We start from the raw sequence: 47,636 nt of genomic DNA, 5'->3' as shown, positions 1-47,636 counted from the left end.
GGTTTCGGCGGCGCCATCGCCGTGCTCACCATCGGCCACGTGGACCCGGACTCCATGGTGTACTGGCCGGTGTCCGGGGACTTCGTCTTCATCGCCATCCTGAGCGGCACCGGCAACGTCGTCGCGCCCTTCATCGGCGCGCTGATGTACGAGCTCATCCGCACCTACGCCTTCGACCAGTTCCCGGGAATCTGGCAGTTGATCATGGGCGGAACGCTGCTCGCCATCATCATGTTCCTGCCCAACGGCTTGTGGTCGCTGGTGGATCGAGGGCGGAGCAGGGCAGGGGCGGGGTCTGCCGACCGGCTCCGTCCGAAAGAGGAAGAGGCATAGCCGGCCATGTCCGCCGTCCTGGAAGTCCACGATCTCGAGAAGTCCTTCGGCGCCGTGGTGGCCGCCCATGACATCAACGTCGTGGTGGAGGAGGGGGAGACCATCGGGGTCATCGGCGCCAACGGGGCCGGCAAGACCACGTTCGTCAACCTCGTCACCGGCCATCTCCCGCCCGGCGGCGGCACCGTGGAGTTCATGGGCCGCAGCATTCTCGGCCTCTCGGTGCGGGCCATCACGCGCCTCGGCCTTTGCCGCTCGTTTCAGGTACCCCAGGTCTTCCTGTCGGAGACCGTCTTCGACAACCTGATGATGGCCTTCGGCGTGGCCGAGGAGGACGGGGCGAGCCTGCTGATGCCGCTCATGGAGGAAGAGCGGGCGGCGCGGGTGGAAGCCCACCTGGCGCGTTACCAGATCGCGGAGTACCGGGACGCCATCGGCTCCGCGCTGCCCCAGGGCATACGCAAGCTCCTGGACATCGCCATGGCCACGGTGCGCAAGCCCAAGCTGCTCATGCTGGACGAGCCCACCAGCGGCATCAGCGCCGAGGAGAAGTTCGCGATCATGGACATCCTCATGCAGGCGCTGAAGGAGGAGCGCACCACCGTGCTTTTCATCGAGCACGACATGGAGATCGTCGAGCGCTACGTGGACCGCGTGCTCGCCTTCTATCAGGGCGAGATCATCTGCGACGCTCCCACCGCGCAGGCAATGCGGGACGATGGCGTGCGCGAGTATGTGCTCGGCCGGAGTCATGACGCGGGCGCGGCAGCACCGCCGCCGGCGTCAGGGCGGACCTCATCCGGGGAGGATACCTTGGCCGTCGGCGGCCTCGACGTGAGCATCGGCGCCACGCCGATCCTGCGCGGGGTCCATCTCAGCGTTCCGTCGGGCTCCATGTGCGGCCTCATCGGCCGCAACGGCGCGGGCAAGACCACCTTCATGCGCGCGGTCATGGGCGCGCTGTCGATTCAGCGGGGCACGGTACGGCTCGGCGACGTCGACCTGGCCGCGACCCCGGCCCATCGCCGGGCCCACCTGGGCATCGGCTTCATGCCCGAGGACCGCCGGCTCGTGCCCGAGTTGACCGCCGAGGAGAACATCCTGCTGCCCGTCTGGGCCACCCGAGCGGACAACGCGCGGGAGCGGCTCCGGTGGATCTACGGCCTCATGCCCGAGGTCGAGGAGTTCCGCCGCCGGGGCGCGACGAGTCTCTCGGGCGGCCAGCAGAAGTTCGTCGCCTTCGCCCGCGCTCTGATGTGCGGCACCCGGCTGCTGCTGCTGGACGAGCCCGGCGAAGGCATCGCCCCTATCTTTGCCCAGCGGATGGTGGAGATTCTCGACGACCTCAAGAAGGAGGGAGCCTCCGTGCTGGTGGCCGAGTCCAACGACGTCCACATCGCCAGGCTCCTCGACCGGACCTTCGTCATCGAGCGCGGCAGCATCGTGGACGGCGGGTAGAAGAAAAATCGCGTCAGGAGTCGTCGGTTGACGTGAACTATGCGGGGACTTGTGGTAGCTTGAACGGGAGAGAAAGGAAGAGGAAGTATTGAATGCAGACGCGAACCCTTAATCGTTTGAACCTTACGTTGTTCTCCAGTGTCGTGGGCGGAGCGGTCGTCGGATTGCCGGCCTACGCGTATTTCTACGGCTATTCCTGGGTCGATTGGGCCATGTTCGTGGTGCTCTACGTCATCACGGGACTGGGCATCACCGTAGGGTACCACCGCTTGCTGGCTCATCGGAGTTTTGCTTGCCCCGATTGGGTCAAAGGCTCTTTCCTGGTCGCGGGAGGATGGGCCCTGCAAAACTCGGGCCTTAGCTGGACGGCGGATCATATACGCCATCACGCCCGGTGCGACCAGGAAGAAGATCCTTACAGTGCTCAACTAGGATTCTGGCACAGTCATTGCGGTTGGCTGTTCTGGGACGATCCCTACAGAGACGACAAGTTTGCCCGCAAGTTGCAGCAGGATGCCGTGGTGATGTGGCAACATCGTTACTACATCCCGATTGTCCTGTCCGGCTTGGCGCTGCCGTTCGTGGTGGGCTTCTTGTACGACGGCTGGTTCGGGGGCCTGGGATGTTTCTTGCTCGCCGGAGTCGGGCGGACCTTTTTCGTCCTGAACTCCACGTTCTGCATCAATTCCATCTGCCACCTGTGGGGCGCCCAACCTCACGGAGCATCCGACTCAAGTCGTGACAGTTGGTGGGTTTCGCTCATCACCTTTGGAGAGGGGTACCACAACTATCACCACAGGTATCAGAGTGATTACCGGAACGGCCGCCAGTGGTATAACTTCGATCCGTCCAAGTGGCTCATCTACAGTCTTTCCCTCGTAGGGCTCACCAGTTCCTTGCGCCGATTTTCCTGACCGGGTGAAGACACCCCACTAGTCCGTGCGGGGCCGGTCGCCGGGCAGGTCATGCGGTTTGAGGGTGCGGATGGCCAGCGGCCCCACCAGCAGCACGACGGCGATGTGGCCGAAGGCGATGCCCCAGTTGAGCACGCTTTCGCCGCCGAGCACGTGCAGGATCAGGCCCATGGCCAGCGGTCCCACGAAGCCGCCGCCGTATCCCAGCATCGCGTGCACGGCCAGCGCGGCACCGCGTCTCTCGGGGTCGGCGTTGCCGACCGTACCGGCGGTGAGTGACGAGGAGTCCGCATAGATCGCCGCGTTGTAGAGGAGACTGACGAAGGCCGCCGTGCCGTAGCCCACCCCCGCCGTGAAGCCCACCACCAGCGCCAGCGCCATGGATACGGCGAATACGAGCAGGATCCAGCGCCGGCGCCCCAGGCGACGCGCCATCTCGTTGCCAAGAAAGCTGGAGGCCGTCCCCAGCAGTCCCGCCAGCGTCGCCACCATGGTCGGAACCAGGAGATTCGGCGCACCGTCCCCTTGTGCCGCCGCAAAGGTCAGAAAAGTCACCATCCAGGAACGGACGACGAACATCTCCCAGGTGTGCACGCAGTAGCCCAGCGCATAGGCCATGACCGAGGCGTTGCGGAGCACCGGCTTGAAGTCCAGGAGCCGCGCCGCGGAGGCCGGCCGCTCCTTCCTCGGACTTGCCGGGAACAGGGTCAGGGCCACAAGCGCCGCCCCGAAAGCTCCGCCGGCCCCGACCATGAACGCGGCCTGCCAGCCGAAGTGCGCCGTCACCGCGCCGGCGATGAGGAAGGAGAAGGAGCTGCTGACACCCGTGCTGACGCCGTGAATGGCCACGGCGCGCGATTGCGCCGGCCCCTCCACCTGGTCGGACAACGCCTTGAGCCCCACCATGTAGGTGCCGGCCCAGCCGACGCCGTTGAGCGCGCGAAAGACGAGGGCGGTCCAGAACCCGTCCGCGAGGAAGGCCATGCCGAGATGGGACAGCATGGTGGTGGAAACCGCGCACATGTAGACCCCGCGCGGGTCGACACGGTCCGTCAGCGGCAGCAGGATCGGCACCGCGGCGGCGTAGGCGCCGAACATGATGCCGGAAAGCCAGCCCGCCTCCGCGTGGCTGAGGGACCATTCCGCGAAGAAGGCCGGCAGCAACGCCGCGAAGGCCATGGCGCCGATCTGGGCCAGGGATTGCGCCAGGCAGAAGACGGCGATGATGAATTTTTCCCTCGTGCCGCGCCCCATGCGTCGTATGATAGGATAGCCGTCAGTGCATGGAAACAAGGCGTATGAATGAAGAATGAATGAAGGAGGTTCGGCCATGCCCAAGCCAGAGCTCGAGTTCTTTCCGGTGGATGACCTGCCCTGGGTGCCGGTGGAGGGCGCGCCACCAGGTCATTACCAAAAGATCCTGACCGAGGACCCGGAGATCGGGTTCGTCACCCGCCTTCTCAAGGTGGATCCCGGCGGCGCGAGCACGGAGACCTTCGTCCACGATTTCTGGGAGGAAGTGTACATCGTGGAGGGGAGCCAGTGGGATGGGGACCGGCTTCTGAAGAAGGGGATGTACGCCTGCCGTCCCCCGGGAATGAAGCATGGTCCCTACCGGACCGAGGAAGGTTGCACCACGCTGGAGTTTCGTTACGTGAGGTAGTCGGCGGCCGGGACACGAGACCGCCGAACCGGGAGTCCGTGGTCCGGGGCCGCGCGCTCAGTTCGTTGCGCCGGCGGCCGGCATCAGGCCGGTGCGAGCACGAAGTCGAAGCGCCCGAGCCACCCTTGTGGGGTGCGCCTCAGGTCCATCAGCAGGTCGTCGTGAAAGATGCTGTCGCCGGCGTTTTCGTCGGGCACGTCGGGAAAGTAGAGCTGGGTGGTGAGCAGGCGCGTGGACGGCCCCTGGACCTTGACGTGGATATGCGGCGTACGCCCCGTATAACGCACGGGCCGGACGGTCTCGAAGCGAAACGCCCCGGCGGCGTCGGTGTATTGATGGCCGCGATACCGGAAGCCCGAATTGTCGTAGCGGCCGTTCTCGTCGGCGTGCCAGATGTCCACCACGGCGCCCGCGATGGGACGGCAGTCCGGCGAGAGCACCAGGCCCTGCACCACGAGCGGTCGGCCGCCCGTGTCCGGCTCCCGCAGATCGGCCCGAAGCGGCGTCCCGGGCGTGTAGAACGGCCCCTCGGTCAGTTCGGGTATGGCACGCGTGCAGGCGAGCGGCGGAGCGAGTCCGAGCGAACGGTCGGCGGCGGGGCCGGAAAAGGGGTAGTCCAGCAGCGTCGCCCGCGAACAGGCCAGCCACGAGAGGCCCGTGACACCCGCGGCTGCCCCGGCGATCAAGGCGCCTTGGCGGGAGTATTTTCGCGTCCACATCCAAAAATCATAGGCTGACTCGGAAGGGCGGTCAACCCGCGATCAGTTGCGCCTTGCGCAAATATAGTGAATCCACTATATTGTTGTATGGCCGGTACGACGCTGAAGCCTGTCGAATGGGTTGGCTCAAGTAGGGAGGACAACGGGGTGCGGAGACGCCCAAGTCGGAAATCGATTTGATCAAACGCAGGTTGAAGGCGGCGGAACGACACTATAGCCAAACCTACGATGGCGAAGGATAACGCAATGGATAGGAAAGAGACCAGGATTGAACGGAGTAGCGGCAACGTGTTCAGTGATCTCGGGCACCCTGAGGCGGACGCGCACCTCTTGAAGGCGAAACTCGTCAGTCGCATTGAAGAGATTATTCGCCGGCGTGGCCTCAAACAGGTCGAGGCGGCGAGATTGCTTGGATTGGCCCAACCCGATGTTTCACGGCTTCTGCGAGGAGATTTTCGTGAGTATTCCATGGAGCGCCTTTTTCGTTTGTTGACGGCCCTGGGGCGTGATGTGGAGATCGTCATTCGCCAGACAATTCGCAAGCGGGCTGGCAGGGTCAGCGTTGCACTCGATGAGCCGGAAACGGGCCGCCAAGTCGCATTGGCCGATGAGATCATGCACGATGACCGCCAAGTTCTGCGGGCGTTGTCGAAATGAGCCAATTCAAACAGAGTTCGTGGTGCCAACATGGTCTCGATGTGCGGTGGGAGGTGGATTTGTAAGGAGAATGAGTGACTGCGTTAAACCCCGTGCGTGAAGAGCCTGTCGCAAAATCCTCACAGAACGACTTCGTCCTTTACGACGGCGAATGCGTCTACTGCCGGACGTATGCGAGGAAGTCCCGCTTCCGGACTCCCGACGGGAGACGGCTGCAGTTCATCGACGGAAGGAACGCCCCTGAACTCGTGGATGAGTTGCGGGGGGTTGGCTGCGACCTCGAGGACGGCATGATCCTCATGTTGGAGGGCCGGCGTTACCAGGGAGCCGAGGCCATGGAGGTGCTGGGCACCTTGGCCACCGAACCCGGTTGGGTCAACCTGCTGACGCGATGGGTGGGTTCCAGTGCCGAACGGGCGCGTTTTTTCTACCCGTGGTTCCGCCGGCTTCGTCAAGCGACCCTCTGGATTTCGGGCAGGTCCGGTTTCCACAAGTGACGGCGAGACGGAATTTCCCCGCCATCAGGGAAGCCCTATACTGGACGCTCCATGGCACAGGCGTTGGACCGACGCAGCGACAGGGAGCTGGTGGAGCTATGCAACCGCGGCCACCGCGATGAGGCGGTGCAGGCCTTTGAAACGCTGTACCGGCGGCACCGCGACTACGTCACTCGGGTGGCCCTGCGGTTCGGCGCCGACCCGGACGCGGCCGTCGACGTGCTGCAGGAGACGTTTCTCTACCTGCTCAAGAAGTTTCCCCCCACGGGCGAAGGGCTGGTGCTGACGGCGCAGCTCCGGTCGTTGCTCTATCCGGTGGCCAAGAACCTGACCCTCTCCTCCCTGCGCCAACGCGCCCGCCTGGACGACTCCGAGGAGTTCGATCCGGATCGGTTGCCGGCGCCCGGCGGCACCGATCCGGCGGAGCGGGACCCGGCGCGGTTGTCGGCGGCCGTGGCCCGCCTGCCCGCCGAGCGCCGGGAGGTGCTGTTCCTGCGCTTCGTCGACGACATGTCGCTGCAGGACATCGCGGACACCCTTTCCATACCCCTCGGCACAGTCAAGTCCCGGCTCCACCTTGCGGTGAGGGAACTGCGGGAAAGCCCCGAGATCAAGGATTTCGGCAAAGCGTGAACCTTTTGCCCGTGTCGTGCGCTTAACCGGGTGGAACCATGGAACGCGACGACGACACAAGGATCTTGCCCACGCAACCGGGACGCGGCGTGCCGTCCGCCGAGGAAGAGATCGACCTGCCCGAGGATTTGATCCAGGGGCTCGCCCGCCTCGACAGGACGGTGGCGGTCATGTCGCCGGAGGCAGACCGACATATCGCCGAGGCGGCCAAGGATCACTTCGCCGACCGGCCGCGGCGCGCGCGCCCGGCCGGGTTTCGTTGGGCCATGGCCGGAAGCCTGGCTGCGAGCCTCCTGGTGGGGGTCCTTCTTTGGCGAACGTACACCCCGGTGGGACCCGCCGACCTCCGGGTCGCTACGGTCGCCAGCATACCCGACGACATCGACGGCTCCGGCGCCGTAGACATTCTCGACGCCTTTGCTCTGGCCCGGATGGCGCGCGGCGACCAGGCGCCAGCCGCTCGGGCGAAGGTCGACGCCCTGGCCATGAGCATCGTTGCGTTGGAAGGTTCCGCGGAGAAGCTATGAGCCGCTGGCGCTTGAATATTCTACTTTGCTTCGTCTTTTGCGCGGCCGCTTTGCCCGGCTGGTCGTTCGCGGAAGAGACGACGGTCCGTTTCGCGGCGCTCGACGTCCACCTGGAAACCGCCGAGCCCGTGGCGGCATGGCAGTTCGAGTTGTCCGAAGCCGGCGGCCGGATGCGCGTGGTGGGGGTCGAAAACGGGGACAGTCCGGCATTCCCGAAGGCCCCCTACTACGATCGCAAGGCTGTCAACGACGGGCGCGCCGACCGCATCATCGTCGCGGATTTCACCTTGCGGCCCGGCAACGAACTGCCGGTGGGCAGGGTTCGCATCGCGACCGTTCACGTTCGCCTCACCGGCGACTCCGGACCCGATTACGTTCTGAGACTGGTCACGGCCGGCAACGCCGAGGGCAAGCCCGTACCCGCCGCCATTCATCTCGACATCCAGTCAGGGAGAAAGCGCAAATGAAACAGCAAGGAATCGCCAATGCATGGAAAACCGTGGCCGCCCTGTGCGTGCTGCTGGTGGTGGCGGCATGCGCCCCCGGGCCGCCGGACTCCGAGCCGGGTGGCGTCCCCTCGGGGCTGGCCTCCCCCGAGGACGCCACCGGGCAGGTTTCCGGTGTCCCGTCTCCGCCGGCAGCCGGGCCTGCATTCGAACGCGGGGCCGACAGTACCAGCTCGCCCATTGCGCAATCCTTGAGGCCGCGCTCTTTCAGGAAAGGGAGAGGGGGAGGTGGAAGCGCACTTGCGCCGCTGATGGCTCAATCAGCGTTCTTCGACGTCGTGACGGCGCCGGTGCGGACTCTGGACGCGGATGAAGAGCTGTGGATCATCGTGCCGCGTCGGCCGGCCGATGCCGATCCAACCCCGGCGGAGCCGGGCCAACCGGGCTCGGGGGCGCTTGTGGCTACCCGACCCTCCGGCGACAAGCACGAGGCGGAGGTCCCGCTTCCTCTCAAGCACACCGAGGTGCACGCGGCGATCACCGGCTACGTCGGCACGGTGGACGTCACCCAACAGTTTGCGAACCCCTTCGACGAGAAGATCGAGGCGGTCTACATGTTCCCACTGCCCGAGAAGGCGGCGGTGAGCGAGTTCGTCATGACCATCGGCGAACGCCGCATACGCGGCATCCTGAGAGAAAAGGAGGAGGCCGAGGCCATCTATCGGGAGGCGCGCGCGCAAGGCTACCAGGCGAGCCTTCTGACCCAGCACCGCCCCAACATCTTCGAGCAGAAGGTGGCCAACATCGAGCCCGGCAAGCGCATCGACGTGAACATCCGCTACTTCCACTCGCTGGCCTACCGCGACGGCTGGTACACGTTCGTGCTCCCCACCGTGGTCGGTCCGCGCTACAACCCGCCCGGCTCCAAGGACCCCGTGCACGCGCTGCCGCGCTCACACGTTCAACCCGTATCCACCGGAGCGGGCGTGCGCTATCTGCGCCCCGAGGAACGATCGGGCCACGACATCGGCATCACGGTGAAGCTCGATGCCGGCGTCGCCATCGAGGCCATGGAGTCGAACCACCGCATCGATCAGACCCGCGCGGCCCCCCATGCCGCCACCATCAAGCTCGCCGACCAGGCGACGATCCCCAACCGGGACTTCGTCCTCAAGTTCAAGGTGGCGGGCGGGCGCGTCAAGACGAACCTCCTGACCTACGTGGACCCCAAGAAGGGGCAGGGTTACTTCACCATGGTGTTGTATCCGCCCGAAGATCTCGACTCCGCGCCGCGGCATCCCATGGAGATGGTGTTCGTGCTGGACTGCTCCGGCTCCATGCGGGGCGAGCCCATCGCCCAGGCCAAGGCGGCCATTCTCGCGGCCTTGGACATGCTCAAACCCGGAGACACCTTCCAGGTCATCCGCTTCTCCAACAACGCCAGTCAGTTCGGGCCGAACCCCGTTCCCGCCACGCCGGAGAACGTCGCCCGGGCGAAACGTTACGTCCGGCAACTCGACGGCAGCGGCGGCACGGAGATGATCGAAGGCATCCGCGCCGCTCTGAATTTCCCCCACGACCCCCGGCGGCTGCGCTTCGTGACCTTCCTGACCGACGGCTACATCGGCAACGAGGCCGAGATACTGGACGCGATCCACAAGTCCATCCGGGAGTCGAGAATCTTCAGCTTCGGCGTGGGCGACTCGGTCAACCGCTATCTCCTGAACCGCATGGCCAAGGTAGGGCGCGGCGCCGCCGCCTACCTGGCCCTGGACGATGCCGGCGCGGAAGTCATGCGCTACTTCTTCAACCGCATCAGCCGCCCGGTGCTCTCGGACGTTGAGATCGACTGGGGAACGATGAAGGTGACCGACACCTACCCGAAACGGCTGCCCGATGTCTTCGTCGGCCGCGCCGTGGTGGTCACCGGCAAGTTCACGGGCGAGCCAAGCAAGCCCGTCGTGCGAGGCCGCGCCGGCGGACAGCGCGTCGAATACATGGTGTCCCAGGCCGACGGAGAGAACGCGCACGCCTTCATCCCCAACATCTGGGCGCGCCTTCGCCTCGCCGACCTCGCCGACCGCCAAGCCTGGACCCACGACCCCCACAACGAGCTGGCCGGCGCCATCAAGAAGACCGCACTGGAGTACGGCCTCATGTCCGACTACACGGCCTTCGTCGCGGTGGACGCGAGTGGGCGCACCGAAGGAAAGCACGGCACTACCGTGCATCAGGCGGTGCCGGTGCCGCGGGGGGTGCGTTATACTACGACGGTCAAGGAGGAACGTACGGTGAAGGAGGGGCGATAACTATGGAACGCTTGACTGATGAGCCCAGGGCTCGTCCCTGCTACTCCCTTGATGAGCTTCTAGCGCAGTGCGACGAGAACGAGACCCCTGGGTCCGAGGATCGTACCTGGATTGACGCCAAGCCGGTCGGCAAGGAGTTGCTGTAGCGGCGTTCGTTGTCAGGTGGTTCTCGTCCCCGCCGCTTCCGCCGTCCCCGCCACCGCCGCGGGTCGCTCCTGCCGCCTCCGTATCTTCAAGAACCACACCATCCCCACCAGGCCCAGGTACATGAGGCCGATCAGGATGAAGAGTTGGTGGTAGGCGAGGGTCACGCCCTCCGTCAGCAGGCTGAATCCCAGCAGGGACTCGGCGCGTTGGTCCAGGGCGATGCCGAACTGGCCGGCGTGTTGGAGCAGGGCGCGGAGCTGGAGCATGACGTCGGCCTGCAGGCTCTCGCCGAGGCGGGCGCCCAGGCCCGGGGTGATGGCCTCGACCTTGTAGAAGATGTGGCGTTCCAGGAGGAAGCTCAGGGTGGCGATGCCGAAGGCTTCGCCGAGGCCGCGGGCGAGGCCCAGGATGCCGCTGCCCATGCGCGACTCACCCTCGGGGAGCGCGCCAAGGGCGATGGAGTTGAGCGGCGCGTTGATGGTGGACTGGCCGATGCTCTTGAGGATCACGAGGAAGTAGATCACGGCCGCGCCGGTCCAGATGGTGATGTTGGCGAGGCCGAACAGCGTGACGGTCAGCAGCACGAGCCCGGTCACCAGCAGGATCTTGGGCCCGAACCGGTCCGACAGCATGCCGGCGAACGGTGACACGATGCCCACGGCGATGGCGGCGGGAAGCATGAAGATGCCGGCCTGGAGAGGCGGGTAGAAGAGCGCCTTCTGCAGGAACAGGTTCAGGATGAAGCTGGTGCCGCGGAAGCCCATGACCCGTACCAGCACGATCGTGCTGGAGATGCTGAAGTTGAGGTCCTTGAAGTAGCGGATCTGGACGTAGGGGTGCTCGGCCTTGAGCTCGGCGATGATGAAAACCGCGATGAGCAGCACGGCGCTTCCGAACAGCGACAGGATCCGGGGGTGGGTCCAGCCCTCGGTCTGACCCTGGGTGAGGCCCAGGAGCATGGTCACCAGCCCGCCGGTGAGAGTGAGGAAACCGAGCAGGTCGAAGGCGGAGGGCTTGTGGGATGAGGAACGCTGGGGAAGGATGAGGATGGCCGCCATGACGGCCAGGATCAGGGTCGGCAGGGGCAGGTAGAAGATGGTCCGCCAGCTAATGTACTGGGCCAGGTAGCCGCCCGCCGGGGGTCCGAAGAACGGCCCCAGCGACCAGCCGGTCATGAAGAGCCCCATGGCCAGCCCGCGTTCGTTGCGCGGGAAGGCCTCGTACATGATGGACATGGACACGCCGATGAGCGGCCCCACCCCCACGCCCTGGATGATGCGGAAGAAGATAAGCGAATTGACGTCCCAGGCCATGGAGCACAGGAACGAGCCCGCGCCGAACACAGCGGCGCTCAGGATGAACAGGTTGCGGTCGCCGATGCGCTGCCCCAGCCAGCCCACGCACGGAATCAGCACCGTGCGGGTGATCATGAACGCGATCAGCACCCACTGGATCCGGTGCAGCGAGGTGCCCAGGGACGACATCATCGCCGGGATGGCGGTGTCGACGCCGGTGATGCCTAGCCCGACGCTGATCATCCCCAGGGAGAGGGTGATGGTGATGGGCCACTTCCGGGCGGGATCGTAGACCTGGGCCGGAGGCTCGGGGGTCATGGCGTGGCGGGCTCGCCGTTACTGGCCTGTACCACCGGCGTGCAGCCCTTCCTGGCGGCCTTCGGGCTTCTCGATCCGCACCACCGCGAGCATGCCGACGCGGAGAGTGCCGTCGGTGTCCTTCACCGCGATCTTGACCGGCAGTTTCTGCGTGGACTTGATGAACACCCCGGTGAGCTTTTGCGGCGAGAAAAGCGAGAACTCCGAGGTGGTGGCGCCGCCCACGTCCGTGACCTCCCCGTCGAACTGGACGCCCGGATACGAATCCAGCCGGACTGTGGCCGTGCTGCCCGGCTTGACGAAGCGGATCTGCGTCTCGTCCACGTTCGCTTCCACCCAGTAGCGGCTGGAGTCCACCACCATGAACACGGGCTGGCCCGGCTGCACGAACTCGCCCCGGTGCGCGTTCTTCTTTACCACCAGGCCCTGCACCGGACTGCGCAGCGTCATCAACCCGAGCCGGAACCCAAGCTCCTGCAAGGCCGCCTCGGCCTCGCGCACGCGCGCCTTCCTGGCCAGCATGGCGGCTTCCCGGATCTGGCGCTGTTGCGCGTCGCCCGCGTGGCTCAGCTCCCGCTCCGCCTGCACCAACTGGCCGCGGGCGTAGTCCACCGCCGCCTTGTGCTGCTCGATACGGATGCGTATCCCGCGCGTGTCGAGCTCCACCATGACCTCGCCGGGCTTGACCGCGTCACCCTCGTCCTTGTGCAGCGCGCCGATGCGGCCGGGCACCTCCGTGCTGATGGTGACGATGTCGGCCTTGACCCGGGCGTCGTCGGTGGTGATGTAGCCCAGCGACGACCATATCCAACCGCCCACCCCGGCCACGATCAGCAACATCGCGATCGCGGTCCACGCGAGCCATCTCTTCTTGCTCGATTCGGTTGCAGCCATGTTCCTCGGCGCTTGGTGCGCGGGTCGTGAAGGTAAGGATGCGGCGGCCGGCTTGGAAGCTTGGCGTTCTCCGCGACGGCTCCGGGAGGATGCCGCCCCTCGATGAGGGGTAGCACGTCGGTGGTGAATCCACAATGTGACTGCGCCGTCTCCGGCTGTCCATCGGCCGCCGAATTTTATATGCTGCCCGGCATGAAAGAGATCCACTTCGTCGACACCACGCTGCGCGACGGCCCTTCCAGCCTGTGGGCCATGAGCATCCGCACGGACATGATGCTGCCCGTGGCCGCGCAAATGGACGAGGCCGGCTTCCTGGCCATGGAGATCATCGCCTCGGCCTTCTTCAAGAAGTGCGTGCGCGAGCTCAAGGACGACCCCTGGGCGCGCGTGCGAAGGGTCAAGGAGCGGGTGCCCAAGACCCCGCTGCGGCTCATCCGCAACCGCTACATGGCCGCGTTCCAGCACACACCGGCGGCGGTGCAGCAGCTCTGGCTGGAACGGTTGGCGGCCAACGGCATCAGCGAGGCCCGGACTTCCGATCCGTCCAACACGCCGGCGGTGTGGGCCGAGCAAGTGCGGACCGCAACCGCCGCCGGCCTCGAAACCATCGTCAACCTGATCTTTTCCATCTCGCCCAAGCACACCGATGAGTATTACGCGGAGCGCACCCGCGCGGCCGTGAAGCTCCCGGTCAAGCGCATCTGCCTCAAGGACCCGGGTGGCCTGCTCACTCCGGACCGCACGCGCTCACTGGCGCCGGTGGTGCTGGAGAACGCCGGCGACGTCCCCGTGGAGTTCCACACGCATTGCAACAGCGGCCTCGGGCCCCTGTGCACCCTGGACGCCATCGAGGCGGGCATTCCCATCATCAACGCGGCGTTGCCGCCGCTGTCGGACGGCTCGTCCAACCCGTCGCTCTTCAACATCACGCGCAACGCCCGCGCCCTGGGCTACGACCCGGTCATCGACGAGGAGCGCCTACGGCCGGTGTCGGAGCACTTCACCCGGGTGGCCAAGGAGGAGGGGTTCCCCACCGGCGAGCCGCTCCACTACGATGCCTACCACTTCGAGCACCAGGTCCCCGGCGGCATGATCTCCAACCTGCGCCACCAGCTCGCCAATATCGGTATGGGCGACCGCCTCGGCGAGGTGCTGGACGAGGCCTGCCGCGTGCGGGAAGAGTTCGGCTATCCCATCATGGTGACGCCGTACTCCCAATTCGTGGGCAGCCAGTGCGCGATCAACGTGATCCTGGGCAAGCGCTACGAGCAGGTCACCGACGAGGTGATCCAGTACGCCATGGGCCTGTGGGGCGAGGAGGAGGCTTCGTCCATGGACCCGGACGTGCGCGACCGGATACTGGACCGGCCGCGGGCCAGGGAACTGCGGAGCTGGCAGCCGCCCGACACCTCGGTCAAGGAACTCAGGGAGAAGATCGGCGGCCCGGGCGTGTCCGACGACGAGTTGCTGCTGCGCTACTTCACCTCCGAGGACGACGTGCGCGCCATGCAGCAGGCGCCGCCGCGGTCACGGAGCAACGGCGGGCTGGTAGGGCTGATACGGTCGCTGACGGAGCGCTCCGAGACGAAGCAGATCTATATCCGCAGGCCCGACCTGTCGGTGCGGCTGGGTTAGCCGCCCGCCGTCCCGAGTCGTCATTCCCGCGGAAGCGGGAATCCAGGGGCGGTGGTGGGGCACTACAAGGGCGTTTCTCCGCCTCGCCACCCCTGGATTCCCGCTTCCGCGGGAATGACGACTCGGGGGGTTGGCGCCGGAAAGCAGAAGGTTGACACAGCCTGTTCCGCGGGAATGACGTACTGGGACGGCGGTTTGGACCGCCCCTACGAGAGCCCGTAGAACCGCTTGGCGTTGTCGTAGAGGATCTTCTGCTTGAGGCCCTGGGACAGGTCCGGGCGTTCCAGGAACTCGGGGATGTCGGTGCCGAACTCCGTTACCGCCTTCTCGTGCGGAAAGTCCGACGGGTACATCAGGGTGTCCTCGCCCAGTTCCCGTGCCACCACGTCGAGGATCTTCTCGTCCAGCTCGCAGGTGACGAATACGTTGCCTTCCTTCACGTACTCGCTGGGGAGCTTCTTCAGCGGGAAGTGCTTGCGCTTGCGGTCCACGTGGAACTTGTCGTCCATGCGTTCCATCATGTACGGGACCCAGCCGGCGCCGGCCTCCAGGTAGCCCACCCGCAGCTTCGGGAACAACTCGAACACGCCGTCCAGCACCATGCTGGCCATCTGAATCATCTGTGCGATGGGGTGCTCCAGGGTGTGGATCATGGACATGGTCTGGAGGTAGTCGAAGCCCAGCCCCTGGCTCGGGGCGCCGTGGATGGCCAGCGGGGTGTCCAGGCGCTGCGCCTCCTCGTAGAGCGGGTGGAAGTCGGAATGGCCGAAGCCCTTGTGCAGCACGTTGACGGCGGGCAGGAGGCCGCCCACCATGCCCTGCTCGGTCACCGCGTGGCGCAACTCCTCCACGGCCGCGGGCACGTCGTGCACCGGCAGAATGGCGACGCCCTTGAGGCGCGGACTCGTGCGCGTGTACTTGTCGTGGAACCAGTTGTTGTAGGCGCGCGCCAGCGCACACGCCCAGTCCGAGTCCTGGATCAGGCCGAAGCCCAAGCCCGCGGTGGGATAGAGCACCGCCGCCTCGATGCCGGCCCCGTTGATGAACTCCAGCCAGCTCTCGGGTGAGGTCTGGCTCGCCTTTTTCACCCCCTTGACCGCGCCCCGCGGCCAGCCGTCCAGCGACGGAAACAGCCCGAACACCTTGTGCCTGCGGTGTCCCTCGTACGGGCCTTCGAAGTAGTCTTCGAGCTCGTCGTTGTCCTCGAGAATGTGCCCGTCCGCGTCGATGATCGGAACGCTTGCCATGGGGTTGTTCCTCCTGTTGGTCTGCTCCGATGCGTACCCCAGTTCCGAAGGCCTGTCAAAGCTCTCCTTGACTTTGCGGGTGAGTCTTTCTAACTCTTCGCACTAGTACCCTGTCCGGCTCGAACAGGACACTGGACCCGCCCCGAACACAAGAAGAACAAGAGGAGTCAACGTGAGTCTCAAGCTTGGCATCACCATCCCTACCTATACGTGGCCGGACATGGACTACCATATGGCGCAAACCGTCGTGCAGGAGTATTCCCGGCGCACCGAGGCGCTGGGGTTCGAGTCCCTGACCGTGTGGGACCATCTGACGGACGCGCCCGGGCTCTACGGCGGCTCGTGGATGGACCCGCTCATCTGCCTCTCGGCCGCGGCCGCGTGCACCGAGCGCATCAAGCTGGGCACCCACATCCTGGTGCTGCCGCTGCGTCATCCGGTGTTGCTGGCCAAGGAGATCGCCACCCTGGACTACATCTCCGGCGGGCGCTTTTTCTTCGGCGTGGGACCGGGTTGGAGCAAGCCCGAGTTCGACGCCATGGGCATCGACCTGCGCGAGCGGGGGCGCCGCACCGACGAGATCCTGGACGCGTGCAAGCTGCTGCTCACCGAGAAGCACGTGTCGTTCAAGGGCGAGTTCTTCGAGTTCGACGATGTCACCATCGATCCCATGCCGCCCAAGTACCCGGAGGTCTGGGTGGCGGGCGGCTCGCGCATTCCCGACAAGCTCTCACCCGACAAGCCTTACATGGTGAAGACCGTGATGCAGCGCATCGCCAGGCACGCCGACGTCTTCACGTGCCGCGCCTCGGGCAAGCTGGAGTGGGTCAAGCGCGACTTCGACACCGTCTCCGAATTCCTCAAGTCCGTCGGACGCGATCCCGCCACCCTGGGCTTCGGCCACGTGCAGGCCACCTGGGTTGTGGACACCCAGGACCCGGAAGAGGCGCTGCGGCTCCAGCGGCCGCACATGGAGCGCATGATGGGCAGCAACCGAAGCTGGGATCACTTGCAGGAGTGCTACATGGTCGGCAGCATCGACCAGATCGTGGAGAAGCTGAGAATACTGGAGAACGCCGGCATGGAGCACGTCACGCTGCAACCCGCCGGTCCCGACATCGAGCAGGTGGAGTTGATCGCGGACAAGATCATGCCGCATTTCGCGTAGGGGTGACACGATTTCGCGCAGGGGTGACACGCGCAGGGGTGACACGTTATGGCCCTCCGTCATTCCCGCGGAACAGCCGGTGTCAAAACGTCGCCCGGACAAGACCTGGCACCAAGTCCCCGAATCGTCATTCCCGCGGAAGCGGGAATCCAGGAGGGGCGCGGCGGGGAAACGCCGCTGTAGCACCCCACCGCCGCCCCTGGATTCCCGCTTTCGCGGGAATGACGATTCGGGGGTCGTTGCCGCTATCGGATGGTGTTTGACACAGTCTGTTCCGCGGGAATGACGATTCAAAGCTGACGACAAAGGAGAATCGAACGTGCAAACGTTGCATCTAGCGGTAGTCGACGCCGACGGAGGCCAGTCGGACCTCGAGTTCCCGGTGGCGCGGATACTGGACGCGGGCTTCACCGGGAAGAACCGGGAAGGGGCCATGAAGCACGTCGAGGAGCTCAAGGCCCACGGCGTGGCCGCGCCGGACCGCATACCCGCCTATTTCGCGGTGACCCGGGAGATGGTCACCACCGACGACGAGATCGAGGTGCTGGGCGACGACACGTCCGGCGAGGTGGAGGTGGTGTTCCTGTTCAAGGGCGACGAGGTCTACATCGCGGTGGGCAGCGATCACACCGACCGTGAGCTTGAGAAGGACAGTATCCCCAAGTCCAAGGTCATCTGCGCCAAGGTGGTGTCCCGTGAGGTATGGAAGCTCGCGGACGTGAAGCCTCACTGGGAACGGCTGAAGCTCCAGAGCTGGATCGACGTGGACGGGCAGCGAACGCTCTACCAGGAAGGGTCCCTGGCCGACTTTCTGACCGTCGACGACTTTCTCGACGGCGTGAGGTCCGTGGTGAAGGACGGGGCGCTGGACGGCATGGTGCTGTACATGGGGACCATGCCCAGCCTGGGCGGCGAGCTCCTGTTCTCGCCCACCTTCGAGGGCCGGCTGTCCGACGACGTCCTCGGGCGCGAGTTGTCGTTCCGCTACAGCATCCGCCCCATCGACTGGCTCGCGTAGCCGGCGCCGGCCGCAAAACATCCGAGGCATATGATGAGTGACAATCAAGAACGGCGGATTCGCGTGGCCTCCATCCAGATGGGCATGGACGACGGCGGCAAGGCGTCCAATATCCAGCGCGCCGCGTCACTCATCGACGGCGTGGACGGCGCCGACCTGATCCTGTTGCCCGAGATCTGGAACGTCGGCTATTTCGCTTTCGACGACTACAGCGCCGAGAGCGAGAGCCTTTCCGGTCCCACCGTGTCCATGCTGTGCGAGAAGGCCGCGGCCAAGGGCGTTTTCCTCTTCGGCGGCAGCTTCGTGGAGGAGGACGGCGGCGCGTACTACAACACCAGCGTGTTCATCGGCCGCGAGGGCGAGATCCTCGGCACCTACCGCAAGATCCATCTCTTCGGGTACCAGTCCGAAGAGGCGCGGTTGCTGACGCGGGGGCAGGCGCCGACGGTGGTGGACACCGAGCTTGGAAAGTTCGGGCTGTCCACCTGCTACGATCTGCGCTTCCCGGAACTGTACCGCCAGATGGCCGTCGCCGGGGCGGAGGTCTTCCTGGTGGCCTCGGCGTGGCCGTATCCGCGGCTCGAAGCCTGGCTCCTGCTGAACCGGGTCCGCGCGCTGGAGAACCAAGTCTACCTGGTCTCCAGCAACTGCACCGGCGCCAACCGGGGCAAGGCTTTCGTCGGACACAGCACGGTGGCCGACCCCTGGGGCACGTCGCGGGCAGCCGCCGGCGACGGCGAGTGCGTGGTGCGGGCGGAGCTGGACCTGGGAGCGATTCCGGAGATCCGGACCACGTTCTCGGCGTTCAAGGACCGGGTTCTCATCGACTAACTGAACGAATGGAAGGGAGAAGAATAGATGCCAAAGGAAGAGCGAGAGTTTTTCAACACCGACACCATCGACTGGCGCCCCGTGGGGGCCGGCTCGGGTGCCACGGCCGAAGGGATCATGGAGAAGATCCTGAGCGAGGACCCGGACACGGGCGACTACGCCCGCATGGTCAACTTCCCCGCCGGCGTGGCGACAGACGAGACCGTCGTGCATGATTTCTGGGAGGAGGTCATCATCCTCGAGGGCAGCCTCATCGACACCCGCCTCAACCAGGAGTTCACCAAGGGCATGTACGGCTGCCGCCCGCCGGGCATGGTGCACGGGCCCTACAAGAGCCCCAACGGCTGCATCACGTTCGAGTGCCGCTACTACAAGAAGTGAGGGGGCACCAGGAGCCGGCGTTGCGGCTATCTGCTCGCCAGACTTCCGATCCCCCACGGCGACCATGGCGCAGTTCACCACAGTCGGCCGCTCCATCCGCCGCGTCGAAGGGGTGGAGAAGGTCACCGGCAAGGCCCGGTTCACGGCCGACCTGGACTTCCCCGGGCTGTTGGAGGGCAGGGTCCTCCGCAGCCCGTTTCCCCATGCCCTGATCGAGAGCATCGATGTGCGCGCGGCCGAGGCGCTCCCGGGCGTCCACGGCGTTCTCACCCGCGAGTCCGTCAAGGACATCGATCCGTATTACGGCCACTGCCTGCGCGACCGGCCACTCATCGCCACCGACCGGGTGCGCTACGTAGGCGAACCGGTGGTGGCGGTTGCGGCCGAAAGCGGCGACATCGCCGACGAGGCGCTGTCCCTGGTACGCGTGCGCTACACGGAGCTTCCGATGGCGGCCGGCATGGACGATGCCCTGGCCCCGGACGCTCCGGTGCTGCACGACACCAACGCCCTGGTCGGGGAATATCACGAGATGGCGGCCGTGGAGGAGGAGGCGCCCCGCAACGTCTGCCATCACGAGCGGTTGGAGGACGGCGACGTGGCCGCCGGTTTCGCGGAGGCCGACGCGACCTTCGAGGACACCTTCGAGTTCCCGATGATCTGCCACTACTCCCTCGAGCCGCACACCGCGGTGGCCCGGTTCGAGGGCGACGAGATCGCGTTGTGGACCTCTTCGGCCCACCCGTTCCTGATCCGCGCCGAGATCGCCCAGATGTTCCGGGTGCCCATGCCCAACGTGCGGGTAACCGTCCCTTACGTGGGCGGCGCCTTCGGCGGCAAGTCCTACTTCAAGATCGAGCCCCTGGCGGTGGCGCTGGCCCGCGCCGCGCGCGGCCGCCCGGTCAGGCTGGCCCAGAGCATCTCCGAGTCCATGCTCACCATCCGGCGCCACTCGGCGCGTGTCCGGGTGAAGACCGGAGTGCGGCAAGACGGCACCGTGGTGGCGCGCGAGGCGGAGATGTACCTGGATACGGGCGCCTACGCGGACAACGGCCCGCGGGTAGCCAAACGCGTGGCCACGCGCATTCATGGCCCCTACCGCATCCCCCACTACCGCATCGACGTGTACGCCGTGTACACCAACACCGCGCCCGCCGGCTCCATGCGCTCCATCGGCGGACCCCAGTCGATCTTCCCGCTGGAGTCCCACATGGATGACGTCGCGAGGGGCCTGGAGATCGACCCGCTGGCGTTCCGCCTCAAGAACCTGTTGCACCGCGACGAGGAGTTGAAGCCCGGCGCCAAGCCCATGGACGCCGATCTGCACATGGATCTTCGCCAGGTGGCCGCCATGGTGGGCTGGGACGAGAAGCGGGGCGCGCCGGCCGACAACCTGGGCATCGCCGTGGGCGTCACCGACTCCGAGGCCATGCCCGTGTCCACCGCCATCCTGCGCCTCCTGAGCGACGGCAGCGCGGTGCTTATGGCGGGCAGCACGGAGGTGGGGCAGGGGGCGCGCACGGTGCTGAGCCAGGTCGCCGCCGAGGAGCTCCGCATTCCGCCGGAACGGATCGTCATGCGCGCCACCAATACCGACGTGACGCCCTTCGACCGCTCTACGGGCGCGAGCCGTTCCACTACCGTGATGGGCACCGCGGTCAAGTTCGCCGCCGAGGATCTGCGCGAGCAGGTTCGCAAGGCCGCGGCCGAGGCCATGGGTTGCGATCCCGGCGAGGTGACCCTGGAGGACGGCTGGGCCGAAGCCCGCGGGCAGCGCATGGACTACGGCGCCGTGGTGCGGGCCTACTTCGCCATGCCCGGCGGCGAGCTCATCGGTCGCGGCTACGTGCGTGCTGGCGGCGGCATCCCCGCGCAGTTCCCGGTGTTCTGGGAAACCGGCATGGGCGCCGCGGCGGTCACCGTGGACGAAGAGACCGGCGAGGTGCGGGTGCCGCACTACGCCAGCGTCGCCGACGTGGGCTTGGCCATCAACCGCCTCCAGGCCGAGGCCCAGGACGAGGGCGCCGCCATGATGGGCATGGGCCACACCCTGTGCGAGAGCCTGCTCTACGACGGCGGCCAACCCCTCAACCCCAACCTCGTCGACTACAAGGTGCCGGGCTTCGCCGACATGCCGCGCCGTTTCGAGGTGTCGCTCACGGAGAACCAGGACGGCCCGGGCCCCTGGGGCGCCAAGGGGATGGGCGAATCCGGCATCGTGGCCGTGGCGCCGGCCGTGGCCAACGCCATCGCTCGGCTGACCGGCGTACGAATTCGTGAGTTGCCTCTAACGCCGGAGCGCGTCTGGCGGGCTTTGAACGAAAAAGACTGAAGAACGCATGACGACGAATTGTAGGGGCGGGCGGCGCCCGCCCACGCCACGGGTCAGCACGACACCACGGAGTACATCATGAAATTCGGTATCCAGCTCAACCCCCAGGTCTCCATCGACAAGCCCCCCGAGACCCTCATGCCCACGCTGGCGGAGCAGACACGGGTGGCCGACGAAGCCGGGTTCGAGGCTATCACGATGGGCCAGCACTACAACATCCCCGGCTTCCAGCGCCTTCACCAGGTACCGCTCCTGGGCCGCCTCTGCGCCGAAGCGAAACGGGCCAGCATCGGCACGGCCACCACGCTTCTCGGCCTCCACGACCCCGTGGTCATCGCCAAGGAGCTGGCCACCATCGACGTGATGAACGAGGGCCGCTCCGTCTTCTCCTTCGGACTCGGCTACCGGCAGCAGGAACTGGACGCCTTCAACCTCACCAAGAAGCAACGCTTCGATCGTTTCGTGGAGGGCGTCGAGATCGTCCAGCGCCTGTGGACCGAGGAGCACGTCTCGTTCTCCGGCAAGGCCTTCGAGTTGAAGGACGTCACCATCGGTCCGCGCCCGCTGCAGAAGCCGCGACCGCCCGTGTGGATAGCCGCCAACGGCGACACGGGCGTCAAGCGCGCCGCCCGCATCGGCGACGGCTGGCTCGTGGGACCCCACTCCGCCATCGAGGAACTGAAGGACCAGACCGCGCTGTTCCGCCAAGCCTGGGCCGACACCGGCAAGCCCGGTGCCGGCGCCCTCGTCATGGTCCGGGAATGCTTCGTCGCTCCCACCCGCGAAGAGGCCGTGGCCAAGGCCCGCCCCTGCCTCGACAAGCTCTACCGCGACGTCTACGTCAAGTGGGGCCAGGACGAAGCCATGACCAACCCCGACGAGCTCACCTGGGACTTCGACCGCCTCGCCCGCCACCGCTTCATCCTCGGCTCCCCCGAGGACTGCATCGAGGAAATCCGCTCCTACGAGGAATCCCTCAAACCGGATCTGCTGCTGCTGCGTTTCGACTGGACTCCGGGCCTCGAGCAGAAGGACATACTGGGGGCGATGGAATTGTTCGGGGAAAAGGTGCTTTCAGAGGTATGACCGTGAAGCGGCTTGAGGATCTGCGCGACAGCAAGGCCTTTGCGGAGAGACTCGCGCGTGGTGATGAGGAGGTGATTCCCGCCGAGGTGGTGGAACGTCTGGTGGAAGGGGAGAGTCCCGTCAAGGTGTGGCGGGAACACCGTGGCCTGACCCAGGAGGATCTTGGGGAGCAGGTGGGACTCAGTGGTTCGTACCTTTCCCAGATCGAATCCGGCAAGCGGGAGGGCACGGTGAAGGTCTATGCGGCCTTGGCGCGTGCTTTGGGTGTCGACGTTGACGACCTCGTGGCCGCCGACGATGAGGAGTGACGTTGATGGGGCGGCAGCCGGCTACGGCTTCAGATCCCCCTCCTCGAACGGAATCGGCTTCACCACCGGCTTCACCTCATCCCCGTCCTTTTCCACCGAGATCCAGTTGAGGCAGTTCTTGTCGTCCCTTTCGGGGTAGTCGTCGCGGGTGTGCTGGCCGCGGGATTCCTTGCGCTCGAGGGCGCAGGCGGCGACCATTTCGCCGACCCAGGAGAGGTTGGCGCATTCGAGGGACTTGACGAGGTCGCGGAGGTTGCCGGCCTTGAGACGCGGGACCTTTTCGCGGCGGATTTCCCGGAAGCGCTCCACGCCTGAAGTGAGGCCCGGTTCGTTGCGCACGACGCCGGTGTTTTCCCAGGCGATGTCCTTGATCTCTTCGTGCAGTTCGGTTGGGTCGAGTCCGTCCTCGCCCTTGAAGGCTTCGATCCTGGTGATCTCGGCGGACATCTCGCCCGGATCCACCTCTCCCATGTCCGCGTCCGCCCCGTAGATGGCGGCGTACTTGCCGGAGCGGGCGCCGAGCGCGAAGGCGCTGGCGATGGCGTTGCCGCTGAGGCGGTTGGAGCCGTGGGTGCCGGTGGCGGACTCGCCCGAGGCGTAGAGGCCTTCCACTCCGGCCACCTCGCAGCGCTCGTTGATGTCGAGGCCGCCCAGGAAGGTGTGCAGCGCGGGCACCCACTCGAAGCGGTCGTAGCGGGGGTTGATGCCGGCCTTGCCGAGCTTGGGGGTGTACTCGAACTGGATCTCGTCGTCCCATTTCTCGTCGGGGATGTAGGACGGGTCCATGTACACGGGTCCGCGCCCTTCGAGCATCTCCTTGTAGGTGGCGCCCACCAGGATGGCGCGCGTGGTGCCCTCCAGCCGCTCCGGGTCGTAACGCTCCAGGAAGCGCTCGTTCAGGGAGTTGAAGAAGCGTCCGCCCTTGCTGGTGAAGGGGGACAGGCCGGCCATGGAGATGGCCTGGCCGCCCGGCGCCGGGATCAGGGTGAACTCCAGGAACTCCAGGTTGGCCAGGGGCGCGCCGAGGTCGAAGGCCGCCACGTAGGCGTCGCCCGTGGTGAGGAAGTTGGCGCTTGTGTACTTCTGGATGCCGATGGCGCTGCCCCCGGCCAGCACCACGGCGCGGGCGCGGTAGGCGTGGTAGGTGCCTTTCTGGACGTTGATGCCGAAGGCCCCGGTGACCCGCCCGTTCTTGCGCAGCAGCTTGGTGACCATGGTCCACTGGTGCACCTGCACCTCGCGGTTGAAGACCTCCTTGCGGAGCGAGCCCAGCATCCCGACGCTGCCGCCCATGGGCGGGCAACTGCGCGCGTAGGAGCTGCCCAGGCGCTTCTCCTGGTAGAACTGCTTGCCGTCGGGGGTCTTCTTGAAGTGCAGCCCCATCTCTTCCAGCTCGATGACCCGGTCGGTGACCTCGTCGACGATGGCGCGCACGATCTTCTGGTTGGGGATGTAGTCGCCGCCCACGATGGTGTCGCGGAAGTGCATGTCCTTGCTGTCGCGCGGGTCGGCGTGGGCGAAGGTCGCCTGGGGGACGCCGCCGGAGGTGGGGCTGGAGCCGCTGCGCCCGAGCCGGCCCTTGTCCACCAGCACCACGTCCATGTTGCGCTTGGAGGCTTCCAGCGCCGCCATGCATGCGGCCAGGCCGCCGCCGATGATGAGAACGTCGCAGTCGGTGGTGGGGATGGCTTCGCTCATGTGCCTGCCGAGGGGGTGGGCTCGGTGGCCGCGGCGGCCTTTTTCTTCTTGGGCTGCAGCACCACCTCGACCGCGTCTTCCGGACAGACGAGCTCGCACAGGAAGCAGTTGACGCAGTACTTGTTGCCGAAGGGGAAGACCTTGTCCTTCTTGTTGGTGAAGCGGAAGACGTCGGCGCCGCAGTCGTAAACACAGATGCCGCAGCCGTCGCATTTGTGGGGGTCGACTCGAATCACGCGTGTTCCCTTCAGGGCGAATACCGCATCGTCAGCCGTGTCAGAACCCGGCCCCGCCCCACCCCAACAGAACGTCATTCCCGCGGAAGCGGGAATCCAGGGGTGGTGGTGGGGCACTGCAGCGGCGTTCCCTCGCCTCTCCACCCCTGGATTCCCGCTTCCGCGGGAATGACGTTCTGTTGCGTAGTTGCCTCATGAGTGTTGACACGGCCGCTTCCGCGGGAATGACGTTCTGTTACGTAGTTGCCTCATGAGTGTTGACACGGCCGCTTCCGCGGGAATGACGTTCTGTTACGTAGTTGCCTCATGAGTGTTGATACGGCCTGTTCCGCGGGAATGACGACTCGGGGGTTGGCGCCAGTTCTTGTCCGGGCGACGTTTGGACACAGCCGCCTCCGCGGGAATGACGGAACTGCAACGGCATCGCCTTGGGACTGACTCGATCGTGCTCGGAACCCGGCTCCCGTCCGAAGAACGTCGTTGACAGCGCGTTCGGGCCTTTGATATGGCCTTGCTCAACTGCGCTCGCGCGCGGGACTTCACGGGAGCGTGACATACGGAGTGTACCTATAGCGAAAATCACCGGGTAAAGCCACATCGAACCTCGGCACTGGAACGCCTGACACTGGAGCACCAGCAAGCTCATTCTGTTGCCCAACCTGCTCGGCTGGCAGGGGGGCATGATCATGAGCCGGAAGGCCTCCGAGAAGCTCGGCGACAAGATCAAGACCCATCCCATCGGCACCGGTCCGTTCGCGTTCAACGAGCACATACCGCAGGAGCGGCTGGTGCTGGTGCGGAACGACGGCTACTACCGGGGCAAGCCCAACATCCGGCAGATCAACTTCCGCTTCCTGCCGGACTCCAGCAGCCGTAACCTCGCCTTCAAGGCCGGAGAACTCCACATCATCGAGATGGCCCGGGAGCAGCGCGCCATCGATCAGGTCAAGGGTCCGGGCGTATCCATAGACTCTTTCGGCCCCTCCACGGTGGTGAAGCTCCACATGGACCGGAAGCGCAAGCCGCTGGACGATCTCCGGGTACGCAAGGCCATCGCCCACTCCATCAACCGCGAAGCGCTCGTCCAATTCATCGGCCCCGACGTGGCGTCGGTCCTGCACTCGGTGATCCCGCCCACGTTCGTGGGCGCCCTCAAGGACGTGCCCGCGGATCTCAAGTACGACTTCAACCCGGAAAAGGCGAAGCAGCTTCTGGCCGACGCCGGCTTCCCCAAGGGCTTCAAGATCGATCCGGTCTTCATCAGCGAAAAGCCCATGTTCCGGCGCCCCATCGAGGTGCTCCAGAACCAGATGCAGCAGGTGGGCATCGACATCAACATCAACGTCATCGCCCATCCGGCCTGGCACAAGAAGAACGACGAGGGCAGCAACCCCTTGGTCCTGCGGGCGGCGACGCGCTTCCCCACCGCGAATTTCATCCTGGAAGAGTTCTTCGCCAAGGGCGCGAAGCGGAACTTCTCCCACTTCAACGGCGCGGACCCGTCCATTCAGAAGGCCAAGGCCGAGATGGACCCGCAGGGGCAGATCAAGGCGTGGGAGGACGCCCAGGTCAAGATCCTGGAGGACCTGGCGGCGCTCCCGACACACGAGATCAAGAACGTGTACGCCCGCAAGTCCAGCGTCGACATCGGTTTCAACCTGGTGTCGGACCTGTGTATCTGCGTGCCGCTCAAGTGGGATGCCAAGATGGGTTAGGCGGCGCAGGTTTCGGGAGGGCCTGCCGGCACCATGGACAACGACGCCTACGTCACCTACCACGGCAATACCGAGGCCGACCGGGAGATCGCGCAACGGAGCGTTCTCTTCATCGACAACGAGACCGCGGCCCGGGTCCTCACCATGGAGGACACCATCGACGCCGTCGAGGAGTCCTACCGTGAGTGGGGCCTGGGGCGGGCCACCGCCACCCGGGCGACGCACTCGGTGCCGCGGCCGGACGGGGACGGCTGGTACACCTGGGATCCCATGGCCTCCGCGCTCCCGAAGATGGACGCGCTGGCCGTCCGGATGAAGTCGGACATCCTTCCGGCCTCCGGGACCCAGGTCAAGAAGTACTGCGTGGCGCCCGGCAAGTTCTGCGGCCTCATCCTGCTCTTCAGCACCGATGACGGCGCGCCCCTGGCGATCATGAACGACGGCCACATCCAGCACATGCGCGTGGGGGCCGCCGGCGCCATCAGCGTCAGGCACATGGCCCGCGAGGACGCCGCCGTCCTGGGCCTCTACGGCACCGCCGGCATGGCCACGGCGCACGCGCTGGCCATTTCCAAGGTGAGGCCCATCCGCAGGATCCTCGTGTACAGTCCCAATCCGGAGCACCGGGCGGCGTTCGCGGAACGGACCAGCGGCAACCTGGGAGTCGAGGTGGTGGCCGTGGACGACCCGCGCCGCGTGATGGAAGGCACGGACATCGTCGCGGCCTGCACCAACTCGCTGGAGCCCGTGGTCAAGGGCGAATGGCTGGAGCGCGGCATGCACGTCCTGGGGGTGTTGCCCAACGAGTTGGATGACGACGTGTACCGGCGGTGCCACCGGTACGTGTATTCGCGCACGCCCAGGACCGACTACCATGTCGCCGACCCCGAGCGACGCCCGGCCGTGGGCTATGAGCCCATCGACACGGAGTGGCTGCGCCGGGAGAAGCAGCTCATGGGCCGGGAGAAGCGGGTGTTCCTGTCCGACGTGGTGCTCGGGAACAAACCCGGGAGGGCGTCGTCCGAGGAAGTCACCTGCTTCGTCACCCAGGGCATACCCATCCAGTTCGCGGCGGCGGCCCGCAAGGTCTACGAGGGTGCCCGCGCGCGGGGCCTGGGCCATGAGCTGCCGCTGAGCTGGTTCCTACAGGACATCAGCGACTGATCGGGCGGCAATGAGCGGATATATCGTTCGCAGGACCCTGTGGGCCATCCCCACCATGCTCGGGGTCATGGTCTTCATCTTCGTGGTGATGCGGATCCTGCCCGGCGACCCGGCCTACGCCATCCTGGGCGACGAGGCGCCACCCGAAGCCCTGGAGCAGTTCCGGCGGAGCTGGGGTCTCCACGAACCGCTGTGGATCCAGTTCCGGGACTATGTCTGGGGCCTCTTGCGGGGCGATCTCGGCATCTCCATGGCCAACCGCAGGCCCATCCTGCCGCAGATCTGGCGCGCCCTTCCGTACACGCTGGACCTTGCCGTCTCCGGGTTGGCGGTGGGCCTCCTGCTGGGCATTCCCCTGGGAATTCTCACCGCGCGCCGGCGCAACACCATGACGGACTATTGCGCCAGGGTGCTCTCGCTGGCGGGCATCTCCACCCCGTCCTTCTACCTCGGCATCCTGCTGATCTTCTTCTTCGCCTATAAGATGCGCCTCTTCCCGGTCATCGGCGCGGGAGACCTGAGCGACCCGTGGGACCGCCTGCACCACTTGGTGCTGCCGGCCCTGAGCGTGGGTCTGGCCATGATGTCCTACATCACCAGGGTCACGCGCTCCGCCCTCCTCGAGGTCATCAACATGGAGTACGTGCGCACGGCCCGGGCCAAGGGGCTCAAGGAGCGCTGGGTCATGTACAAGCACGCGCTCCGCAACGCCTTGATGCCGGTGGTTTCCGTGGTCGGCATCTACACCGGCATCCTCATCGGCAGCTCCATCCTGGTCACCATCGTCTTCAACCGGCCGGGCCTGGGAAAGCTCATGGTGGGCGGCATCAACACCCATGACTACGCGATGCTCCAGGCCGTGATGACCTTCTATGCCGGGATCATCGTACTGGTGAACCTGTTGACGGACCTGACCTACGCGCTCATCGATCCGCGGATCCGATACAAGTGATCAGGTGCAAGTGAAACCATGACCTCCGACGAATCATCCGCCGCCCGCCGCCGCCGCAGGGTCTGGCGCGCCATGAAGCGCAACAAGACCACATTGGTAGGTCTTGTCCTCACCGCCGCGATCCTGCTGGTGGCCCTGTTCGCCCCGTGGCTGGTCCCGTACGATCCGGTCCAACAAGACCTCCTCAAGGGAGACTTGCCGCCCGGAGGGGAGCACGTGCTGGGCACGGACAGCTTCGGCAGGGACGTGCTCTCGCGCGTCATCATGGGGGCGCGCGTGTCCCTGGGCATCGCCCTCTCCGCGGTGGGCATGGCGCTGATCTTCGGCAGCACCCTCGGCGTCGTCGCGGGCTACAAGGGCGGCCCCATCGATACCGTCACGGTCCGCTTGACGGACCTGTTGATGACCTTCCCCACGACGATCCTCGGCCTGATGGTGCTGGCCGTCCTGGGTTCCGGCATGGTGAACCTCTCCATTGCCATCGCCATCGCCATCACGCCGCGCTTCGCCCGTATCGCCCGCGGCTCCGCCATCGCCATGCGGGAACGGGACTTCATCCAGGGCGCCCGGGCCCTGGGCATGAGCGACACGCGGATCATCTGCAAGCACGTGCTGCCCAACATCTCCAACGAGGTCCTGGTGGTGGCGAGCCTGTGGACCGCCACCGCCATCCTCCAGGAGGCCAACCTGAGCTTCATCGGCCTCGGCGTAAAGCCCCCCACCCCGAGTTGGGGCAGCATGATCCGCGACGGCGTCAACCAGCTCCTGAACCAGCCCTGGCTCTCCATCGCCCCGGGCGCCGCCATCTTCGCGGTGGTGCTGGCCTTCAACATGATCGGCGACGGCTTGAGGGACATCCTCGATCCGCGGACCATGGACTGACCGGCAACCTTGCGAAGATGGTGGCGCAAGGGGGGACGCGTCCGCGCAGTTTCCGTCGCCGGTAGAGCTTCAGTTGAGACACCAGTCCTTCGTCTCTAAGTTTGCGATTTCAGGTAACCTTGGGTAACCTCGCTTGAAATGGATCCAAGACTGAACCCCTACGCACCGGGGGCCGGGACGCCGCCGCCGGAGTTGGCGGGGCGAGACGCCCTGATCGATGGGGCCGCGATCGCCCTGGATCGTATCCGCAACGGCTTGGCGGCCAAGAGCATGCTGATGGTGGGTCTCCGCGGGGTAGGCAAGACCGTTCTCCTCAACCGGATCTGCGAAGACGCCCGGCGCCGCGGTTTTGCGACGCTCCTCCTGGAGGCGCCGGAAGACAGGTCGCTTCCCGTCCTGCTTGTTCCGCCATTACACGCCGCGCTGGTGCGCATGAACCGTATCGCTGCCGCCAGCGATGCCGCACGCCGGGCGCTTAGAGCACTTGCGGGGTTCGTCGGCGCCATCAAGGTGGGCACCGGCGACCTGGGCATCAGCCTCGACCTCGCCTCGGAACGCGGTCTCGCCGACAGCGGCAACCTGGACGCCGACCTTACGGCGCTCCTGGAATCCGTTGGCGAAGCCGCCCGCGATCAGGACACGGCCGTGGCGCTGTTCGTCGACGAGTTGCAGTATGTGCAGGAACGTGAACTGGCTGCGTTGATCGCCGCCCTGCACCGCGCGGCCCAGAGCAGCTTGCCGGTCACCATGGTGGGGGCGGGTCTCCCCCAACTCGTGGCCCGCACCGCGTCCGCCAAGACTTATTCCGAACGCCTCTTCACCTTCCCGGAGATCGGACCACTGGACCCGGCAGCGGCACGGCAGGCGATCGAAGCGCCGGCAAGCCGCCTCGACGTCGCCTTCCAACCCCAGGCCCTGGATGCCGTGCTGCAAAACACCCAGCGCTACCCGTACTTCCTGCAGGAGTGGGGCAAGCACTGCTGGGACTGCGCCACGTCATCCCCGGTCACGGCGGAAGACGTCCGGTCCGCCACGCGGCAGGCCACCGCCGAACTAGACGCCAGCTTCTTCCGCGCCCGCTTCGACCGCTTGGCGCCGTCCGAAAAACGCTATCTGCGCGCCATGGCCGAACTCGGCGGCGGCCCACACCGCTCCGGCGAAATAGCCAACGCCCTCGCCCAATCCGTCCGCGTCGTGGCCCCGACCCGCGCAAAGCTCATCAACAAGGGCATGATCTACAGCCCCGCCCACGGCGACACCGCCTTCACCGTCCCGCTGTTCGACGCCTACCTGCGCCGCGTCATACCGTTCCTTGAGCGGTGACGCGCGACGAGCAAAGCTGGAGATCGGCGTTGGGGCCTGATGCCTCGGCCCGATACTTCAACTGTTGTATCTGTTGTGGGAGGAAGCGCTCCGATGAACAATCCTGGTTTGCCCAACACGCTTTGGAACGCGCTTGATCAAAGACTCTGGCACGCAACAGGGCTGGAGGGACTACGCGGTATTTTGACATCCGGCCAGATCGCGATTGCGGGCGCCCGGTACAAGAACTCATTGTGCCGCTACTTGAACTGCGTCAGCTTGTTTGATTTCGGCCCGTCCGCTGTGGACGATTGGGATCAGTTCAGAAACTGGTACGCTTGGTTCGGCCACGAGCAGAATTCGAGGGTCGCGATTTGGCTTGAGGTCGATCGCGAGACCGTCGTTCACGACCTCTACGACGCTGGGAAGCTACACCGGAAATGGAAGGAGCACCTCAGCAAGAGGTTCATTCCCGGCGTTGAAGCAGGCCACAAGGGACCGATACGGCGTTGCGCTCTGAAAGGTGCCCTGTTGATCGACCGCCATAACAAAGCCGACTTCAAGCTCTGTGACACTGTCGATGAGACTTTGATTCGTCAATTTGACGATTTCAACCGATCACTGCCGGTGGATCCGGAAAGGGAAAAATTGGAAGCGCTCTATGCACGGCTTTCGGTGCGTGGGAAACGTGGGGGTGACCAATGACCGCGTGCCCACGGCAACCTTTTGCCCTCCGCTGTTATTGGTGTGCAACTGATTTCGGGTGTGTCTCCAACCGCTTCACCCACGCATCGAAGTGTGGACATTCTGCTCGCATGGCAACCAAGCCTATTTCCAGCGCGGCGAGGGTTCCCATCAACGGTTCTTGGTATCCGGGAATGAGCGCAACGACTCGTTTCGAAGGCGCCGTGTCGGGAGAGTCGTCGATTTCCTCCGGGTTTGTGAAGGCGTCTCTAATCGCCTGCAGAGAGCCGGTCATTTCGGGTTTGTCGATCCCAAGAGCAAATCGCTCGCAATCGCTGAACAGGAGTGCCTCGAATTCGTGCATTGTGAGAAACGGGATGAAGCGAGACGAATCAAAGCCGCGGCCCATTATCCGAGCGACATCCTCCAAAAGGGCGTTCTCCACGATTTCGGGTTTTGCCTGCAATCCGGCACGCAAGGCCTCCTCCCGACCCGGCCATGCCGTGGGGCCGGTGCGTGGCAACCCATAGTAGTCTACCATCGTGGCCGCGCTGCTCCCCGGGTCTTGCCTCAGATGATTCACAATCGTTTTGCGCACTTCCGACCACGGTCTGATCCCGCCACGCTGGCCTCGCTGACGGGCATTGCCGATGAGTCGCGTGCTGACGGAGGTGTATCCACGGGCTTGAAGATGCGGCGATAACAATTCGTTGACGAATTGCTCTTCGGTCTGCCCTTCGACATGAACGAGTAGACGGGTCACGGCGAACACTACTGGTCCTTATTCTCAGAGTGAGGACGTCCGCCCAGTTCGTTCTTCTCCCAGAGTTGTCCCAGGCTGTAGTCTTCTAGCCAAACCTTCAGCGCTCCGGCATCCTGCCTGCGGAGTTCCGTAGCACCGTTCACCCGCTCGGCCACCAACACGTCTTCGGGGTCGAAGTGATCCAGAAGTATAGGTGATTGGGTTGCCACGATGACCTGGGACTCTACGGAGGCCTGTTTTAGCAATGAGGCCAACAAGGTGATCGCGTGTGGATGCAAGCCAAGTTCCGGCTCGTCGAGAAAAACGACAGACGGGCGTAGCGACGCTGGCTGGAGCAGTAACGTAGCCAAAGCAATGAACCGGAGCGAGCCATCGGAAAGGGATGAGGCATCGAAATATGCATCCGAGTCGGCATGCCGCCATTCGAGTCGGATCGTGTCCTTGTTCAGAGCCAGAGGTTCGAGTGCGAAATCGTCGAAGAACGGCGCTGTCAAACGAATAGTACGGCGAATTTGGGTATAGGAACCTTTTTGTCTCTTCCGCAGGAAATAAAGGAACGCCGCAAGGTTCGCGCCGTCCGGGCGAAGATGGCGATTGTCGTGTACGTCTCCAGTCGTCTTCATTGGAGATGTGGAGCCCGCGTCGTGGAAGTGGTAAAGCCGCCAACTCTCCAACCTGCTGCTGAGGAATTCAAAAGCCGGCGCCATACCAGGCTGCACTTCGAGGTTTCTTGCGAAATCCGACGGCAGTTCGAAAGCGGCAATCGATGTTCGTGGAAATAGCTGATCGTCCGCACCGCAAGGCATATCGACACTAAAGTCTGCCAAACCGTCATTGAAGCGGATGCTGAAGCTTATCGAGCGTGTTTTTTTTGAACCGAAGTGAAGAAGACGGTTGGCCCCGCCAGAACGTCGGACATAGTCTGATGTCCGAGACGCGCTTCGAATGGCGGTTCGCAGGAGCTGCATGGCGCCAAGAAAGTTGGACTTGCCTGATCCGTTGGCGCCGATGAGGACGTTCAGGGGCCGCATTTCCAAGTCTCGCAGCTTAGCAATGCTCCTAAAGCCCTCAATCGAAATGGTACGAATCGCCGACATGGTTCCCTCTGTACCCGAGACACCGGCCAATGCGGGTTCGACTGGGTGTTTTGGAGGCCAAGATGCCACGTCCCTGCGCTAGCGGCAAGCTGGCAACCTGCGGAGACCTGGGTAAACAGCAAATATACGGTTTTCCGTATACGGTCTATGATGAGACCAGCGCGCACACGGCTTACCGCTTGTAGAGCTTGGGTAATCTCAGCGAAGCTGGCCGGCGCATCTCGCTGTCGAACACGCCCCGCTTCCCACCCAGGAACTCCATGGCGTCGGTCCAGGCCCTGGCTTCGGCGGGGGTGATTTCGTCCTTCGCGCGGTGGTCGTGTTTCTCGACGAAGCGGTCGAGGGTGTCGTGCAGGGACCCTGCGTTGCGGATCTGCCGTTCGCGGAGTTGAGGGAAAAGGGCGTGGTCCGGGTGGTTTTCGTCGGCGATGAGGAAGTGGGGCAGGCAGATGCCGGCGGAGCGGCTGTATTTCTCGGCGAACGCGGTTTCGCCGAGCAGGTCCAGCAGTTGCCGCAGGTGCACGGACTCGGAGCGCGCGGCGTGCACGCAGGCGGGGCAGGGGGTGCGTTGCAGCCTGGCGCGCAGCCGGGAGCGGGCGCGCGTAAACCAATCCCCGAGGGAGAGCCGCCGTTGAGTGCCGGGCTCCGCGGCCACGCGCTGGAAGCGGCTGAGCAGGTCCTTGGCGATGATGGCGAAGCCCAGGTCCGGGGCGCTGGAGCCTGGCAGGTCGCGCAGCAGCCAAGTGTGCAGGTTGCACAGGCCGAAGGAATCGCGCAGGCTCATGCGGGTGGGGACGTCGGTGATACGTTCGTAGAAGACGCTGTCGAGGTAGGCGCGGCTGTCCCGGATCACGATGGTGCAGATGGGGCAACCGGGCTCGTCGAGGCCTTCGAAGAGCTTGAAGTAGAAGCGGTCTTGACGCGCCGTCTCGTTTACGTCGCGCATGATTGTGGACGTGCTGGCCGTTTCCGTGTCATTCCCGCCAAGTCTCCGAACCGTCATTCCCGCGGAAGCGCGAAACCAGGGTGGGGTCAGCGGTCATGCTTCTCCCGCCCCGACCCCTCCTGGATTCCCGCTTCCGCGGGAATGACATCATTGGGACGTTGTTGCCTCGCGACTTTCGGCGCAACCGCTTCCGCGGAAACGACGGATCGCTTCCTCAGCCCACGCCAGACCTTCTCTCCGGTGATCGGCAGGTCGGTGACGCGCACGCCTACGGCTTGCTCCACGGCGTTGGCGATGGCCGACGGCACGGGGAGGATGCCGCTTTCGCCCAGTCCCTTGGCGCCGTAGGGGCCGGCGCCGTTGCCGTTTTCGAAGAGGATGTTGACCTGTTCGTCCGGCAGGTCGGAGATCTTCGGCAGGCGGTAGGTGAGGGCATCGGGAGTGAGCATCAGGCCGTTCTCGTACACGGTCTCCTCGAACAGCGCCTGGCCGAGCCCCTGCAGGAACGCGCCCTGCTCCTGGGTATGGCACTGCTGGGGGTTGATGGCCTTGCCCGCGTCGGCGATGCCGACGTACTTGAGCACGCGCACGTCGCCGGTGTCGCGGTCCACGTGGACCTTGGCGGCGCCCCATCCCACCTCCCAGAACGGCGCCCGGGCGCCGAGGGGGGCGTTGGGGTCGCGTTCGCTCTCCTGCCGGCCTTCGCCGGTGATGACGCCGCCGGCGCCCTTGACGTGCCGGACCAGCGCGGAGAAGGGAAGGGCGATCTCCGCCAGGCGTACCTCGCCGTTGGCCAGGGTCGCGGCGGCGTCGGGGCTCTTGCCCAGGGAGCGGGCGGCCTCGATGAGCTGGTCGCGGACGGCCCGGGCGGCCTTCTGCACCGCGAGCCCCATGACGGTGGTGCCGCTGCTGGCGTAGGTGCCCATGTCGAAGGGGGTCGAGTCGGTGTCCAGGGGCGCCACCTGGACGGCCGTGGGCCGCACCCCCAACTCCTGCGCGGCGATGCGCGCCATGGCCGTGTGGGAGCCCTGGCCGATCTCGATGGTGCCCTCGTGCAGGGTGATCGCGCCGCCGTCGTCGACTTCCACCCGCGCGGACGAGATCTTGAAGTTGCCGCCGCCGTCCTTGCAGCCGCAACTGATGCCGATGCCACAGTCGGGCTCCAGCTCTTCGCCCCAGCCGATCTCCCTGGCCGCGCGCTGGAGTCCTTCCTTGAGGTCGGTGTCCAGGGGGGTCTCGCCGGGGGCGAAGTCCTCGCCCTTGTCGAGCAGGTTCTTGAGCCGGAACTCCACCGGATCCCAACCCATCTCCCGCGCGATCATGTCCATCTGCGATTCGTAGGCCCATACGACCTGGGGCGTGCCCATGCCGCGGAACGCGCCTGCCGGCACCGTGTTGGTGTAGACGGTGTAGGCGTGGGAACGGAGGTGCGGGATGCGGTACGGGCCGGGCGCCCGGTAGCCCGCCTTCTGGGTGACCCGGGGACCCGAGTCCGAGTAGGCGCCGCCGTCCACGTGCACGAGACAGTCCCGCGCCACGAGCTTGCCGTCCCGGTCCACGCCGGTGCGCAGCCGCACGCGCGCGGCCGGCTTGCTCACGGTGCGCGACTCCTCTTCCAGCGACAGGTGCAGGAACACCCGCCTTCCGGCCTTGCGGGCCAGCGCCACCGCCAAGGGCTCGAGCTTGGTGTGGTTCTTGTTGCCGTAGGTGCCTCCCACCAGCGGCACCACCACCCGCGCGCGCTCCGGGGGCACGCTGAACATCTCCGCCAGTTCGTCGCGCACGATGAACTGATGCTGGGTGGACGCCCAGACGGTGAATCCGTCCTCGCGCCACTCCGCCACGGCGAGCTGCGGCTCCATGGAGTAGTGGGCGATCTTGGGGAAATCGAAGGTGTGTTCGAAGACCCGCTCCGAGGCGGCGAACCCCTCGTCCACGTCGCCCTCGCCGCGCTCGTAGTGGAAGCTCACGTTGGCGTACTTTTTGGCCTCGTCGTCGACGCGGGGATACCCCGGAAAGCTCGGCGCGTCGTCGCTGACGGACTCGTGGATGGGCGGGGCATCGGGGTCCAGCGCTTCGTCCATGGTCATAAGCGCCGGCAGGGGGTCGTACTCCACCCGGATGAGCGCCAGCGCCGCCGTGGCCGCCTCCAGGGTCTCGGCGGCTACCGCCGCCACGGCGTCGCCTTCGTACCGGACCTTGTCCGCGGCCAGCACCGGCGTGTCCTTCACCAGCGGACCGTGGTAGTGCGCGACGTCCTCGAGGTCCGCGACGGTGAGCACCGCCACCACGCCGGGATGCGATTCGGCGGCGGATGTGTCGATGCCGAGGATGCGCGCATGGGCGTAGGGGCTGCGCAGCACCCGCCCGTAGAGCATGCCCGGATGCGTCAGGTCGGCGGTGTACACCGGCTCGCCGCGGACCTTGGCGGCGCCGTCGAGGCGCCGCTCGTCGAGCGGCCTCGGGGCCGGCGTCTCATGCCCGCGCAGCAGCGCCGCGGCCCGGTGGACCGACCGGATGATGGACAGATAGCCCGTGCACCGGCAGAGGTTGCCGTCCAGGGCGGCCTTGATGTCCTCTTCCGAGGGGGCGGGATTCTCGTCGAGCAAAGCGCGGGCGGCGAGGATCATGCCCGGCGTACAGAAGCCGCACTCGAAGCCGCCTTCCTCCCAGAACGCTTCCTGCACCGGATCCAGTGCATCGTCGTTGCCGAGACCCTCGATGGTCGTCAACGCGTGCCCGTCGACCTCGTGCGTCAAGGTCGTGCAGGCGCTCACCGGGCGGCCGTCCAGCAGCACCGTGCAGGAGCCGCACACCTCCACCTCGCAGCTCGTCTTGGTGCCCTTGAGCCCCAAGTCCCGGCGCAGGAAGTCCGCCAGCAAGAGCTCCGGGGCCACGCTGGCGCGGCGCGACCGGCCGTTCAGCTCGAATTGAATCGCGATCTCGTTCATGGGTGCCTCGGTGGGGACGTCGCGCGCGTTGTCGCGGCGGGTTCGTTCATCTGTAGCAGATCGCCGGTTGGGCCGCGAGAAGCAAGACGTGCGCAAAATGTCGTTGTGGATAGGCGCCGATGCCTCTCAACGTCAATCCCGCGGAACAGGCCGTGCCAAAACTCCGCTCGGCCACGTAGCGGCACCAACACCTCGGATCGTCATTCCCGCGCAAGCTTGCCCTCGACCCCGATCGGGGGCGGGAATCCAGGAGTGGCGAGGCGGGGAAACGCCGCCGTAGTACCCCACCACCGCCCCTGGATTCCCGCTTTCCAGGCTGTGTCAAAACGCCATCCGAGAGAGGCAACAACCCCCTGAATCGTCATTCCCGCGGAAGCGGGAATCCAGGGGTGGCGAGGCGGGGAAATACCGCTGTAGTGCCCCACCACCGCCCCTGGATTCCCGCTTCCGCGGGAATGACGATTCGAGAGGGCTCTGCCTCATCAGTTTTCTCACACCTTGGGAAGCGGGAATCCAGAGGTGGGGCTCAGGACCAGTACGTGGTGCGGTCCACGGGGATGTGCGCCAGCACTTCGCCGGGGATGTAGTCTTCCACCTTGATGCGCGCCATGGCCTCGTCCGGGACCTTGGAGACGGGGGAGAAGGGGCGGTCCAGGGGGCGGGTGGCGTCGACGATCATCACCGACGTCTTGGTTTCGTCCACCACCGTGGGGTCGAGGTAGTTGCCGGTGAAGGTGGGCTGCATGATGGACACCTGCCGGTGGGGCTGCACGCGGGTGGCCAGGGCCCAGAGGATCTCGGTGGGGTTGTAGACGTCGATGTCGTCGTCGAAGACGAAGACGTGCTTGGCGTGGAGCTCGGTGAGGGCGGCGGCCGCGGCGCGGCCGGGGTCGCCCTCGGACATCTTCTTCATGGCGATGAAGATGTTGTAGTGGGCGTGGCGTCCGGCCTTGCACACGGCGGTGACCCCGGGCACGGCCTCGCGGATGCGCCGCAGGTAGGCGCCCTCCCGCGGCAGGTCGAGCCAGGGCTTGTCGCCCTCGGGGGTGATGACCGACTGGTACATGCCCTTGTTGCGGAAGTTGATGGCGCGCACCTCGTAGCGGCAGGCCGAGAAGAAGCGCTGCGGTCCGAGGTAGCCGGGCGCTTCGCCGAAGGGGCCGTCGACGATGCGCTCGCCCGGGATCAGCGCGCCCTCGACGACGATCTCCGCGTCCGCGGGGATCAGCAGGTCGTCGCCCCAGGTGGTGGACGGCGTCACCCGCAGCGGCTCGCCCAGGTAGGCGCCGATGACGTCGTATTCGCTCACCTCGAAGGGGCCGGTGTAGCACGCGCCCATGTAGAACGCCGGGTGGTGTCCCAGCACCGTGGCCACCGGGCATTCCAGGCCCTGGTCCTCGTAGTCGCGGAAGATGATCCACTGGTGGTGCTGTGAGTGGTAGTGCGAAGTGTGGTTCTTCGACTTGATCTCCATGCGGTGATACGAGGCGTTGTAGATGCCTTGCCGGCGGTCCTTGGCGATGGTGCACAGGGTGATGTAGGGGCCACCGTCCATGTAGTGGTGGCGCATGATGGGCAGTTCGTAGAGGTCCACGTCGTCGCCGCCGCGGACGTTCTCCATCACCGGCGCTTCGCCGTTTTCCACCACCACGGGCGCCATGCGGTTGCGCTCGATGTCCACGCAGGCCTCGGCCATCTGTGCGCGCGTCATCTCCTTGGGCAGGCCGAGGGCGATTTGGGTCTTGCGCTGGGAGATGGTGAAATTCATCACCAGCTTGAAATCGCCGACGCGTCCGTGCAGGTTGCGCGGCCGCTCGAAGATGAGCATGGGAAACTTCCGGGCGGCGCCCAGGTGCTTGATGATGGCGCTCACGTCGTAGTGGGCGGGGTCCACCTCCCGCTCGACGTGCACCACCTCGGCGGGGATTTCACGGCGGCAGTCTTCGAGGAAGGTCCGCAGGCTCTTGGGCATAGGGTCGGTCCTTGATCCGGGGCGCGCGCGTCCACGCGCCGGGCTGTTGCAGTGCCGCGTACGCGCGGAGGCCCCGGACAAGGTAGCCTTGAGCGGCGGCGCTCTCTCCGGGCGGCCCGGCTATTCGATGTCGGAATGGCTTCGCGGCACGACCACGAGATTCGCCGTCACCTCCCCGACGTCGGGAATGGCCTTGATGGTGGCCACCACGCCCTCCACCGTAACCGGCGGGGAGACCATGCCGGACACTGTCACCGTCCCGTTGTGCGCCTTCACGTCGATGGGCAGGCCGCGGTACAGGTCGGACTGGAGCAGTGTCGCCTGGGTCTTCCTGGCCAGGGCGAGGTCCTCGAAGGCTTGCATCGAGGCCGACGTCTCGGCAAACGCCGCGAGCCGTGCCGTGGTGCTGATGACCTCGCTGGCCGCGTCCACGCCCATGGCCAGATTCAGCACCAGGTGGTACCGGGTCGCGTCCTGCCAGTCGGCGCCGAACAGGGACATGAGCCGCCGGCTACGGGCCCGGTCGGTGTGTTCGAGCTGCTTGCGGATGGTGCCTTCGTCCACCGCGAGGCGTGACCGGAGCAGGTCGATGCGCAACTCCATGGAGCCGGTCAGCAAGACCTTGAGCACATGGGGGACTCCTGGAAGGAGCTCGTGCCCCACGTGTCCGTGGTAGACCATCGGGCCGGCCTGAGCGATTTCGCACATGGCGGCCTGGAGCGCGATGCGGTAGGGCCGCAAGTCCTGGAGCCACTGTTCCCACCAGTGCGGCTCCTTCTCCGTGATGTCGTCGAGCTTGGCGCGCGGCACGCCGTAGTTCGGCAGAGTGGCCGCCAGATCCTGCCGTCCCACGCACTTGTAATCCAGGGACTTGGCGACCCGGTTGGCGACTTCCTCCGCGCCATGGATACCCTCGTAGATCATGATGACCGACATGACGAACCCTCCTTTCCGAAAGGGGCGCGATACCAGACCATTCTTGACCTCCCACTCTCAGCATACTGCCGGTAAGGGGAATAGGCAACGAAGAAATGGCGGGGCAGGGTGCCGGCGGCGTCCGCAGCGGGACGCTGACAAGGGCCAATTCGCACGATGCGTATCTGTCGCGCGAATCAAACGGGCGAGGCAACCGTCAGTATCGCATCCCGCGAACTGTCCGAATGTCATTCGCGAAACAAGGCTGTGTCAAGGCGCATCAGGCAGAGCCCCCCGAGTCGTCATTCCCGCGGAAGCGGGAATCCAGGGGCGGTGGTGGGGCACTACAGGGGCGTTTCCCCGCCTCGCCACCCCTGGATTCCCGCTTCCGCGGGAATGACGACTCGGGGGTTTGAGGCACTGCATCCACCCTGTTACTAAGTTGTCGGCATGGAATACCGTGTGAAACGTTCCATTTCGGTGCCGTCACTGGAGTGGCTCGCGGCGGTCGGGACGCTGCTCGTCGTGACGCTGGCCGCGAGCGTGGCGCCGGCGGCCAGTCCCGCGACGAATAGCCATCCATCCGGTGCCGTGGGTTCGGTCCGTGAGTTACGCGTCGCACAGGGCGACGGCCCGACCCCCATCGGGCGGGTCCAGGGGCGCGGCCACATCTCGCCCTTTCGCGGACGGCGCGTCACCACCACGGGCATCGTGACCGCCGTGGACACGGACGGTTTCTACCTGCAGGACCCGGCGGGGGACGGCGACCCCGATACCTCGGACGGCATATTCGTCTTCACGCGAAGGGCTCCGGCCGCCGCCATGGGGGACCGGCTGCGCGTGCGCGGTGTGGTCGCGGAGTTCCAGCCCGGCGGCGCGGCTACGCGCAACCTCACCGTCACGCAGATCACGCGCCCGCGGCTCACGCGCTTGTCCCGCGGCAACAGGCTGCCCGCCCCGGTGGTGCTGGGGTCCGGAGGACGCGTCCCGCCCGGAAAGGTCATCGACAACGACGGGTTCGCGGTCTTCGACCCCGGAGAAGACGGCATCGATTTCTACGAGGCCCTCGAAGGCATGCGCGTTACCGTCAGGGACGCGGTGGCCGTGAGCCCTACCAGCCGTTTCGGCGAGATCTTCGTGCGCGCCCGCGGCACGGCGCCGTCGGGCCTGAGTGCGCGCGGCACCCTCACGCTGCGCCCCGATGATTTCAACCCCGAACGCATCCAGATCGACGACGACTTCGGACTCAGCCCCGTGGCGACGCCGCACGTGCAGGTGGGCGACTCCCTGGGCGACGTCACCGGCGTGGTGAGCTACGGCTTCGGCAACTACGAGGTGCGTTTCACCGAAAGGTTCAAACCCACGCGGGGCCGGCTGAGGCCCGAGACGACATCCTTGCGGGCCGGCGACGAGCACCTCACCATCGCCACCTTCAACGTGCTCAACCTCGACCCCAACGACGCCGACGGGGACACGGACGTGGCAAGCGGCCGGTTCGACGCCGTGGCGTCCGTCATCGCGCGTAATCTCCGCCACCCGGACATCGTGGCGCTCCAGGAGATCCAGGACAACGACGGCTCCGCCAAGACCGGGGTCAAGGCCGCCGGCGCCACGCTGCGCCTGCTCGTGGACCGCCTCGCCGCCCTGGGGCCGGTGCGCTACCGCTTCATCGACCACCCGTTCATCGGCGACGACACCAGCGGCGGCCAGCCCGGCGGCAACATCCGCGTGGCCTTCCTCTACAACCCGGCGCGGGTGGAGCTCGTCCCCGGCTCGGTGGCCACGGTCACGGGCCCGGCCGACCAGCGCACCAACCCGCGGAACCCGTTCTTCAACGGCCGCCTGCCGCTGGTGGCGTCCTTCCGGCCTCGCGCGCAGGGGGGTGCTCCCGTCACCGTGGTCAACAACCACTTCAATTCCAAACGGGGCAGCAGCCCGCTGTTCGGGGAGGTGCAGCCCTTCACGAAGCGCCAGGAAGAGCCGGCGGTCAACGGCGGCGTGGGCAACCGCCGGAGGCAGGCCGAGGCCGTGCGGGCATTCGTCGCCCGGCGTCTCGCGGCACAACGCGACGCCGCCATCGTCGTGCTCGGCGACTTCAACGAGTTCGCGTTCGTCTCCCCGCTCCGCGTCCTTGAACGCAATCTCCGGAACCTCACCCAAACGCTGCCACCGGTCGAGCGCTACACCTACATCTTCGAGGGCAACGCCCAGTCCCTGGACCACATCCTGGTGAGCCCCTCCCTCAGCGTCTCCGCCGAGGTGGACATCGTCCACGTCAACGCCGAGTTCGCGGAAACCGCGGCGCGGGCGAGCGACCACGACCCGATCGTGGTGCGGGTGAAGCTACTGCGTAGGCTACCATAGCGTGGCCGGGGTCGGAGAGAAGATCAGGGATTGTTCGAGCAAACTCTTCGAGCCGGCGCGGAGAGTTTCCATTTACAGAAATATTTGACAGTTAGACCTATTTTATATTGACAAATCAATTTCAAAAGGATAGCCCAATATCAATTGAGGCTTAGTATGGTGTAGCCGTACTGACAAGGAGGCAGATGATGGCGTGTCGAGTCGGGATGTCGAGAGATCCATATGCGAGGATACAGCACTGGAAGGATGTCGAAGGACACACCTACGGTAAGGTGCTCTACGAGAATCTTACGTATGATGGGGCGCTGGCGAAGGAAAAGGAGGAAGCCGCGTCACGCGGTTGCCACCATGAACCCGGTGGCGCGAGGACTAGCACGAGGGATTGGGCCGTCTATTATGTGTCGGGCGGAACGATCAAATAGGGCATAGGCACTACCAGTGTGTGCAGTTCTCACGTTGAGACGTCCCCGATGACCACAACCTTCGCTCGACTAGGCAGCTATGCGGTCGTATTCGTTTGTCTGATCGTCCGGCTAGCGGTGGCGGCCGACGAATCCGGCAGCCTCCTCACCGTATGCAAAAGTCTTGGGTCAGAGTCGGTGTCGATAGGACAGATTCAGGGTGCCGGTCACACGTCGCCGTTTCTCGGGGAGGTCGTCAAGACCGCAGGAATAGTGACGGCTGTTGATGACAACGGATTTTACCTACAAGACTCGGTGGGTGATGGCGATTCCTCGACCTCTGACGGCATTTTCGTCTTCACCGGGAAGGCTACCAAGAATAGCAGGGCGGTAATGGCTGGTGACCAGTTCTGCGCACGTGGTGCTGTTGCAGAGTACCAACCCCGCCATATGCCTAACCAAATCAACAACCTGACCTTTACACAAATCGTGCGCCCAACGCTCATACGGTTGTCTCGTGACAATCCGCTGCCGGCCCCAGTGGTTATTGGAGTCGGCGGCCGTGTTCCCCCGAAAGAGATCATCGACAACGACAGGTTTGCCACATTCGATCCAGAACAAGACGGTATCGACTTCTACGAGGCACTAGAAGGTATGAGGGTGACGGTAAGAGATGCCATTGCTGTGAGTTCGAAACCTAGCGCGCTCTTCGTCTTTGCTGGTGCAACATCACCTAGTGGCCTGAGCGAACGCGGCACGCTGAACATCAGCCTCAATGATTTCAACCCAGAGCGTATCCAGATCCGGAGAGATTCTGGGCTCTACCCGCAGAGACTGCCCAGCGTTGAATTGGGTGACTCTCTGGGTGATGTTACCGGGGTGATGGGTTACGGATCAGGCTATTACCGACTGCTGGTAACGGAGCAGTTTACGCCGGTGCGAGCCCGTCTAGAACGAGAGGTGACCCTGCTAAATGGTCGCGATGGCCACCTCACCATCGCATCATTCAATGTCCAAAACCTCGCCCCCAACGATGCCGATGGAGACAGGGACGCGGTAACGGGCCGGTTTGAGTCCGTGGCCAAAGTGATTGTAGAGAACCTGCGGCTTCCCGATATCGTGGCTCTCCAGGAAGTCCAGGACAACGATGGTTCGTACGATTCTGAAGTAACGGCTGCTGATCAGACGCTGAGTTTGCTGGTGGACCGCATCGCCGAACTGGGCAACGTCCATTACTCTTTCGTGGATCATGAATTCATCGGCGATGACACCAGTGGCGGACAGTCCGGTGGCAACATTCGCGTCGCCTTCATCTACAATCCAGACCGCGTGAAGTTCATGCCGAACACGTTGACTACGATAACCGACGCTGATCGGCAGCAAGATGACCCAGCGAATCCATTCTACAAAGCCCGCCTACCTTTGGTTGCCCGCTTCAGTTTGCACGGTTCCGGCTATGAGCCAGTGATAGTCGTCAACAACCACTTCACCTCCAAGTATGGAAGCAGTCCGATGTTTGGATGGGTTCAACCGTGGATTGAGTTACAAGACGCCCCTTACGTCAACGGAGGGATCGAGCAACGCCGTCTACAAGCTCATACGGTACGACAGTTTGTCGTCCGTCAGCTTGCAGATGACAGAGATGCCCAAATTGTCGTGCTTGGCGACTTCAACGACTTCGAATTCAGTTCGCCGCTCAAGATTCTCGGACGGGCCCTCGAAAATCTGACCGAGAGGCTTCCCGCCAATGAGCGCTACACGTACATTTACGAGGGCAATTCCCAGTCCCTGGACCACATACTGGTGAGCCCCTCGCTGAGTGCGTCCGCCGAGGTGGACATCGTGCACGTCAACGCCGAGTTCGCGGAGACCTCGGCGCGGGCGAGCGACCACGATCCAGTTCTGGCTCGGCTCCGGTTGCCCCAGCGGTCCACGGCGCCTTGACGACGCTTTCCCGACGTCCGCTCCGTCTCCTCAGGCGATGTCGTAGGGAACGGCGATGATGTCCTCGCCCACGAGGGCGGTCTCGCGCACGGCCGCCACTACCACGCCGATGCCGTGCTCAAGATGGGGATAGGTCTCCCGGAACGCGCGTATGCCGCGGGTGTCGGCGCGCGTGACGCGCGCGCTGCTCTTGGCCTCCACCGCAACGAACATTCCGTCCCGTTCCAGCAGCAGGTCCACTTCGGCGCCCGAGTGCGCACGCCAGTGATGTGCGCGCGGCGGATGGGTCATGGTCTGCGTCTGCTTGAGCAGGTCGAGGACCACGTGGGTCTCGAACAGCGCGCCTTGGATAGGATTGGACATCAGCGCCGTCGGGCTGGAGATGCGTTGGGTCCACGCGGCGAGCCCGGTGTCCGTGAAGTAGCCCTTGGGACGCTGGGAGATCCGTTTGGCAGGGTTCCCGGAAAACGCCGGAACCTCCAGCCACTGATAGGTCGCGCGCAGGATGGCAAGCCAGCGCTGCGCCGTGTGGTGCGTGATGCCGAGTTCGCGCCCCAACTGGGCGTGATTGATTTCCTGTCCGGAATGGGCGGCGCAGAGGCCCACGAAGCGCGAGAACAAGTTCGCGTCCTCGACGGTGGCAACCCGCCGAACGTCGCGTTCGATGTAGGTGCGCATGTAGGAAGCGAAGAGGTCGGGCAGGATCGCATCGTCCTGGTCCAGGTGGCCGGGGAACCCGCCCCGCCAAAGACGGCTTGCCAAGGTCGGCTCGCTCGCTCGCGGCGCCAGTCTGCCCCGGCTTCGCAACCGGTCCATGGCGTCGGTCTTGAACAGGTCTTCGACCCACGTCCCGGCGGTGCCGGCGGCGTGACAGCGCTCGGCCAGTGAAAGGAAGGGGAGGTCCAGAACCGCCACCCGCCCGGCCATGCTTTCGCTCACGGTGCTGAGCAGCATGAGGTTTTGCGAACCGGTGAGCAGGTATCGACCCGGGTGGGGGTCTTCGTCCACACGCCGCTTGATGACTCCGAGCAAGTCCGGGACATACTGAACCTCGTCGAGGATGAGCGGCGGCTGATACTGGTCGAGGAACAACTCGGGATCTTCCCGTGCATTGTTGACGTCGATCACCGGGTCGAATACAACACGGTGGGCGTCCGGAGCCAGATGAGAGAGGAGAGTGCTCTTGCCAGCCTGTCTCGCTCCCAGGACCAGGATCACCGGCACCGCTTGACGGAGGCGCGTTATTTTGGCTTCAAGGTGACGTTGCCGGTACTCCATTCTGGAAAATTAGCTTTACCGTTTCCAATTTTCAAGGTTTCATATGGCAAATCCCAAGGTCGCTCTGATCCTCACCGGAGGCACCATCGACTCCGTCGGCGCCGACCGGCTGGATCTCGCCTGGTACATCGAGAACAACAAGCGGCTCGGCGACGGCGAGTTGGTGGGCGCCGTTCCCGAGCTCGCCGGCATCGCCGAGGTAGAGCAGGTGCCGTTCCGGCGGCTGCCGAGCCATGCGCTGGTGGATCGGGACTGGCTGGACCTGGCCGGGTTGCTGCAAGGGATCTTCGAGCGCGACACCGCCGACGGTGCGGTCATCACGCACGGCACCAACACTCTCGAAGAGACCGCCTATTTCCTGAATCTGGTTCTCAAGACCGACCGGCCGGTGGTGCTGGTGGGGTCCATGCGACCGGCGTCGGCGCTTGGCGCGGACGGCTACCTGAACCTGTTCAACGCGGTGCGGGTCGCAGCGGACGCGAGTTCCCGCGGCCAGGGCGTCCTGGCGGTGATGAACGACCGCATCTACGGTGCGCGGGACCTGACGAAGACAGCGACGTACCGCGTGGAGGCGTTCCAGGGCCGGGATCTGGGGCCCTTGGGCTTTGCCGACGGCGACGGCCGTGTGTGTTACTACCACCGCACCGTGAAGCCGCACACCACCGCCACCGAGTTCGACGTGTCGGGGTTGGAGTCGCTGCCCAGGGTTGATGTGGTGGTGTCGCACGCGGGGGCGGACGGCGCCATGATCGATGCCTGCGTGGCCGCGGGCGCCAGGGGCATCGTCTGCGCCGCCACCGGCGCGGGTCGCCCCACGCCCGCTCAGGATGAAGCCTTCGCGCGCGCCCGCGAACAGGGCGTGGTGCTGTGCATCGGCAGCCGCGTGGGTTCCGGCCGCGTCGGCCGCAGCCCCGGTCTCCGCGAGCGCGGCGTCGTTACCGCCGACAACCTACAACCCTGGAAGGCGCGGGTGCTGTTGGCGCTGGCCCTCAGTGTCACCGACGACCCCGACGCCATTCAGCGGATGTTCGAGACGTACTGACCCTCGGAATTCGTCATTTCCGCGAAAGCGGCGGCGTCAAACGTCGCCCCCCCCGATTCGTCATTCCCGCGAACCTCCCGAACCGTCATTCCCGCCACCCCCCGAACCGTCATTCCCGCGAAAGCGGGAATCCAGGGGTGGTGAGGCGGGGAAACGCCGCTGCAGTGCCCCTCCACCGCCCCTGGATTCCCGCTTCCGCGGGAATGACGGTTCGGGGGGGTTGGCGGGAATGACGGTTCGGGCGGGGTGGCGGGAATGACGAATCGGGCGGGGTGGCGGGAATGACGAATCGGAGGGAAAGCGGGAATCCAAGTGAGGTGGGGAAGGGCCCGCGGACGGTTACCCCAGCACGATCTTGCTCTCGTCCTCGCGCACCTCGATGGCGTTCTGGATCAGCGCGGCGTAGCGGTACACCGCGTGGGCGAACTTGCTGTAGGGGATGGTCAGGAACAGCCCGGCCACCACGCCCAGGTGGATCACCAGCAGCGTTCCCATGGCGGCGGTTTCCCGGAAG

The 47,636-nt window shown here is 65.3% G+C and carries 41 protein-coding genes and 1 pseudogene; 28 read left to right on the top strand and 14 right to left on the bottom strand.

Annotation, left to right across the window (positions count from 1 at the left end):
• From OXF11_08740 to OXF11_08730, 3 genes are all read left to right on the top strand, one after another.
• On the top strand, positions 1 to 333 hold a 333-nt coding region (locus OXF11_08740; protein MCY4487185.1), incomplete at its 5' end, for a hypothetical protein.
• A 6-nt stretch (positions 334 to 339) separates the two neighbouring features.
• Positions 340 to 1,791: an ATP-binding cassette domain-containing protein gene (locus tag OXF11_08735; GenBank protein ID MCY4487184.1), complete on the top strand. Its 1,452-nt coding sequence runs from the start codon at positions 340 to 342 to the stop codon at positions 1,789 to 1,791.
• A 92-nt stretch (positions 1,792 to 1,883) separates the two neighbouring features.
• Complete coding sequence (locus tag OXF11_08730) at positions 1,884 to 2,705, top strand: fatty acid desaturase (GenBank protein ID MCY4487183.1); 822 nt, start codon at positions 1,884 to 1,886, stop codon at positions 2,703 to 2,705.
• A gap of 18 nt (positions 2,706 to 2,723) precedes the next feature.
• Here OXF11_08730 and OXF11_08725 read toward each other — a convergent pair whose 3' ends face one another.
• Positions 2,724 to 3,959, bottom strand: a complete 1,236-nt coding sequence (locus OXF11_08725; GenBank protein MCY4487182.1) for an MFS transporter — start codon at positions 3,957 to 3,959, stop codon at positions 2,724 to 2,726.
• Between the two features lie 76 nt (positions 3,960 to 4,035).
• Between OXF11_08725 and OXF11_08720 the strand changes: the two genes are divergently transcribed.
• Positions 4,036 to 4,368, top strand: coding sequence for a cupin domain-containing protein (locus OXF11_08720; protein MCY4487181.1), 333 nt, complete (start codon positions 4,036 to 4,038; stop codon positions 4,366 to 4,368).
• Between the two features lie 83 nt (positions 4,369 to 4,451).
• On the opposite strand, the gene OXF11_08715 is transcribed toward OXF11_08720, so the two are convergent.
• Complete coding sequence (locus tag OXF11_08715; protein ID MCY4487180.1) at positions 4,452 to 5,087, bottom strand: hypothetical protein; 636 nt, start codon at positions 5,085 to 5,087, stop codon at positions 4,452 to 4,454.
• 246 nt (positions 5,088 to 5,333) lie between these two features.
• Between OXF11_08715 and OXF11_08710 the strand changes: the two are divergent.
• From OXF11_08710 to OXF11_08680, 7 genes and pseudogenes are all read left to right on the top strand, one after another.
• A pseudogene (locus OXF11_08710) lies at positions 5,334 to 5,615 on the top strand (helix-turn-helix transcriptional regulator).
• Between the two features lie 203 nt (positions 5,616 to 5,818).
• Positions 5,819 to 6,241, top strand: coding sequence for a DCC1-like thiol-disulfide oxidoreductase family protein (locus OXF11_08705; protein MCY4487179.1), 423 nt, complete (start codon positions 5,819 to 5,821; stop codon positions 6,239 to 6,241).
• A 51-nt stretch (positions 6,242 to 6,292) separates the two neighbouring features.
• The gene (locus OXF11_08700) at positions 6,293 to 6,874 is read left to right on the top strand and encodes a sigma-70 family RNA polymerase sigma factor (GenBank protein MCY4487178.1); all 582 of its coding nucleotides are present in this window, start codon (positions 6,293 to 6,295) and stop codon (positions 6,872 to 6,874) included.
• A gap of 38 nt (positions 6,875 to 6,912) precedes the next feature.
• Positions 6,913 to 7,401, top strand: a complete 489-nt coding sequence (locus tag OXF11_08695) for a hypothetical protein (GenBank protein ID MCY4487177.1) — start codon at positions 6,913 to 6,915, stop codon at positions 7,399 to 7,401.
• On the top strand, positions 7,398 to 7,868 hold the full coding sequence (locus tag OXF11_08690) for a hypothetical protein (GenBank protein ID MCY4487176.1): 471 nt from the start codon (positions 7,398 to 7,400) through the stop codon (positions 7,866 to 7,868). Before OXF11_08695 ends, OXF11_08690 begins: the two co-directional genes overlap by 4 nt.
• 290 nt (positions 7,869 to 8,158) lie before the next feature.
• Positions 8,159 to 10,156, top strand: coding sequence for a VIT and VWA domain-containing protein (locus OXF11_08685; protein ID MCY4487175.1), 1,998 nt, complete (start codon positions 8,159 to 8,161; stop codon positions 10,154 to 10,156).
• 2 nt (positions 10,157 to 10,158) lie between these two features.
• A complete protein-coding gene (locus tag OXF11_08680; protein ID MCY4487174.1) occupies positions 10,159 to 10,302 on the top strand; it encodes a hypothetical protein in 144 nt (47 codons plus the stop codon).
• 12 nt (positions 10,303 to 10,314) lie between these two features.
• Here the strand turns inward: OXF11_08680 and OXF11_08675 are convergent, their stop codons facing one another.
• Both OXF11_08675 and OXF11_08670 read right to left on the bottom strand, forming a co-directional pair.
• Positions 10,315 to 11,916 (bottom strand): DHA2 family efflux MFS transporter permease subunit, encoded by a 1,602-nt coding sequence (locus OXF11_08675; protein MCY4487173.1) that lies wholly within the window; start codon positions 11,914 to 11,916, stop codon positions 10,315 to 10,317.
• An 18-nt stretch (positions 11,917 to 11,934) separates the two neighbouring features.
• On the bottom strand, positions 11,935 to 12,810 hold the full coding sequence (locus OXF11_08670) for an HlyD family secretion protein (protein MCY4487172.1): 876 nt from the start codon (positions 12,808 to 12,810) through the stop codon (positions 11,935 to 11,937).
• Positions 12,811 to 13,002: 192 nt separating this feature from the next.
• On the opposite strand from OXF11_08670, the gene OXF11_08665 reads away from it, so the two are divergent.
• Positions 13,003 to 14,445, top strand: coding sequence for a carboxyltransferase (locus OXF11_08665; protein MCY4487171.1), 1,443 nt, complete (start codon positions 13,003 to 13,005; stop codon positions 14,443 to 14,445).
• A 206-nt stretch (positions 14,446 to 14,651) separates the two neighbouring features.
• Here the strand turns inward: OXF11_08665 and OXF11_08660 are convergent, their stop codons facing one another.
• Positions 14,652 to 15,692: an amidohydrolase family protein gene (locus OXF11_08660; protein MCY4487170.1), complete on the bottom strand. Its 1,041-nt coding sequence runs from the start codon at positions 15,690 to 15,692 to the stop codon at positions 14,652 to 14,654.
• Between the two features lie 172 nt (positions 15,693 to 15,864).
• Here OXF11_08660 and OXF11_08655 point away from each other — a divergent pair, with 172 nt between their 5' ends.
• The 7 genes from OXF11_08655 (at position 15,865) to OXF11_08625 (ending at position 22,816) form a co-directional block, all read left to right on the top strand.
• A complete protein-coding gene (locus OXF11_08655) occupies positions 15,865 to 16,860 on the top strand; it encodes a TIGR03619 family F420-dependent LLM class oxidoreductase (GenBank protein MCY4487169.1) in 996 nt (331 codons plus the stop codon).
• 319 nt (positions 16,861 to 17,179) lie between these two features.
• Complete coding sequence (locus OXF11_08650) at positions 17,180 to 17,878, top strand: DUF2848 family protein (GenBank protein MCY4487168.1); 699 nt, start codon at positions 17,180 to 17,182, stop codon at positions 17,876 to 17,878.
• A gap of 33 nt (positions 17,879 to 17,911) precedes the next feature.
• Positions 17,912 to 18,709 carry a carbon-nitrogen family hydrolase gene (locus tag OXF11_08645; protein MCY4487167.1) on the top strand — a complete coding sequence of 266 codons (798 nt, stop codon included), beginning with the start codon at positions 17,912 to 17,914 and terminating at the stop codon, positions 18,707 to 18,709.
• 27 nt (positions 18,710 to 18,736) lie between these two features.
• Complete coding sequence (locus tag OXF11_08640; GenBank protein ID MCY4487166.1) at positions 18,737 to 19,090, top strand: cupin domain-containing protein; 354 nt, start codon at positions 18,737 to 18,739, stop codon at positions 19,088 to 19,090.
• Between the two features lie 64 nt (positions 19,091 to 19,154).
• Positions 19,155 to 21,422 (top strand): xanthine dehydrogenase family protein molybdopterin-binding subunit, encoded by a 2,268-nt coding sequence (locus tag OXF11_08635; protein ID MCY4487165.1) that lies wholly within the window; start codon positions 19,155 to 19,157, stop codon positions 21,420 to 21,422.
• 78 nt (positions 21,423 to 21,500) lie between these two features.
• Positions 21,501 to 22,508, top strand: a complete 1,008-nt coding sequence (locus OXF11_08630) for an LLM class flavin-dependent oxidoreductase (protein ID MCY4487164.1) — start codon at positions 21,501 to 21,503, stop codon at positions 22,506 to 22,508.
• 2 nt (positions 22,509 to 22,510) lie between these two features.
• On the top strand, positions 22,511 to 22,816 hold the full coding sequence (locus OXF11_08625) for a helix-turn-helix transcriptional regulator (protein ID MCY4487163.1): 306 nt from the start codon (positions 22,511 to 22,513) through the stop codon (positions 22,814 to 22,816).
• Between the two features lie 21 nt (positions 22,817 to 22,837).
• Here the strand turns inward: OXF11_08625 and OXF11_08620 are convergent, their stop codons facing one another.
• Together OXF11_08620 and OXF11_08615 are read right to left on the bottom strand one after the other, a co-directional pair.
• A complete protein-coding gene (locus OXF11_08620) occupies positions 22,838 to 24,514 on the bottom strand; it encodes an FAD-dependent oxidoreductase (protein ID MCY4487162.1) in 1,677 nt (558 codons plus the stop codon).
• A complete protein-coding gene (locus OXF11_08615; protein MCY4487161.1) occupies positions 24,511 to 24,750 on the bottom strand; it encodes a 4Fe-4S dicluster domain-containing protein in 240 nt (79 codons plus the stop codon). The genes OXF11_08620 and OXF11_08615 overlap by 4 nt, the downstream gene beginning before the upstream one ends.
• A gap of 650 nt (positions 24,751 to 25,400) precedes the next feature.
• Here OXF11_08615 and OXF11_08610 point away from each other — a divergent pair.
• The 6 genes from OXF11_08610 (at position 25,401) to OXF11_08585 (ending at position 31,470) form a co-directional block, all read left to right on the top strand.
• The gene (locus tag OXF11_08610; GenBank protein ID MCY4487160.1) at positions 25,401 to 26,465 is read left to right on the top strand and encodes an ABC transporter substrate-binding protein; all 1,065 of its coding nucleotides are present in this window, start codon (positions 25,401 to 25,403) and stop codon (positions 26,463 to 26,465) included.
• 33 nt (positions 26,466 to 26,498) lie between these two features.
• Positions 26,499 to 27,629 (top strand): ornithine cyclodeaminase family protein, encoded by a 1,131-nt coding sequence (locus tag OXF11_08605; protein ID MCY4487159.1) that lies wholly within the window; start codon positions 26,499 to 26,501, stop codon positions 27,627 to 27,629.
• A gap of 10 nt (positions 27,630 to 27,639) precedes the next feature.
• The gene (locus OXF11_08600) at positions 27,640 to 28,581 is read left to right on the top strand and encodes an ABC transporter permease (GenBank protein ID MCY4487158.1); all 942 of its coding nucleotides are present in this window, start codon (positions 27,640 to 27,642) and stop codon (positions 28,579 to 28,581) included.
• Between the two features lie 18 nt (positions 28,582 to 28,599).
• A complete protein-coding gene (locus OXF11_08595) occupies positions 28,600 to 29,463 on the top strand; it encodes an ABC transporter permease (GenBank protein MCY4487157.1) in 864 nt (287 codons plus the stop codon).
• Between the two features lie 138 nt (positions 29,464 to 29,601).
• Positions 29,602 to 30,786: an ATP-binding protein gene (locus OXF11_08590; protein ID MCY4487156.1), complete on the top strand. Its 1,185-nt coding sequence runs from the start codon at positions 29,602 to 29,604 to the stop codon at positions 30,784 to 30,786.
• 93 nt (positions 30,787 to 30,879) lie between these two features.
• Positions 30,880 to 31,470 (top strand): hypothetical protein, encoded by a 591-nt coding sequence (locus OXF11_08585; protein MCY4487155.1) that lies wholly within the window; start codon positions 30,880 to 30,882, stop codon positions 31,468 to 31,470.
• A 34-nt stretch (positions 31,471 to 31,504) separates the two neighbouring features.
• Here the strand turns inward: OXF11_08585 and OXF11_08580 are convergent, their stop codons facing one another.
• The 6 genes from OXF11_08580 to OXF11_08555 all read right to left on the bottom strand — a co-directional run bounded on the left by OXF11_08580 (position 31,505) and on the right by OXF11_08555 (position 40,114).
• Positions 31,505 to 32,221 (bottom strand): DUF4276 family protein, encoded by a 717-nt coding sequence (locus tag OXF11_08580; protein ID MCY4487154.1) that lies wholly within the window; start codon positions 32,219 to 32,221, stop codon positions 31,505 to 31,507.
• Entirely contained in the window at positions 32,221 to 33,309 is a 1,089-nt protein-coding gene (locus tag OXF11_08575; GenBank protein MCY4487153.1) for an AAA family ATPase, read from the bottom strand. The genes OXF11_08580 and OXF11_08575 overlap by 1 nt, the downstream gene beginning before the upstream one ends.
• Before the next feature lie 172 nt (positions 33,310 to 33,481).
• Positions 33,482 to 34,255: a DUF6062 family protein gene (locus OXF11_08570; protein ID MCY4487152.1), complete on the bottom strand. Its 774-nt coding sequence runs from the start codon at positions 34,253 to 34,255 to the stop codon at positions 33,482 to 33,484.
• Between the two features lie 86 nt (positions 34,256 to 34,341).
• On the bottom strand, positions 34,342 to 37,206 hold the full coding sequence (locus OXF11_08565; GenBank protein MCY4487151.1) for a molybdopterin-dependent oxidoreductase: 2,865 nt from the start codon (positions 37,204 to 37,206) through the stop codon (positions 34,342 to 34,344).
• Between the two features lie 526 nt (positions 37,207 to 37,732).
• Positions 37,733 to 39,178 carry a UbiD family decarboxylase gene (locus OXF11_08560; GenBank protein MCY4487150.1) on the bottom strand — a complete coding sequence of 482 codons (1,446 nt, stop codon included), beginning with the start codon at positions 39,176 to 39,178 and terminating at the stop codon, positions 37,733 to 37,735.
• A 120-nt stretch (positions 39,179 to 39,298) separates the two neighbouring features.
• Positions 39,299 to 40,114 (bottom strand): cytidylate kinase family protein, encoded by an 816-nt coding sequence (locus tag OXF11_08555; GenBank protein ID MCY4487149.1) that lies wholly within the window; start codon positions 40,112 to 40,114, stop codon positions 39,299 to 39,301.
• A 441-nt stretch (positions 40,115 to 40,555) separates the two neighbouring features.
• Between OXF11_08555 and OXF11_08550 the strand changes: the two genes are divergently transcribed.
• Both OXF11_08550 and OXF11_08545 read left to right on the top strand, forming a co-directional pair.
• Positions 40,556 to 42,457, top strand: a complete 1,902-nt coding sequence (locus OXF11_08550) for an endonuclease/exonuclease/phosphatase family protein (GenBank protein MCY4487148.1) — start codon at positions 40,556 to 40,558, stop codon at positions 42,455 to 42,457.
• A gap of 470 nt (positions 42,458 to 42,927) precedes the next feature.
• A complete protein-coding gene (locus tag OXF11_08545) occupies positions 42,928 to 44,802 on the top strand; it encodes an endonuclease/exonuclease/phosphatase family protein (GenBank protein ID MCY4487147.1) in 1,875 nt (624 codons plus the stop codon).
• Positions 44,803 to 44,832: 30 nt separating this feature from the next.
• Here the strand turns inward: OXF11_08545 and OXF11_08540 are convergent, their stop codons facing one another.
• On the bottom strand, positions 44,833 to 46,020 hold the full coding sequence (locus tag OXF11_08540) for an ATP-binding protein (GenBank protein MCY4487146.1): 1,188 nt from the start codon (positions 46,018 to 46,020) through the stop codon (positions 44,833 to 44,835).
• 103 nt (positions 46,021 to 46,123) lie between these two features.
• Between OXF11_08540 and OXF11_08535 the strand changes: the two genes are divergently transcribed.
• The gene (locus tag OXF11_08535) at positions 46,124 to 47,122 is read left to right on the top strand and encodes an asparaginase (protein MCY4487145.1); all 999 of its coding nucleotides are present in this window, start codon (positions 46,124 to 46,126) and stop codon (positions 47,120 to 47,122) included.
• Positions 47,123 to 47,636: the final 514 nt, after the last annotated feature.

This window comes from Deltaproteobacteria bacterium (assembly GCA_026712905.1).
GTDB lineage: Bacteria > Desulfobacterota > Binatia > UBA9968 > JAJDTQ01 > JAJDTQ01.
The sequence above is the reverse complement of the archived record's forward strand: the minus strand, read 5'-3'. Positions and strand labels throughout refer to the sequence as shown.

Bases quoted from the DNA above. Each gene is read 5' to 3' on its own strand.
- OXF11_08735 (MCY4487184.1), top strand. From the start codon at position 340: ATGTCCGCCGTCCTGGAAGTCCACGATCTCGAGAAGTCCTTCGGCGCC.
- OXF11_08730 (MCY4487183.1), top strand. From the start codon at position 1,884: ATGCAGACGCGAACCCTTAATCGTTTGAACCTTACGTTGTTCTCCAGT.
- OXF11_08725 (MCY4487182.1), bottom strand. From the start codon at position 3,959: ATGGGGCGCGGCACGAGGGAAAAATTCATCATCGCCGTCTTCTGCCTG.
- OXF11_08720 (MCY4487181.1), top strand. From the start codon at position 4,036: ATGCCCAAGCCAGAGCTCGAGTTCTTTCCGGTGGATGACCTGCCCTGG.
- OXF11_08715 (MCY4487180.1), bottom strand. From the start codon at position 5,087: ATGTGGACGCGAAAATACTCCCGCCAAGGCGCCTTGATCGCCGGGGCA.
- OXF11_08700 (MCY4487178.1), top strand. From the start codon at position 6,293: ATGGCACAGGCGTTGGACCGACGCAGCGACAGGGAGCTGGTGGAGCTA.
- OXF11_08695 (MCY4487177.1), top strand. From the start codon at position 6,913: ATGGAACGCGACGACGACACAAGGATCTTGCCCACGCAACCGGGACGC.
- OXF11_08690 (MCY4487176.1), top strand. From the start codon at position 7,398: ATGAGCCGCTGGCGCTTGAATATTCTACTTTGCTTCGTCTTTTGCGCG.
- OXF11_08685 (MCY4487175.1), top strand. From the start codon at position 8,159: ATGGCTCAATCAGCGTTCTTCGACGTCGTGACGGCGCCGGTGCGGACT.
- OXF11_08680 (MCY4487174.1), top strand. From the start codon at position 10,159: ATGGAACGCTTGACTGATGAGCCCAGGGCTCGTCCCTGCTACTCCCTT.
- OXF11_08675 (MCY4487173.1), bottom strand. From the start codon at position 11,916: ATGACCCCCGAGCCTCCGGCCCAGGTCTACGATCCCGCCCGGAAGTGG.
- OXF11_08670 (MCY4487172.1), bottom strand. From the start codon at position 12,810: ATGGCTGCAACCGAATCGAGCAAGAAGAGATGGCTCGCGTGGACCGCG.
- OXF11_08665 (MCY4487171.1), top strand. From the start codon at position 13,003: ATGAAAGAGATCCACTTCGTCGACACCACGCTGCGCGACGGCCCTTCC.
- OXF11_08660 (MCY4487170.1), bottom strand. From the start codon at position 15,692: ATGGCAAGCGTTCCGATCATCGACGCGGACGGGCACATTCTCGAGGAC.
- OXF11_08645 (MCY4487167.1), top strand. From the start codon at position 17,912: ATGAGTGACAATCAAGAACGGCGGATTCGCGTGGCCTCCATCCAGATG.
- OXF11_08640 (MCY4487166.1), top strand. From the start codon at position 18,737: ATGCCAAAGGAAGAGCGAGAGTTTTTCAACACCGACACCATCGACTGG.
- OXF11_08635 (MCY4487165.1), top strand. From the start codon at position 19,155: ATGGCGCAGTTCACCACAGTCGGCCGCTCCATCCGCCGCGTCGAAGGG.
- OXF11_08630 (MCY4487164.1), top strand. From the start codon at position 21,501: ATGAAATTCGGTATCCAGCTCAACCCCCAGGTCTCCATCGACAAGCCC.
- OXF11_08620 (MCY4487162.1), bottom strand. From the start codon at position 24,514: ATGAGCGAAGCCATCCCCACCACCGACTGCGACGTTCTCATCATCGGC.
- OXF11_08605 (MCY4487159.1), top strand. From the start codon at position 26,499: ATGGACAACGACGCCTACGTCACCTACCACGGCAATACCGAGGCCGAC.
- OXF11_08600 (MCY4487158.1), top strand. From the start codon at position 27,640: ATGAGCGGATATATCGTTCGCAGGACCCTGTGGGCCATCCCCACCATG.
- OXF11_08595 (MCY4487157.1), top strand. From the start codon at position 28,600: ATGACCTCCGACGAATCATCCGCCGCCCGCCGCCGCCGCAGGGTCTGG.
- OXF11_08590 (MCY4487156.1), top strand. From the start codon at position 29,602: ATGGATCCAAGACTGAACCCCTACGCACCGGGGGCCGGGACGCCGCCG.
- OXF11_08585 (MCY4487155.1), top strand. From the start codon at position 30,880: ATGAACAATCCTGGTTTGCCCAACACGCTTTGGAACGCGCTTGATCAA.
- OXF11_08575 (MCY4487153.1), bottom strand. From the start codon at position 33,309: ATGTCGGCGATTCGTACCATTTCGATTGAGGGCTTTAGGAGCATTGCT.
- OXF11_08570 (MCY4487152.1), bottom strand. From the start codon at position 34,255: ATGCGCGACGTAAACGAGACGGCGCGTCAAGACCGCTTCTACTTCAAG.
- OXF11_08565 (MCY4487151.1), bottom strand. From the start codon at position 37,206: ATGAACGAGATCGCGATTCAATTCGAGCTGAACGGCCGGTCGCGCCGC.
- OXF11_08560 (MCY4487150.1), bottom strand. From the start codon at position 39,178: ATGCCCAAGAGCCTGCGGACCTTCCTCGAAGACTGCCGCCGTGAAATC.
- OXF11_08555 (MCY4487149.1), bottom strand. From the start codon at position 40,114: ATGTCGGTCATCATGATCTACGAGGGTATCCATGGCGCGGAGGAAGTC.
- OXF11_08545 (MCY4487147.1), top strand. From the start codon at position 42,928: ATGACCACAACCTTCGCTCGACTAGGCAGCTATGCGGTCGTATTCGTT.
- OXF11_08535 (MCY4487145.1), top strand. From the start codon at position 46,124: ATGGCAAATCCCAAGGTCGCTCTGATCCTCACCGGAGGCACCATCGAC.